Source organism: Aeromonas sp. PS2Canimalfood6 (assembly GCF_048276795.1).
In the GTDB taxonomy this organism is placed as follows: domain Bacteria; phylum Pseudomonadota; class Gammaproteobacteria; order Enterobacterales; family Aeromonadaceae; genus Aeromonas; species Aeromonas caviae.
On the sequence record NZ_JBLUXC010000029.1, the window covers coordinates 1 to 49,143 of the forward strand.

Annotated in this window: 46 protein-coding genes, 5 tRNA genes and 2 pseudogenes; 24 read left to right on the forward strand and 29 right to left on the reverse strand. The window is 61.3% G+C overall.

Going from position 1 to position 49,143, the window contains the following annotated elements; translation table 11 throughout:
- Positions 1-151: 151 nt before the first annotated feature.
- From ACNPAA_RS12740 to ACNPAA_RS12755, 4 genes are all read left to right on the forward strand, one after another.
- A complete protein-coding gene (locus tag ACNPAA_RS12740; RefSeq protein ID WP_223954269.1) occupies positions 152-808 on the forward strand; it encodes a phage baseplate protein in 657 nt (218 codons plus the stop codon).
- A gap of 714 nt (positions 809-1,522) precedes the next feature.
- A complete protein-coding gene (locus ACNPAA_RS12745; protein WP_417891803.1) occupies positions 1,523-1,873 on the forward strand; it encodes a hypothetical protein in 351 nt (116 codons plus the stop codon).
- A 47-nt stretch (positions 1,874-1,920) separates the two neighbouring features.
- Positions 1,921-2,241 (forward strand): hypothetical protein, encoded by a 321-nt coding sequence (locus ACNPAA_RS12750; RefSeq protein ID WP_417891804.1) that lies wholly within the window; start codon positions 1,921-1,923, stop codon positions 2,239-2,241.
- A 67-nt stretch (positions 2,242-2,308) separates the two neighbouring features.
- Complete coding sequence (locus tag ACNPAA_RS12755; RefSeq protein WP_417891805.1) at positions 2,309-3,328, forward strand: major capsid protein; 1,020 nt, start codon at positions 2,309-2,311, stop codon at positions 3,326-3,328.
- Positions 3,329-3,974: 646 nt separating this feature from the next.
- Here ACNPAA_RS12755 and ACNPAA_RS12760 read toward each other — a convergent pair.
- A complete protein-coding gene (locus ACNPAA_RS12760) occupies positions 3,975-4,169 on the reverse strand; it encodes a hypothetical protein (RefSeq protein WP_417891806.1) in 195 nt (64 codons plus the stop codon).
- Positions 4,170-5,654: 1,485 nt separating this feature from the next.
- Between ACNPAA_RS12760 and ACNPAA_RS12765 the strand changes: the two are divergent.
- The 3 genes and pseudogenes from ACNPAA_RS12765 to ACNPAA_RS12775 all read left to right on the forward strand — a co-directional run.
- Positions 5,655-6,131, forward strand: a pseudogene (locus ACNPAA_RS12765) (MBL fold metallo-hydrolase); the annotation flags it as partial.
- 19 nt (positions 6,132-6,150) lie between these two features.
- Positions 6,151-6,264 (forward strand): annotated as a pseudogene (locus ACNPAA_RS12770) (hypothetical protein); the annotation flags it as partial.
- An 81-nt stretch (positions 6,265-6,345) separates the two neighbouring features.
- Complete coding sequence (locus tag ACNPAA_RS12775; protein WP_417891810.1) at positions 6,346-6,483, forward strand: hypothetical protein; 138 nt, start codon at positions 6,346-6,348, stop codon at positions 6,481-6,483.
- A 182-nt stretch (positions 6,484-6,665) separates the two neighbouring features.
- On the opposite strand, the gene yjfF is transcribed toward ACNPAA_RS12775, so the two are convergent.
- The 5 genes from yjfF to ACNPAA_RS12800 form a co-directional block, all read right to left on the reverse strand.
- Complete coding sequence (yjfF, locus tag ACNPAA_RS12780; RefSeq protein ID WP_045524791.1) at positions 6,666-7,673, reverse strand: galactofuranose ABC transporter, permease protein YjfF; 1,008 nt, start codon at positions 7,671-7,673, stop codon at positions 6,666-6,668.
- Positions 7,666-8,685 (reverse strand): galactofuranose ABC transporter, ATP-binding protein YtfT, encoded by a 1,020-nt coding sequence (ytfT, locus tag ACNPAA_RS12785; protein WP_010674605.1) that lies wholly within the window; start codon positions 8,683-8,685, stop codon positions 7,666-7,668. The genes yjfF and ytfT overlap by 8 nt, the downstream gene beginning before the upstream one ends.
- Before the next feature lies 1 nt (position 8,686).
- Positions 8,687-10,195 carry a galactofuranose ABC transporter, ATP-binding protein YtfR gene (ytfR, locus tag ACNPAA_RS12790; protein ID WP_279982989.1) on the reverse strand — a complete coding sequence of 503 codons (1,509 nt, stop codon included), beginning with the start codon at positions 10,193-10,195 and terminating at the stop codon, positions 8,687-8,689.
- Between the two features lie 85 nt (positions 10,196-10,280).
- On the reverse strand, positions 10,281-11,240 hold the full coding sequence (gene ytfQ / locus ACNPAA_RS12795) for a galactofuranose ABC transporter, galactofuranose-binding protein YtfQ (RefSeq protein ID WP_128273170.1): 960 nt from the start codon (positions 11,238-11,240) through the stop codon (positions 10,281-10,283).
- A 283-nt stretch (positions 11,241-11,523) separates the two neighbouring features.
- Complete coding sequence (locus ACNPAA_RS12800; RefSeq protein ID WP_323937401.1) at positions 11,524-12,477, reverse strand: LysR family transcriptional regulator; 954 nt, start codon at positions 12,475-12,477, stop codon at positions 11,524-11,526.
- A gap of 129 nt (positions 12,478-12,606) precedes the next feature.
- Between ACNPAA_RS12800 and ACNPAA_RS12805 the strand changes: the two genes are divergently transcribed.
- Positions 12,607-13,458 carry a type 1 glutamine amidotransferase domain-containing protein gene (locus ACNPAA_RS12805; protein ID WP_270835370.1) on the forward strand — a complete coding sequence of 284 codons (852 nt, stop codon included), beginning with the start codon at positions 12,607-12,609 and terminating at the stop codon, positions 13,456-13,458.
- A gap of 62 nt (positions 13,459-13,520) precedes the next feature.
- Here ACNPAA_RS12805 and ACNPAA_RS12810 read toward each other — a convergent pair whose 3' ends face one another.
- Positions 13,521-14,399: a LysR family transcriptional regulator gene (locus ACNPAA_RS12810; RefSeq protein ID WP_171865766.1), complete on the reverse strand. Its 879-nt coding sequence runs from the start codon at positions 14,397-14,399 to the stop codon at positions 13,521-13,523.
- Between the two features lie 161 nt (positions 14,400-14,560).
- Here ACNPAA_RS12810 and fdhD point away from each other — a divergent pair, with 161 nt between their 5' ends.
- Positions 14,561-15,346 (forward strand): formate dehydrogenase accessory sulfurtransferase FdhD, encoded by a 786-nt coding sequence (fdhD, locus tag ACNPAA_RS12815; protein ID WP_323937399.1) that lies wholly within the window; start codon positions 14,561-14,563, stop codon positions 15,344-15,346.
- Complete coding sequence (locus ACNPAA_RS12820; protein WP_043156120.1) at positions 15,330-17,627, forward strand: FdhF/YdeP family oxidoreductase; 2,298 nt, start codon at positions 15,330-15,332, stop codon at positions 17,625-17,627. The genes fdhD and ACNPAA_RS12820 overlap by 17 nt, the downstream gene beginning before the upstream one ends.
- Before the next feature lie 82 nt (positions 17,628-17,709).
- Here the strand turns inward: ACNPAA_RS12820 and ACNPAA_RS12825 are convergent, their stop codons facing one another.
- A complete protein-coding gene (locus ACNPAA_RS12825) occupies positions 17,710-19,284 on the reverse strand; it encodes a diguanylate cyclase (RefSeq protein ID WP_417891807.1) in 1,575 nt (524 codons plus the stop codon).
- A gap of 101 nt (positions 19,285-19,385) precedes the next feature.
- Entirely contained in the window at positions 19,386-20,303 is a 918-nt protein-coding gene (locus tag ACNPAA_RS12830) for a LysR family transcriptional regulator (protein WP_279473796.1), read from the reverse strand.
- A 163-nt stretch (positions 20,304-20,466) separates the two neighbouring features.
- On the opposite strand from ACNPAA_RS12830, the gene ACNPAA_RS12835 reads away from it, so the two are divergent.
- Positions 20,467-21,900, forward strand: a complete 1,434-nt coding sequence (locus tag ACNPAA_RS12835) for a glycoside hydrolase family 1 protein (RefSeq protein ID WP_151028238.1) — start codon at positions 20,467-20,469, stop codon at positions 21,898-21,900.
- 95 nt (positions 21,901-21,995) lie between these two features.
- Here ACNPAA_RS12835 and ACNPAA_RS12840 read toward each other — a convergent pair whose 3' ends face one another.
- Entirely contained in the window at positions 21,996-22,754 is a 759-nt protein-coding gene (locus tag ACNPAA_RS12840; RefSeq protein WP_039039080.1) for an SDR family NAD(P)-dependent oxidoreductase, read from the reverse strand.
- A gap of 130 nt (positions 22,755-22,884) precedes the next feature.
- Between ACNPAA_RS12840 and ACNPAA_RS12845 the strand changes: the two genes are divergently transcribed.
- A complete protein-coding gene (locus ACNPAA_RS12845) occupies positions 22,885-23,820 on the forward strand; it encodes a LysR family transcriptional regulator (RefSeq protein WP_103243185.1) in 936 nt (311 codons plus the stop codon).
- Here the strand turns inward: ACNPAA_RS12845 and ACNPAA_RS12850 are convergent.
- Positions 23,800-24,810 (reverse strand): helix-turn-helix transcriptional regulator, encoded by a 1,011-nt coding sequence (locus ACNPAA_RS12850; protein ID WP_069785077.1) that lies wholly within the window; start codon positions 24,808-24,810, stop codon positions 23,800-23,802. The genes ACNPAA_RS12845 and ACNPAA_RS12850 overlap by 21 nt on opposite strands.
- A gap of 231 nt (positions 24,811-25,041) precedes the next feature.
- Between ACNPAA_RS12850 and ACNPAA_RS12855 the strand changes: the two genes are divergently transcribed.
- The 3 genes from ACNPAA_RS12855 (at position 25,042) to ACNPAA_RS12865 (ending at position 29,118) form a co-directional block, all read left to right on the forward strand.
- Entirely contained in the window at positions 25,042-27,078 is a 2,037-nt protein-coding gene (locus tag ACNPAA_RS12855) for a glycoside hydrolase family 3 protein (protein ID WP_103243184.1), read from the forward strand.
- 169 nt (positions 27,079-27,247) lie between these two features.
- A complete protein-coding gene (nfo, locus tag ACNPAA_RS12860; RefSeq protein WP_201872783.1) occupies positions 27,248-28,105 on the forward strand; it encodes a deoxyribonuclease IV in 858 nt (285 codons plus the stop codon).
- Between the two features lie 35 nt (positions 28,106-28,140).
- The gene (locus ACNPAA_RS12865; RefSeq protein ID WP_052816399.1) at positions 28,141-29,118 is read left to right on the forward strand and encodes a Gfo/Idh/MocA family protein; all 978 of its coding nucleotides are present in this window, start codon (positions 28,141-28,143) and stop codon (positions 29,116-29,118) included.
- An 85-nt stretch (positions 29,119-29,203) separates the two neighbouring features.
- Here the strand turns inward: ACNPAA_RS12865 and ACNPAA_RS12870 are convergent, their stop codons facing one another.
- Positions 29,204-30,088, reverse strand: coding sequence for a LysR substrate-binding domain-containing protein (locus ACNPAA_RS12870; protein WP_201872781.1), 885 nt, complete (start codon positions 30,086-30,088; stop codon positions 29,204-29,206).
- 103 nt (positions 30,089-30,191) lie between these two features.
- Here ACNPAA_RS12870 and ACNPAA_RS12875 point away from each other — a divergent pair, with 103 nt between their 5' ends.
- From ACNPAA_RS12875 to ACNPAA_RS12890, 4 genes are all read left to right on the forward strand, one after another.
- Entirely contained in the window at positions 30,192-31,172 is a 981-nt protein-coding gene (locus ACNPAA_RS12875) for a TDT family transporter (protein ID WP_049636403.1), read from the forward strand.
- Positions 31,173-31,392: 220 nt separating this feature from the next.
- Positions 31,393-32,382, forward strand: a complete 990-nt coding sequence (locus ACNPAA_RS12880) for a lipid A biosynthesis (KDO)2-(lauroyl)-lipid IVA acyltransferase (RefSeq protein ID WP_045524804.1) — start codon at positions 31,393-31,395, stop codon at positions 32,380-32,382.
- A 154-nt stretch (positions 32,383-32,536) separates the two neighbouring features.
- Entirely contained in the window at positions 32,537-33,532 is a 996-nt protein-coding gene (locus tag ACNPAA_RS12885) for a lipid A biosynthesis acyltransferase (protein WP_049636402.1), read from the forward strand.
- A gap of 96 nt (positions 33,533-33,628) precedes the next feature.
- Positions 33,629-34,489 (forward strand): PA4780 family RIO1-like protein kinase, encoded by an 861-nt coding sequence (locus ACNPAA_RS12890; RefSeq protein WP_029314478.1) that lies wholly within the window; start codon positions 33,629-33,631, stop codon positions 34,487-34,489.
- A 60-nt stretch (positions 34,490-34,549) separates the two neighbouring features.
- Here the strand turns inward: ACNPAA_RS12890 and ACNPAA_RS12895 are convergent, their stop codons facing one another.
- Positions 34,550-35,428, reverse strand: a complete 879-nt coding sequence (locus ACNPAA_RS12895) for a pirin family protein (RefSeq protein WP_417891808.1) — start codon at positions 35,426-35,428, stop codon at positions 34,550-34,552.
- A gap of 243 nt (positions 35,429-35,671) precedes the next feature.
- On the opposite strand from ACNPAA_RS12895, the gene ACNPAA_RS12900 reads away from it, so the two are divergent.
- A complete protein-coding gene (locus ACNPAA_RS12900; protein ID WP_161470732.1) occupies positions 35,672-38,074 on the forward strand; it encodes a DNA polymerase II in 2,403 nt (800 codons plus the stop codon).
- A gap of 140 nt (positions 38,075-38,214) precedes the next feature.
- On the opposite strand, the gene ACNPAA_RS12905 is transcribed toward ACNPAA_RS12900, so the two are convergent.
- The 7 genes from ACNPAA_RS12905 to ACNPAA_RS12935 form a co-directional block, all read right to left on the reverse strand.
- Positions 38,215-38,291 (reverse strand) — tRNA-Val (locus ACNPAA_RS12905).
- Between the two features lie 39 nt (positions 38,292-38,330).
- Positions 38,331-38,407 (reverse strand) — tRNA-Val (locus ACNPAA_RS12910).
- Positions 38,408-38,528: 121 nt separating this feature from the next.
- Positions 38,529-38,605: transfer RNA gene (locus ACNPAA_RS12915), tRNA-Val, on the reverse strand.
- 17 nt (positions 38,606-38,622) lie between these two features.
- A tRNA-Val gene (locus tag ACNPAA_RS12920) sits at positions 38,623-38,699 on the reverse strand.
- A gap of 11 nt (positions 38,700-38,710) precedes the next feature.
- Positions 38,711-38,787: transfer RNA gene (locus tag ACNPAA_RS12925), tRNA-Val, on the reverse strand.
- Between the two features lie 194 nt (positions 38,788-38,981).
- On the reverse strand, positions 38,982-40,361 hold the full coding sequence (locus ACNPAA_RS12930) for an MATE family efflux transporter (protein ID WP_201872777.1): 1,380 nt from the start codon (positions 40,359-40,361) through the stop codon (positions 38,982-38,984).
- Between the two features lie 151 nt (positions 40,362-40,512).
- Positions 40,513-40,719: a YaeP family protein gene (locus ACNPAA_RS12935; protein ID WP_010674629.1), complete on the reverse strand. Its 207-nt coding sequence runs from the start codon at positions 40,717-40,719 to the stop codon at positions 40,513-40,515.
- Positions 40,720-40,852: 133 nt separating this feature from the next.
- On the opposite strand from ACNPAA_RS12935, the gene ACNPAA_RS12940 reads away from it, so the two are divergent.
- Positions 40,853-41,464, forward strand: a complete 612-nt coding sequence (locus tag ACNPAA_RS12940; RefSeq protein WP_039039091.1) for a riboflavin synthase — start codon at positions 40,853-40,855, stop codon at positions 41,462-41,464.
- 102 nt (positions 41,465-41,566) lie between these two features.
- On the forward strand, positions 41,567-41,857 hold the full coding sequence (locus tag ACNPAA_RS12945) for a YciI family protein (protein WP_029314482.1): 291 nt from the start codon (positions 41,567-41,569) through the stop codon (positions 41,855-41,857).
- A gap of 78 nt (positions 41,858-41,935) precedes the next feature.
- Here the strand turns inward: ACNPAA_RS12945 and ACNPAA_RS12950 are convergent, their stop codons facing one another.
- From ACNPAA_RS12950 to ACNPAA_RS12965, 4 genes are all read right to left on the reverse strand, one after another.
- A complete protein-coding gene (locus tag ACNPAA_RS12950; RefSeq protein ID WP_005336871.1) occupies positions 41,936-42,139 on the reverse strand; it encodes a CPXCG motif-containing cysteine-rich protein in 204 nt (67 codons plus the stop codon).
- A gap of 136 nt (positions 42,140-42,275) precedes the next feature.
- On the reverse strand, positions 42,276-42,935 hold the full coding sequence (hxpB, locus tag ACNPAA_RS12955; RefSeq protein ID WP_043155976.1) for a hexitol phosphatase HxpB: 660 nt from the start codon (positions 42,933-42,935) through the stop codon (positions 42,276-42,278).
- A gap of 128 nt (positions 42,936-43,063) precedes the next feature.
- Complete coding sequence (gene purT / locus ACNPAA_RS12960) at positions 43,064-44,242, reverse strand: formate-dependent phosphoribosylglycinamide formyltransferase (protein ID WP_052814503.1); 1,179 nt, start codon at positions 44,240-44,242, stop codon at positions 43,064-43,066.
- Between the two features lie 73 nt (positions 44,243-44,315).
- Complete coding sequence (locus tag ACNPAA_RS12965; RefSeq protein WP_041211382.1) at positions 44,316-45,206, reverse strand: DMT family transporter; 891 nt, start codon at positions 45,204-45,206, stop codon at positions 44,316-44,318.
- A 226-nt stretch (positions 45,207-45,432) separates the two neighbouring features.
- On the opposite strand from ACNPAA_RS12965, the gene ACNPAA_RS12970 reads away from it, so the two are divergent.
- A complete protein-coding gene (locus ACNPAA_RS12970; protein WP_039039094.1) occupies positions 45,433-46,020 on the forward strand; it encodes an FMN-dependent NADH-azoreductase in 588 nt (195 codons plus the stop codon).
- A 95-nt stretch (positions 46,021-46,115) separates the two neighbouring features.
- Here the strand turns inward: ACNPAA_RS12970 and ACNPAA_RS12975 are convergent, their stop codons facing one another.
- The 5 genes from ACNPAA_RS12975 to tnpA form a co-directional block, all read right to left on the reverse strand.
- Positions 46,116-46,295 carry a hypothetical protein gene (locus tag ACNPAA_RS12975; RefSeq protein WP_010674636.1) on the reverse strand — a complete coding sequence of 60 codons (180 nt, stop codon included), beginning with the start codon at positions 46,293-46,295 and terminating at the stop codon, positions 46,116-46,118.
- 161 nt (positions 46,296-46,456) lie between these two features.
- Positions 46,457-46,645: a DUF4250 domain-containing protein gene (locus ACNPAA_RS12980; protein WP_043155974.1), complete on the reverse strand. Its 189-nt coding sequence runs from the start codon at positions 46,643-46,645 to the stop codon at positions 46,457-46,459.
- Positions 46,642-47,112, reverse strand: coding sequence for a MarR family winged helix-turn-helix transcriptional regulator (locus ACNPAA_RS12985; protein ID WP_010674639.1), 471 nt, complete (start codon positions 47,110-47,112; stop codon positions 46,642-46,644). Before ACNPAA_RS12985 ends, ACNPAA_RS12980 begins: the two co-directional genes overlap by 4 nt.
- A 150-nt stretch (positions 47,113-47,262) precedes the next feature.
- Positions 47,263-48,432, reverse strand: coding sequence for a UPF0149 family protein (locus ACNPAA_RS12990; RefSeq protein WP_171865881.1), 1,170 nt, complete (start codon positions 48,430-48,432; stop codon positions 47,263-47,265).
- Between the two features lie 86 nt (positions 48,433-48,518).
- Positions 48,519-48,923, reverse strand: coding sequence for an IS200/IS605 family transposase (gene tnpA / locus ACNPAA_RS12995; RefSeq protein ID WP_103859258.1), 405 nt, complete (start codon positions 48,921-48,923; stop codon positions 48,519-48,521).
- A gap of 57 nt (positions 48,924-48,980) precedes the next feature.
- Here tnpA and ACNPAA_RS13000 point away from each other — a divergent pair.
- Positions 48,981-49,143: helix-turn-helix domain-containing protein (locus ACNPAA_RS13000; RefSeq protein WP_417891809.1), on the forward strand; the 163-nt coding region annotated here is incomplete at its 3' end.

A 49,143-nucleotide genomic window follows, 5' to 3' on the forward strand; every position in this document is an offset into this window, starting at 1 on the left:
GGCAATATCAATATGATGCACGGCGACAGCAGGGTGATGGTGGTGGTGTGTTTGGAGACAGCCAGTTTACCAGCACCCTGTCTGTCAACTTCCACTTCCCCAAGATCCCGCGAAGAACCTTAAATGTAGCCCCTCAATATAGAGGATTGGAATGCCAAATTACACAATGTTCATTAGTGGCAATAAACATAACAAGACACAAAAACCGACAAATTCATCTGATATTGTTATGATTTTTGATAGTGTCCAAAATTATAATATCTTATTACAAAATGAAAAGACACAATATGCTATAGAATCACGTTCAGATATCACAGACCACGTATTTAGCCCTGATGGCACATTTAGATTTAAAGGTGTAATCACAACCGCCCCATATTATGTCAATAAGGATGTAGAATGGGATATAAATACTGATGAAAAATCACCAAAAACTTCAGAACGTATAAATAAAGCTTATGAGGTGTTAAAAACAGCTCGTGACAGTCGTGCTGGGGTCTCTTTAGAGTTTGAAGAAGGCTCAATTAGCAATTACGTTATTACAGATTTAGATATGAGCCGAGAAGGCCCGTTAGACCAAATGGTTTTTAGTGTCACACTAACAGAAATGCGAAAAGTAACTGTAGGTCGCACGGTACTTGCTGTGAATGTTGGTGAGAGTTTAAAAAATTCTGCACAAACAAATAATAACTTGGGCAACAAGAATAATAAAGTAGAGGATTTTCATAAACGTGTAGAAATAACAAAGCCCGCAATTGACCCTAATAGCCCACAATTTAAATTCTTTGAACAAAATGTAAAAAAATAAACCAAATATGGTTGCTAACTATTGAATAATTTGTGTTTTTATGATAACATAGTATTATAAGTTGAATTAAGTAATAGAACTCAAGACGCTATTATCTTCGATTCATTTATAACTTCGATATAATTAATATGGGCTATCCTTCAGCAAGATAGCCATATATTTTTCTTTAAATGTTTTAGTTTTAGAATATTTAAAGAAGAATAAGAGAATTGAGCCTCTTTTGTTCCTCCGTAAAACTAATTACTTTTGTTGTGATTGCGAGTTGCGATTTGAGTTTATTAGTCTCATAAAGCCGAGCTTAAAAACCTCGGCTTTATTAGTATGGATTGTGCAGTAACACAGCCTCATATTTTAATGTCTGAATTATTCTGTTAGATAAACTATTTTGATATCTAACAAAATCATTTAGCTTTACCTCACATTTTTGCTTTAATGGTTTCATTCCTCTCTTGTTATTTCCTTTAGTTTTATTCATTACTCCTCCTCCTTGGTGTATTTAAAAACGGCAGTCTGCAAAGGCTGCTTTTTTTATTGCATAGCTACAACCATACTTGGCTGAAATAATGAATTTAATTGAAAATAAATCAGGAAATTACAAACAAATAAAATTAATATCTGGCTATGCCTTCATTTATAAGGGTTTAGCACACATGTTATTTTGAATAATTAAAACAATTAAAATAATTAAATCAAATCTAAATGTTGGGAGTCAACATGAAACCCGAAGACAAACAAAAGATCAGTAGCTTTTTGTATCCTAACAAAACATCAAAAGATGTTAAGAAGGCAGAAAGCGATTCTAAGACATTTCATCCGCACCTTGCGGTTTGCCATTCAGAAAACCCTCCGGCAAATAACCGCACTCAACCAATTATCTTGAAAACAAAAGACGTCACTAAATCTGTTAGTTATGGTTATACAGATGCAGAAGTAAAAAAGGCGTTTACATCATTCCTTCAAGATTCTGAGATGGTTGATGTTCTTTTTAATCAGTTCGTTTCAGATGCAGAAAGTTACAACGATATCATCACTATTTTAAACAATGGTGGATATTTGAAATCTTGATTGTTTTGAAACTAAATAAAAAATACAAATAATATAAGGAAAATAAAATGCTGAAAGGTATTGAACCACTGAACCGCCGTGACGTACTGGCTTTCTCCCTTGATTCAAATTGGGAAGTTATGACCGTTGAATTTGCCACTGCACCTACTATTGACCTCAAGCCGGGTGCTTGTGTTGATGCAAATGGCGCACTTGTTGTTACTGGCAGCACTGTTTGTTATGTCATTGCAGATGGTTGCGAAGCTGGTAGCAAATATGCTGTTGTTTTCGACCGTCTGTGTGCATTGAAAAAAGAAAGCCTATATGCCACTGATAAAACGAAAGCACTCCAACTGATTAAAGCCGCAGACAAAATCCGTCTAGTTTAATAATAATAATCAATAGTGCCGTAAGGCACCGAGGCTCCCGCCTCAATTAAGAATAGGAAAACACAACATGAATATTTCAGATTATAATTTTGTAGACTTCTCTGATGCTTTCGAGGATAGCGGCATTCGTAAACGCCTCCTAACACAAATGGGGCTGTTTCAACCTTATGGCCATTCCTCTCCTAATTTCTCTTTTGATATTAATCTAGGTAATGACCAAAACAATGCTGATCCTGTTATGCGACATGGTAGCGAATGGGATTACACTGTGCGGTCTCTTGCGAAACTTCAGAATATGGAGCTGCCCCACTGGGCATTCCAAGATGCTGTTCGCCCCGCTATGTGGCAAGGCAAGCGCCGCCCTGGCTCTGCTGAACAAATGACTGCGGAAGACGTGATAGCAGATCTCGGCATGAATCAGCGCCTTAAACAGGGCCGAATTCAAGAGAAGTATTTCGCTGATTGTCTATTCCACAACAACGTCAATGCAAAATATACTCAAGAAGAACAGGTAGATAACCAAGTTATTGTTGGTAAGAATCAACAAACTATGAATATTGACCTTGGTGATGCAACATCTGACCCTGACACATTTGTAATGAAGGTTCAGCGCACAATTAAAAAGGAACTAGGCGACCGTGCAGACTTCCTAACTAAAATTGTTTGCTTTGCGTCTCCTGATTACTTTGATGCTTTCCGCTCCCATCCTAAAGTCCGTGAAGTGATTCTGAATGGCGGTGTTGATGGTGCAGTTGTAGAGCACGTTATGGGGAGCTACGGGGCTGTCCTCGCTGCTTATCAGATGTTTGTTTATGGTGGTGTGCTGTTTATCTGTGACGATTATGCAGATCACGGCATTGTAAACAATACAGCCTATTATGTGCCTGTGCTGGGTGCGCAATCTAAGGTTTATACCAAACACTATGGCCCCGCTGCTCGCCAGTTTGAACTCGCTAATGCAGGCCCACAAGAGGTGTTTAGTTATATTGTCAGGGATAAATATAACATGGTTGATACCTGTACTGAATTCAGTATGTTGCCAATCAACCTAATGCCTAACGCTGTAGTTAAATCAACTAATGCCTAATGAGGCTCCGAAAGGGCCTCAATTAATATAGATAACGGGGGACAATTTGATTTATTTTAGGTTGTCCCTTTCTTTGTTGACTATATTGTTTTGTTGTTGGATATGGTTAGGCATATTCCAATTGTTTGGTTTTGTTTTGCCACCATTTATAATTTATATTATATATGCTTTGTTTGTAAAAGATTAAGGGGATATTATGACAATTAGAGTCACCGTTGAACAACTTACCAGCGAAGGCTGGGCTACTGTTACAAAAACAACCAGACTTTAAGATATTAAACGATTTATCAACCTGTCCAAACTTGCGGACATTATGGGGTTGAGTCGAGGCAAATTTCGATATCGTTATGAAAAAGATTGATAGTGTAAAATTGAAATTTAAATTTAATTCTTAAAAGGCTATCTGTTTATCAGGTGGCCTTTTTCTTTTATGGCACTATTAAAATATATTAAATTCAATTTAAATCAATTAATTCGATTTAATTGTGAAATTTCCAATTGAGTCTATTTGTGTTGATTTAGCACAATACCATATTTACACAATACACCCCAAACCCCGCTGTAACCCTTGATGCACAAGGCTACAACCAAATTTGGTTGTAACAATAAATATCAATCTGATTACAAACCTATCAACACCAATATATTATTTGCTGTTAAATATGCCCTCTGTAAGCCCTGTATATACCGAAAAAAAGATTTTAATTCCGATATTGATTTTATCCACTTGACACCAGCCGCCAGCGCTAACAATTTGCTCTAATAACTTTAAAATATCACAAGCATAATTATTGAATGTATTTAGTCTTTTTAGCTCATATCTAAACTTATCCACAGCCATCAGTGTTATCCACAATCAACAGTAATACAGGGCCTTTGGCCTGTTCTGTCCTGCTTCTGCTCCTGCATGATCCCTCTATCTATCAATGTGTGCCACTAAACATACTGTAAACCATTGTTGTTATTGCTGTTTGTCTGTCTATGTGTGACACAGTGCAATCAAGGTGGCTCAATGAGCCACTACACATCCAGCAATGTCCTTGCTTCTTCCTGTTATCTCTAACAAGTGAGCACATCATAAAGTTGTAGGGTACAACCATATTGTTCATTCAATAACTATTCGGTTTTGTAGCACGTCTGTAGCTCACTTGTGGCACGTCAATTCCCCTGTGAGAGGGTACTTTTGTAACTTGTGAAACCATTAGAGGGTTGAAAAGTTGATATTGTCTAACACCACATAAATTGGCCGAGATCCGCCATTGTTGGCTCAAGCCGTATCACGTAAGGCTTGCAGGGTAGGGGGACTGATTAAGTAAGAGTACGGCGTGATTTTATATTCGCTTTCTGTGTCTTTTTAGTCGCCTGATTAAACGGTGTTTTAGATGGATTATTGGGGTAATTAGCGATATAATTCAGTTCATTACATGTGGTTTAAACCCATGTTGAAGGTGCTGAGTTACGTCTTATAGTGGAATAAATAAGCTGGTAGGGCCACCACCTGTTTCTGCCATTCAACAAGTTACAGCTAATACCCCCTTCAGACCTCTTGGTAATCCACTTCATGTGGATGAATCAGGAGTCTTCAAAGTGCATTTTCAGCTCTCTTCACATGCTATTTGCTCTACCGCAAGGTGAGCCTGTGCCCTATGGGCGTTTATCAGGCTTCAGACCGCGCCTGGCTCAAACTTCCTCTTGATCTTCAGCACTGTCCCCTTGAGATCATGCTTTCCCTCAGTCACCTCCCGTGGCCTCTATGGCCCAGCCATCTTCTGACTTTCAGCACTGCAAGCTCTTGCAGTACGCCATCTGACGCCTCCTTGTTTTGGCGCCGGCAGAGCAGGTGAGGCCATGTGCGTGACGCGACACCATGCCGGGGCCACGCGGCAACGCGACCCCCTCTGGTGGCGGGAGCCCGGGCAGGCTATCTTGCCGTTGCTGAAGACGCCGGGCACCGGTTTCATACCGTGCGACTCTCCCGTTCTGTTTTATGGAAGGTGCGGCCCCGTGCAGGGGTTGCTCCCGACTCACCAGAGACCAGGCTGACAGGCGTGTCAGATTGCAGAACCCGTCAGCCTCTTTTCGCGCCCTTGAGGGGCGTCGTTTTCTGTGGTTGCTCAAAGGAGCCCTGATGATTGGCATGATCGCATCTCTACTCAAACCGGGCCTGCCCGAACACCCGGACTCCTCGCAATATCAGGGGGGCCGGTTCAACAATGCCGTGACACCCCAGGCGCGAAGCCTCTGGGAAGGGGTCAGGCTCTGGTGGGACTTCCTGTTCGCCAAGCCTGAGGGCACGGTGCCGGATCGCGCCATTCCGGTACAGGTCATGACCCGGGAGGGGGTCATCGCGGCGCCGGACAACAGCGTGTGGCGCCTCGGCCACTCCACTCTGCTGCTGAAGTTGCAGGGCACGTTCTGGCTGACGGATCCCGTGTTCAGCGAGCGGGCCTCGCCGGTGCAGTGGTTCGGCCCCAAGCGTTGGCATCAACCGCCCATCACCCTGGAGGCGCTGCCTCCCATCGAGGGGGTGATCCTCTCCCATGATCACTACGACCATCTCGATCACGGGGCCATACTGGCGCTGCAGGAGAAGGTCGGCCACTTCATCACGCCCCTCGGGGTGGGGGCGCGCCTCGTGGCCTGGGGGATTGCGAAGGAGAAGATCCGCGAACTGGACTGGTGGCAGCAGACCCGGGTGAGCGGTGTCACCCTGGTAGCGACCCCGGCCCAGCATTTCTCCGGCCGTGGCCTCGGGGACGGCAACCAGACCCTCTGGGCCTCCTGGGTCATTCGCGGCGAGGGGGTCAACCTCTTCTTCAGCGGTGACAGCGGCTACTTCGACGGTTTCAAGGAGATTGGCAGGCTACGGTCCGTTCGACGTGGCCTTCCTCGAGACCGGGGCCTACGACAAGCGCTGGGAGCTGGTGCACATGCTCCCGGCGCAGACGGCGCAGGCGTTTCACGATCTCGGGGGGAAATGGCTCTATCCGGTGCACAACGGCACCTTCGATCTGGCCATGCACCGCTGGAACGACCCGCTTGAGCAGATTGCCCGACTGGCTGCCGAGCAACAGATCCCCCTGACCACGCCTGTCATGGGAGAGCCTCTGGAGGTGCTGAGCCCCCATGAGGGCAGCCCCTGGTGGCGCGATTGACCTGAGTGCCCTCCAAAGACGGTGTCACCCCTCAAAGGGGCGTGCGGGAGGCTGGGGGCGGGCCCTGTGAGCGCCCCCGCTGCCTCCCCATCCTCTGTGCCGGGCCAGCTATGACCAGGCGGGGAGGGCGCATGGGAGCGCCTTGCCGCGTTATCTTCTGCCACCAGAGTCTTGCTGATACCTCACTCGGGCTGGGCGGCAACCTGGCGCTTGAAAGGACCTGGCTTGTTGGCCTTGCGGTGCTCCGAGACCAGGATCAGCAGGCGCTGCAGGGCGATGAAGCTGAACAGCAGCAGGCCGATGATGATCTTGGTCCACCAGGAGCTGAGGGTGCCGTCGAAGTTGATGTAGGTCTGGATCAACCCCTGGATCAGCACCCCGAACAGGGAGCCGAAGACGGTGCCCACCCCGCCGCTCAGCAGGGTGCCGCCGATCACCACGGCGGCGATGGCATCGAGCTCCACCCCGACGGCGGCGAGCGGATAGCCCGCCGAGGTATAGAGCGCGAACACGATGCCTGCCAGGGTCGCCAGGGTGGTGGAGAGCAGGTAGATGCGAATGGTGGTGTGGCGCACCGAGATCCCCATCAGGGCTGCCGAGGTGGCGTTGCCGCCGATGGCGTAAACGTTGTTGCCAAAGCGGGTGCGGTTGGCGAGCAGGATGCCGAAGACCACCACCGCCAGCATGATGAGGGCCAGCAGGCTCAGGCGACCGCCCCCCGGTATCTTCCACGACAGGCTCGACAGATAGGTGAAGCTGGGGTGATCGATGGGCAGGGACTGCTCGGAGATGAGAAAACTGGCCCCCCGCAGGAAGAACATGCCCGCCAGGGTGATGATGAAGGCGGGGATCTTCAGGGTGTCGATGAGCCAGCCCATGAGGGCGCCAAAGCCTGCTCCGAGCACCAGCACCAGAGGGATGGCCAGCACGGGGCTGACGCCCAGCTTCCCGATGAGGGTTGCCAGCAGCACGCCGGTGAAGGCGATGACGGCCCCCACCGACAGATCGATGCCCCCCGAGAGGATGACGAAGGTCATGCCCACCGCCACTATTCCCAGAAACGCGTTGTCCGTCAGGATGTTGCAGATGATGCGGGTGGACATGAAGGCAGGGAAGGAGGCCAGGCAGAGTAGATAGCCCAGCACGAAGACCATGATGGTCACCATCAGGGGGAGGTTGCGTTTAAACATGGCGAGTCCCTCGCTGGAAGAGGTGGTTGAGGGCCGGTGATTGCATGACCAGCACCGCCAGCACCACCAGGGCCTTGACGATCTGGTTCCACTGGGGCTGGTAGCCGGAGAGCAGGATCCCGGTGTTCACCCCCTGGATGATCAGTATGCCGATCAGGGAGAGGGCGAGGTTGAAGCGCCCCCCCATCAGGGAGGTGCCTCCTATCACCACCGCGAGAATGGCGTCCATCTCGAGCCAGAGCCCGGCGTTGTTGGCATCGGCACCCCGGATGTCGGCGGCGACTATCATGCCAGCGACGGCGGCCATCATGCCGCTCAACAGGTAGGTGGCGATCACCACCATGGGGGTGTTGAGCCCGGCGTTCTTGGCGGCCTTGATGTTGATCCCCACCGCTTCGATGAAGAGGCCGAGGGCGGTGCGTTTGGTCAGCAGCCAGAGCAGCAGCGCCATACCCAGGGTGATGATGACCGGGGTGGGCAGATAGAAGAGGGAGCCGCTGCCGATCCAGGCGAGTGCGTCGTTGTTGAAGGTGATGATCTGCCCCTCGGTGATGAGCTGGGCGATGCCCCGGCCCGCCACCATGAGGATCAGGGTGGCGACGATGGGCTGGATCTTGAACACCGCCACCAGCAGGCCGTTCCACAGGCCGCACAGAAGGCCCACCCCGATGACGGCGGCGAAGATGACCGGCAGGCTGTGACCGCCGGTGGCCAGGCTGGCCATGGTGGCCCCGCTGATGGCCATGACTGCGCCCACCGACAGGTCGATGCCGCCGGTGGCGATCACCAGCGTCATGCCGAGGGAGAGCAGGGCCACCGGGGCACAGCGGTTGAGGATGTCGATGAGGCTGCCAAACAGCCGCCCATCCTGGATGTGGATGGCGAAGAAGTTGTCGGCGACCAGGGCATTGATGAGCAGCACGCACACCAGGGCGGCGCACTGGGCCGAGCCCGTGGGCCACTCCCTGCGGGCGCGCGACCCCTTGGCGAGGGGGAGAATGGATGACGTCATATCAGGCCTCACATGCAATGGCGTTCATGATGGCAGGGACGCTCAGGGCGTCCGTCGCAAGCTCTGCCACCTGTTTTCTGTCACGAAGGACGATCACCCGATCGGCATAGCCCACCAGCTCCTCGAGCTCGGAGGAGATGACCAGCAGGGCCAGCCCGTTGGCGCAGAGGGATTCGATGAGGCGGATGATCTCGGCGTGGGCCCCCACGTCGATGCCCCGGGTAGGCTCGTCCAGGATCAGGAACTGGGGTTTGGTGAGCAGCCAGCGGGCGAGCAGCACCTTTTGCTGGTTGCCCCCGGAGAGAAACTGGATGGGCTGCTCCGGTCCCGGGGTCTTGATGGCCAACTGCTCGATGAGGCGGGCGGTGATCTCGTCCTGCTCCTTGCGAGACAGGGGATGCAACCAGCCCCGCTGGGCTTGCAGGGCCAGCACCATGTTCTCCCGCACCGAGGCCGAGGCGATGATGCCGGCGCTCTTGCGATCCTCCGGGCAGAAACCAAAGCCGTTGGCGGCCGCCTGGCGTGCAGAGCGGATGGTCACCGGCTTGTCCCGCACCCGGCACTCGCCGCTGTCGCTCGGCACTATGCCGAACATCAGCTCGGCGGTCTCGGTACGACCGGACCCGAGCAGGCCGGCGAGGCCCACTATCTCCCCGGGCATGACGTCGAGACTGAAGGGGGCGATGACTCCCCGCTTGCCATAGTCCCTGAACGACACCATGGGCTGGTTGCTGCGCAGTGTCTTGCCCGCCCGCTTGAGGGCATTGTCGTCCAGCTCGCGTCCCAGCATCATCTTGACCAGCTCCAGTTGTGGCAGTGCCTGGGTGTCGCGGGTGCCGACCAGCTCGCCGTTGCGCAGCACTGTGATGCGATCGCTGATGGCGTAGACCTGATCGAGAAAATGGGTGATGAAGATGAGGCTCACCCCCTGATCCCGCAGGCGCGTCATGAGGGAGAAGAGCATCTGGACTTCGCTGGCATCCAGGCTCGCGGTGGGCTCGTCCAGGATCAGGATCCTGGCGGAGAGTGACACCGCCCGGGCGATGGCCACGATCTGCTGCATGGCGACCGAATAGTGGTCGAGGGGCAGGGTGACATCCATCTCGAAGCCGTGGCTGGCCATGATGGCGCTGGCCTGCCGGATCATGGCGCCCCGGTCGATGAAGCCGAAACGGCGGGGCTCATGGCCGATGAAGAGGTTGTCCGCCACCGACATGTTCGGCAGCAGGTTGACCTCCTGATAGACGGTGCCTATCCCCAGACGCTGGGCATGGGCGGTGTCCGTCGGGGAGATGGGGACGCCATCGAGTTCGATACGGCCGGCGTCTCGCTGATAGACACCGGTGAGGGTCTTGATCAACGTGGACTTGCCGGCCCCGTTCTCGCCGAGCAGCGCCATGATCTCTCCGCGGCGCAGGGAGAAGTCCACCTGATGCAGGGCCCGTACTCCGGGAAACGCCTTGCATATTCCGCGGGCATTCAATACGACATCGTGAGTGTTCTCTGACATGAATATTGGCTCTCCGATATAGCGCGCCATACAAGTTCAATCACTTATATGGCGCGCTATGTGACAGTCTGGCAGGGGAGCGGGATTAATAACCCATGTCTTTTTTCAGCTCGAGCTGCGCCTCGGCACTCCCGGGCTCAAACAGTTTGGACTCCGTCTTGATATGTTTGGGGGGCAGGGTGCCATCTTTCTTATAGGCCAGCAGGGCATCGAAGGCCGGTCCCGCCATATTCGGCGTGAGCTCCACCGAGGCATTGGCTTCGCCTGCGATCATCGCCTTGAAAATATCCGGCACGCCATCGATGGAGATGATCTTGATATCCTTGCCCGGTTTCAGCCCGGCCTCTTTAATGGCCTGGATGGCGCCGATGGCCATGTCATCGTTATGGGCGTAGACGGCGCAAATATTCTTGCCGCTATTTTCCGCCTTGATGAAGCTCTCCATCACCTCCTTGCCTTTGCTGCGGGTGAAGTCGCCGGACTGGGTGCGGATGATCTTGATGGTGGGCACGGCCGCGACGGTGTCGAGGAAGCCCTTCTTGCGATCCAGCGCCACGCTGGCACCCACCGTGCCCTGCAATTCCACCACGTTGCACGGTTTGCCATCCTGCTGCTTGATGAGCCACTGGGCCGCCACTTCCCCTTCGTGGACGCTGTCGGCGGCGACCCCGGTCATGAAGAGACCGTCATCTTTTACCGTGATATTGCGATCCAGCAGGAAGACCGGGATCTCGGCCTCTTTCGCCTCCTGCAATACCGGCTCCCAGCCAGTCTGTACCACGGGGGCAATAAAGATGGCATCCACCCCCTGGGCAATAAAGGAGCGAATGGCCTTGATCTGGTTCTCCTGTTTCTGCTGGGCATCGGCAATTTTCAGGATGATGCCGCGTTTTTGGGCCTCGCTCTTGGCGACCGATGTTTCTGCAGCTCGCCACCCGGATTCAGAACCAATTTGAGAAAAGCCCACGGTCATCTCTGCAGAATATGCAGTGGCCGAGAGAATAAGGGTGCTGATAATGCTCGCCAGTTTCACTTTTTTATACATATGACACTCCTTTGTGATGCATGGTGAAATAAACCGGAACACGTCAGGTTTTTATTGTACGGGTCAAGGTTATAGGCTCTTGAATTAAACGGCGGGAGGTGGCTCACAGAAAGTTTTCAGCAGCACGATGCTTCATACAAACAGCAGAAGAGTTCATATATCTAGCCCTGCCAGTATTGATTTTTATGCATATTTATTTAATTAGGCAACCATTGTGTCCAGAGTGCCACCTGCTTTTTGCCCCCGGTATCGGGGGCGCAGGCACGCAGATGAGGGGCCCTCGTCAACGAAGAGGGGGATATTCCCCTGGCACAGGCGACCCCTCTGGGTGCACCGCTGCCAGCAGATAATCCACGAAGGCCCGGACCCGGGCCGAGAGGTGACGGTGCTGTGGATAGAGGGCGTAGAAGGGGCGGGATCGCCCCGCAAAGGGGGTCATCACCTCGATCAGCTTGCCTTGCAACAGCGCCTCGGTCGCCACGAAATGGTAGATCTGGAACAGACCGCCCCCAGCCACCGCCCAGCCCAGGCCCGCCAGCACATCGTCAAGCACCCGCTGTCTGCTCTGAACATGAAGGTCGACAGGGTCCCCCTGCTCGTTCACGAACTGCCAGGGGAAGGGGCGACCCGTGCTCGGGGTGATGAACTGGATCAGCTCGTGTTGCGACAGCATCTCCAGGGAGGTTGGCGCGGGGCGGCGGGCGGCATAATCGGGGGCGCAGAAGACCCCGAGGCTGGCATCCTCCAGCTTGCGGGCGATGATCCGCCCATCGCGCGGCTCTCCCAGCCGGATGGCCAGATCGTAACCATCCTCCACGAAGTCGATGTTCCTGTTGGAGACATTGAGCTCCAGTTCGACCTCGGGATAGGCCGCCATGAAGCCCGGCAGCAGGGGCACCAGACGGTGGTGGGCATAGACGGTGCCCACGCTGATGCGCAGCACTCCTCTGGGGTGGCGCTGGCGACCGGTGATGGCCCGCTCGGCCTCGGCGATCTGCTCGAGCGCTTGCTGGCACTGTTCCCGATAGAGCTCCCCGTCATGGGTGAGGCGCACGCTGCGGGTGGTGCGATGGAAGAGTTTGACGCCGAGCCTGGCCTCGAGACGCTGGATGGAGCGGCTCACTGAGGCGGGCGTTACCCCCAGTACCTGAGCCGTGGCGGTAAAGCTGCCAAGTTCGGCTGCCTTGCAAAAGAGCTCTATGGTGCCGAGCTGGACGGGGTCGAAGGCACGGGACATATGTTCATCCATGTAAATAAACAAGTTCAATGGCGTGAGTTTATTCGCCTGTGGGTAATCAGTAAATTCGTCATCCATCGCGGCACCCTTGCCGCACAAACGATCACTGCCATCAAAAGGAAGATCACGATGAAGAACACCCTCAAGGCCGTGTTGGCCTCACTGCTGCTGGCGACCTCCGCTGCGGCCAGCGCCGCCCCGAAAGGCGAGATCCTGGTGCTGCTCTCGAGCGAGACCGAACTGCCGCTGCAAGGGGGCAAGAGCCTGACCACCGGCTTCTACCAAAATGAACTGGGGGTGCCTGCCGCCGCCCTGCTGGAGGCCGGTTATACCCTGACCCCGGTGACCCCGAGAGGGAACCGGCCCGTTGTCGACAAACACTCCGTCGATCCCCAGTACTTTGGTGGCAACCCGCAGGAGATGGTGCGCATCGGCGCCGTCGTGGAGGGGCTGCTTGGCGCCGGCAAGGTGCTCTCCCTGAGGGAGGTGCTGGCATCCGGTCCCGAGCGCTATGCCGGCCTCTTCATTCCCGGCGGCCACGCGCCCCTCATCGATCTTGCCAAGGATCCCGAGGTGGGGACCCTGCTTCGCCACTTCCATGACAACCACAAACCCACGGCCGCCATCTGCCACGGCCCCATCGCGCTGCTGGCGGCACAGGCGGATCCGGCCGGGTTCGAGCCGTCGGTCATTGCAGGCAAGGCGGACGGCGCCAGAGAGTGGATCTACGACGGTTACAGGATGACCATCTTCTCCGACAAGGAAGAGGCGGTGTTTGAAGGCTCCCTTGGGGGTGACAAGCTGCGCTACTACCCGGCGAAGGCCATGGCCCAGGCCGGTGGCAGCATGCAGTTCGTGGCACCCTGGCAGCCTGGCGTTGTGATCGATCGCGAGCTCATCACAGGCCAGAATCCCTTCTCCGATCACGCCCTGGCGAGCGCCTTCATCGCGGCGCTGGACAAACAGCAAGGGGCAGGCTGACGCCAGGAGAGGCGCAAGTTCCCCCCTTGATCAGTGCAGGCAGCCCCCATGGGCTGCCTTTTTCATGCCCCAGCCTTGGCGAGAAACGCCTTCATGGCGGGGGTGACACTGTGTTTTCGGGTGATGAAGGCGATGGTGCCTGCGCTCGCATCGCTCAAGGGATGGCAGGGCAGTTTGAAGAGCTGCTGGGCGGTGGCGGCGATGCCGGCGCTGACCACGGCGCAGCCGAGGCCGTGGCTCACCCCGTTGACCAGGTGGAACAGGGAGTCGGTCTCCAGCACCACCCGCAGGCTGATCTGCTGGCGGGCGGCGGCCTCGTCCAGGTAGCGGCGAAACTGCATGGTGGTGCTTGGCAGGATCAGGGGGAGATCTTGCAGGTCCGCCAGGGTCAGCGGCCCGGTCGAGGCGCAGTGGGCAGGCAGGGGGCCCAGCAGGGCCATGGGGTTGGGGTGGCGAAGCTGGACGTCGAGGGAGCGGCGCTGATGCTCGGTGAGCAACTCGTCAAAGCCGAGCCCGATGTCGATGCGATGCAGATCCAGCTGCTCCATCAGGGTGGCATGGGTCATCACGCAGAGGTGCAGGCCCACCTTGGGGTAGGCGTCATTGAACCCCTTGAGCAGCGGCATGATGTCGATGCTCGACTGGGGCACGACGCCGATGCGCAGCGCCCCCGACAGCCCGCCCCGAAAGAGGCTGAGCTCCTGGCGCATGGCATCCTGTTCCTGAAGCATCCGCTCGGCGTGGTGCAGCACCACTTCCCCCGCCTGGGTCAGGGCTACGAACTGGCTGTTGCGCACCACCAGTTCGGTGCCAAGTGACTTCTCCAGGGCGGTGATGCTGGCCGACAGGGTCGGCTGGGTGATGAAGCAAGCCTTGGCCGCCTTGGCGAAGTGACGGTGCTGGGCCAGCTCGTAGAAATAGTGCAACTGCTTGATATTCATCGTGGTAATGGCAGCAGGCAAAGGCAATGAGCGACAAATTTAATCAATCGACATCCCGATGGCAATAGAAGTTATCTATTGGTGAATAGATTTGTTTCATTGGTTTTGGCGCGGCGGCTTATCTAAACTTGAGGCCCGAATACAGCTTATAAGCGTCTCGCATGATCCCTTTCAATTCACGGTTGCCCAGTCTGGATGAGCTGGTGGAGGAGGTGGCCGTGTCCGTCAACATCAACGGCATCAACCATGCCGTCATGATGGCCACCCCGGACGATCTCGACGATTTCGCCATCGGTTTTCTGTTTGGCGAGGGGATCATCGGGGGCAACCATGATGTACACGATATCCAGAGCACCCCGTCCGAGCACGGCATCGTGCTCGATGTCACCATCGCCAACCGCTGTCTGGCAATGCTTGGCCAGCGCAAGCGCCGCCTGGCCGGTGCCAGCGGCTGTGGCATCTGCGGCGTGGAGGCCATCGAACATGCGTTGCCCGTGCTCACCCCGCTGACCCCGGGCGCCCCCTTCGACACCGCCTCTTTGCAGGATCTGCGGGAGCGCATCGTCCCCTGGCAGAGCAAGGCCCGCCAGAGCGGCGCCCTTCATGCCGCCCTGGCGCTGGATGATCGCGGCGAGATCCTGGCCTGCCGGGAGGACATAGGGCGGCACAACGCCCTGGACAAGCTCATCGGCATGCAGCTGCGCCAGCCGGTGCAGGCTGCCACCCTGGTCATCACCAGTCGCTGCGGCAGCGAACTCATTCACAAGGCGGTGCAATTTGGCGCCGCTCACCTCATCAGCCTTGCCTCTCCCAGTCAGCTCGCGGTGCGACTGGCCCTGAAGTACAACCTGACCCTGATCCATGTGCCCCGATCCGATGCCCCGGTCTGCTATGCCAGCCCCCGCGCCCTGGATCACGTTGGAGACTCCCATGTCCAGTCATATTGAAAAACCGGCCAAGGCCGGCGGCTTTTCCTCCTTGCAGTCCACCTTCAAGCAGGTGCTGCGCAGCCAGAAGACCCGCCAGAACATCAAGAACCTGCTGCGGGTCAACCAGACCGACGGCTTTGACTGTCCCGGCTGCGCCTGGGGTGACAACAAGCAGGGGGCCTTCCAGTTTTGCGAGAACGGCGCCAAGGCGGTGGCCTGGGAATCCACCGGCAAGACGGTGGGGGCCGATTTCTTCGCCGAGCATTCGGTGCGCCGTCTCGCCACCCAGAGCGACTACTGGCTCGAATACCAGGGGCGACTGACCGAGCCCTTGCGCTACAACCCGGCCACCGATCACTACGAGCCGGTGAGCTGGGATCAGGCGTTTGCCCTCATCGCCGACAAACTCAAGAGTCTGGCCAGCCCCGACGAGGTGGAGTTCTACACCTCGGGACGCGCCAGCAACGAAGCCTCCTACCTCTATCAGCTGTTTGGCCGCCTCTATGGCACCAACAACTTCCCCGACTGCTCCAACATGTGCCACGAGGCGAGCGGGGTGGGGCTTATCCAGTCCGTCGGGGTGGGCAAGGGCACCGTGGTGCTCGATGATTTCGACGCCGCCAAAGCCATCTTCGTCTTTGGCCAGAACCCGGGCACCAACCACCCGCGCATGATGAACGCCCTGCGCAAGGCGGCGCGCCAGGGGTGCCAGATCGTCACCTTCAACAACCTCAAAGAGGTGGCCCTCGAGCGCTTCGCGAGCCCCCAGAGCCCGGCGGAGCTACTGACCCCGGCGGCCACCACCATCAGCCACCAGTACCTCACGCCAAAACTTGGCGGTGACATGGCGGCCATTCGCGGCATGGCGAAATACATTCTGGAAGAGGAGGGGGGGCGCATCGATCTCGCCTTTATCGAGCAGCACACCGCGCACTTTGACGACTACCTGGCCCAGGTGAAGGCCACGGAGTGGACGCAGATCGAGGCGCAATCCGGCCTCGGTCGGGAGGCGATCACACGGGCGGCGCAGATCTTCGCAAGCAGCGAGAGCGTGATCAGCTGCTGGGCCATGGGGATCACCCAGCACAAACATTCGGTCGACACCATTCGCGAAATCGTCAACCTGCACCTGATGTGCGGCCAGATTGGCAAGCCGGGGGCCGGACTCTGTCCGGTGCGCGGTCACAGCAACGTGCAGGGCAACCGCACCATGGGGATCAACGAGAAACCCAATGCCGCCTTCCTCGATCGCCTGGAGCGCTGTTTCCCGGTGGGCTTCAAGCGCACGCCGGGGCACAACGTCTACGAGGCCCTCAAAGCCCTTCATGGCGGCAAGAGCAAGGTGCTGATCTGCCTTGGGGGCAACCTGGCAGCCGCCGCGCCGGATACCGAGTTCACCTATGAAGCGATGCGAAGGAGCGAGCTCAACGTGCAGATCAGCACCAAGCTCAACCGCAGCCACCTCATGGTGTCAAAAGATGCCCTGATCCTGCCCTGCCTGGGCCGTACCGAGCTCGATCAGCAGCGCACCGGGGTGCAGAAGATCACCGTGGAGGACACGTTCAGCATGGTGCACGCCTCCACCGGGATGAACGAGCCGGTCTCGCCGCTCTGTCTCTCCGAGATAGACATCGTGGCCCGCATGGCCGAGGCAACGCTTGGCAGCGATCGGGTGGACTGGCTGGCGCTGCGGGATGACTACGGGCTGCTGAGGGATCTCATCGAGGAGACCATCGCGGGCTTTGGCGACTTCAACCGCCGCATCGAGGAGCCCTGCGGCTTCCATCTGGAGAACAGCGCCGCCCTGCTGCGCTGGAACACCGCGAGCGGGCGCGCCGAATTCAGGGCGAGCCGTTTGCCGGACTCCATCCTGCCCGAGTGCACCAGCCACTCGGAGCAGATGGTGGACCAGCCCGTGCTGCTGCTTCAGAGCCTGCGCTCCCACGATCAGTACAACACCACCATCTATGGCATGGATGACCGCTATCGTGGCATCAAGGGGCGACGCAATGTGGTCTTCATGAACGAGGAGGATGCCAGGAGGCTGGGGCTCGCCGAGGAGCAGCGGGTGGACATGAGTGCGGTGTGCAACGATGGGCGCGAGCGGGTGGTGCGGGGCTTTAGCGTCATCTTCTACGAGATCCCGAAAGGCAACATCGCCGCCTACTACCCGGAGACCAACCCCCTGGTGGCCATCGAGAGCATAGGGGAGGGCTCTTTCACCCCCACCTCCAAATCGGTGCCCGTACTGGTGACCCCGAGCGCCGCCTCGGTCGAGAGCCTGGCTGTCACGCTCTGATCTTCTGACATGGATACCGTCCGACCCCTGCCATGGCAGGGGTTTTTTATGGCCGGGCGGTGCCCGGCAAAGCCTGGGCCGATCAGCCCAGGGCCACCACCACGCAGTTTCGGCCCTGGTTCTTGGCATCATAGAGCGCCTTGTCCGCCTCCTTGAGCACGGCGGCGATGCTGGTGGCATCCGCTCCCCAGTGGGCGACGCCGAGGGAGATGGTGATGTGGCCAGCTACCTCCATGTCGTGGCTCGCCACCCGGGTACGCAGGCGCTCGGCGATCTTCTGCGCCTGTGCAAGGGAGACCCCGGGCAGCAGCAGCAGGAACTCCTCGCCGCCGCTTCGACACAAGGCGGCATCGGAACGCAGATCCTGCTGCATCAGGGTGGCGAGGGAGACGATGACGGCATTCCCCACGTCGTGACCAAAGCGGTCGTTGATGGCCTTGAAGTGATCGATGTCCAGGGCAATCACCGTCAGGGGCTGACGCTCGACCTCGTACTCGTCCAGCATCTGCTGCATGGCTCGGCGGTTGAACAGGCCCGTCATGGGATCGGTGTGGCTGTCGGTGTGCAGTTTGTCGATCTTGGTGTTGAGCAGCCCCAGCCCCTTGAGGATGGCCTGCTTCAACTGGGCTGCTTCGAAATACCAGGCGCGGATCCCCGAGATGCTGGTGGCGGCCCCCTGCTGATCCATGAGTCCGGCCCGGTTGGCCAGTTGCCGCAAGGGTCTGGCGATGATGGTGGCCGAGAGCCAGATGACGAAGAGAATGAAGAGGGTGACCGGGATCATCCCCTTGAGGATCTCCAGCATCTGTTCATCCAGACCGGCCAGGGTGGCGCTGCGGGGGCGCTGGGCCACTATCCCCCAGCCTGCGTCCGCCACCGGTGCAAAGCCTGCCAGCATCTCGCTGCCCCGGGAGTTGAGCACGCTTTGCGCGCCATCCTGCCCCTTGAGTACCGCATCCACCACCCGGTTCTTGCCAATCCTCTGGCCGATGCGCTCCGGGTTCGGGTGGTAGATGAGGGTGCGCTGGCGGTCCACCACATAAAGATAAGAACCATCCTGGTAGTAGTGCTGCCCCAGCAGGCTGGAGAGCACGCTGGCGGACTCCAGATAGATGGTGCCGGCAACATAGCCGAGGTAGCGCTTGTCTGCCGAGAAGATGGGGTGGGAGAGGCTGATGAGGTAGTTGCCAGTGAGGGAGACCAGAGGATCCGCGATGAGGGGCTGCTGGCTTGCCAGGGTCCGGCTCGCATTGGCCGAGGTGAGCTTGACCCCTTTCACATGCAATGCCTCGGGTGAGACGGCGACGATGACGGAGTCGGTGTTCACGATGGCGACCGAGTTGAAGGTGTTGGTCTGCTGGCGCAACTGGCCTGCCACCTCCTCGAGTCCATGGAGGTCGTTGCCCTGCAGCAAGGGGGCGAGCCGGGCCGCGCCATAGGCCAGCTGTCCCTGGGCCGAGCGCAGCATGGTCTCGGTGGAGGCGGCGAGCTTGGTGGCATAGACCCGGTTTGCTTCCAGGGTGCTGTCGATGAGCAGTTGTCTTTGTGCCTGATAGATGGCGTAAAAGCTGTTGCCAAAGGTAGCCAGCACGCCGATGACGGCCAGCGCAAGGATGAGGCGATGCAGATCAAACCTCAGCAGCCAGTGAGAGTGCATGAACGAAACGGATCCTTGTCGTGGCGTCGGGGCAGTGCGGCAATTTTAAGGGGGGTGACCGCCCAATGCCATCGTTAATGTGATTCTCGAATGGTTCCCTTTCATGGCGTGTCCTGGGCGGCAGCCCCGTCCCCTGTCGTCATGAGGCCGGTGAGGGCGGGATCCGCCAGCTCTGCCACCGTCTGCCAAAAGGGGGCGACGAGGGGATTGTCGTTGCCCGGCGGGCGAATGAGCCCGATGATCCAGCTTGCGTCGGCCTCCCCGAGGGGCAGGGTCAGCACATCGGGATGCTCAATGGTGGTGGAGGAGGGGACCAGGGTCCAGGCGATGCCGGCCGCCGCGGTGGCGATGCCGGCGGCGAAGTCGTTGACGTACTGGATGTCCTGGAAGCGCAGCCCGCTCTGGGCCAGATAGTGCACGAACTGATCGTGAAACGAGGGGGCCTTGTCCCGGCGCAGGATGGCGAGCGGCTTCTCCTGCAGATCGGCGAGCCCTGCCACCCCCTGATAGCCTGCGGGCAGCACGGCGACGAAATGGGCGCGCACCACGGGCAGCACCGGCCAGCCCTTGGGGGCGGGCAGGCGGCAGAAGCCGAGATCCAGGCGGCCCTCCGCCAGCGCCAGCAACTGGTGATGGGTGGAGAGATCGTTGAGCTCGATGGCGACCCCGGGGCGGCCGGCCCGAAAGCGGGCGATGGCGGCGGGCACCAGCAGCTTGGTGGCGACCCCGAAGCCGATGCGCAGGGTACCCGCGTGGCCCGCCAGCACGTCGCGGGCGCTGCGGGCGAGCTGCTCGCTCTGGGCCACCAGGGTGCAGGCGTCGGCGTAGAGGGCGCGCCCGAGCACCGTCAGCCGGGTGCTGCCGGCGTTGCGCTCGAACAGCTCGCCGCCAAGGTCCGCCTCCAGCCGGCGGATCTGCTTGCTCAGGGCCGACTGGGTGACGTGCTGGCGCGCCGCCGCCTGACCAAAGTGCAATACCTCCCCCAGGGTGACGAAGGCTTTCAGATCTCTCAACTCCATGGTGCCTCGCTTGATTCCAGGTAGGAATGATAGGTGGCCATATTTGTCATTGGACGGAATTCTAGAAGTGTTGGATGCTGGTGCCAACTCATTTCGGACCCCTGTACGGGGTCGACGTATCACGGGATGGCCCCCGCCATCCGCGTAGAAGGAGCAACACCAGATGCATCATCACAAGTTCAACGACTTCCCGAACGGTTTCCTCTGGGGCGCCGCCTCCGCCGCCTATCAGGTGGAAGGGGCCTGGAACGAGGAGGGAAAGGGCCCCTCGGTATGGGACAGCTTCACCAAGCTGCCGGGCAAGACCTTTGACGGGAGCAACGGAGACGTGGCGGTGGATCACTACCACAGGGTGGAAGAGGACGTGGCGCTGATGGCCGAGATGGGGCTCAAGGCCTATCGCTTCTCGGTGAGCTGGCCGCGCATCTACCCGACGGGGCGTGGCGAGGTGAACGAGGCGGGGCTCGCCTTCTACGACAGGCTCATCGACGCCCTGCTGGCCCACGGCATCGAGCCGGTGCTGACCCTCTATCACTGGGATCTCCCCCAGGCCCTGCAGGATGAGTACGGCGGCTGGGAAGACAGGCGCATCATCGACGACTTCGAGCGCTATTGCGTGACCCTCTATCAGCGCTTCGCCGGCAAGGTGAAGTACTGGGTGTCGCTCAACGAGCAGAACTACAACCTGACCAACGCCTACCAGCTGGGCACCCATCCTCCCGCCGTGCAGGACAGGAAGCGTTTCTTCGCCGCCAACCACATCGCGTTTCTCGCCAATGCCCGGGTCATCAAGGCGTTTCGCCAGCACGTGCCAAACGGCCTGATCGGACCGAGCTTTGCGTACTCCCCCGCCTATCCGGCCTCCTGCGCCCCGAGCGACATGCTGGCGTTCGAGAATGCCGAGGAGTTCACCAACCTCTGGTGGCTGGATGCCTACTGCTTCGGCCGTTACCCCCAGGCGGCGCTCGCCTATCTGCGGGAGACCGGCGAGGCGCCGGAGATCCTGCCGGGCGATCTCGAGCTCTTGCGCGAAGGCACCCCCGACTACATCGGGGTCAACTACTACTACACCCTGACCTTCACCGACAACCCCCTCGGCGGCCAGACGATGCAGCGCATCAACACCACGGGCAAGAAGGGCACTACGCCCTCCAGCGGCATTCCCGGCCTCTACAAGACGGCCCCCAATCCGCACCTTGAGACCAGCAACTGGGACTGGGCCATCGATCCCACCGGGATGCGCATCGCCCTGCGCCGGCTCTCCTCCCGCTACGCCCTGCCGCTGATGATCACCGAGAACGGCCTGGGGGAGTTCGACAAGCTGGAAGCCGGGGACAAGGTGAACGACGACTACCGTATCGCCTATCTGCACAGCCACCTCAAGGCGTGCCAGGAGGCGATGCAGGACGGGGTCGAGCTGATTGGATATTGCGCCTGGTCCTTCACCGACATCCTGAGCTGGCTCAACGGCTACCAGAAGCGCTACGGCTTTGTCTACGTGGACAGGGACGAGCAGGGAGGGTCTCTTCGTCGCATCAAGAAAGAGAGCTTCCACTGGTACAGCCAGGTCATTGCAAGCGGTGGCAAGACCCTGTAACGGGCCCGGTGTGCCGCCCCTCGTCTGCCCAATGCCGGAAGGCCCCCTCATCGGAGGGGGCCTTCCTTGTTTGTGCAGCAGGCAACCATGACCGCCTAGATAAACATGCCGCCCGAGGCTTCGATGCGCTGGGCGGTGATCCAGCGGCAGTCATCGGAGAGCAGGGCGGCGATGGCGCCACCGATGTCGTCGGGCTGACCCACCCGGCCAAGGGCGGTCTGGCTCGCGAGAAAGTCGTTGACCCCCTTGTTGTCGCGCACCACGCCGCCGCCAAAATCGGTCTCGATGGCGCCGGGGGCCAGCACGTTGACCGCGATGCCCCTGGGGCCCAGCTCCTTGGCCAGATACTGGGTGAGCACCTCGACGCCCCCCTTCATGGCGGCGTAGGCGGCATAACCCGGCATGGCGAAGCGGGTGAGGCCGGTGGAGAGGTTGAGGATGCGACCGCCATCTGCCAGGAGGGGCAGGAGCGCCTGGGTCAGGAAGAAGGTTCCCTTGAGGTGGATGTTGAGCAGGGTGTCGAACTGCTGCTCCGTGGTCTGCTCGAAGCTGGCATGAATGCCGATCCCGGCGTTGTTGACCAGGAAGTTGAAATGGGTGCGCTGCCACTCCCGGGCGAGCAGTTGCGTCACCTCCTCTGCAAAGGCCGCGAAGGTGGCGCTCTCGCCCACGTCCAGTGCCAGGGCATGGGCCTGAACGCCGAGGGCGCGGGCCTGGGTCACCACCGCCTCCGCCTCTGCGGCCTGGCTGCGATAGGTGATGATGAGGTCGACGCCTTTGGCGGCGAGGGCCAGGGCCCCGTGCTTGCCAAGGCCGCGGCTGGCCCCGGTGATGAGGGCGATGGGTCTGGTCATGGTATGACTCCTGTCAGGGTGGCGGACACAGGCTCGATACGAGCCGACCGGATCACTGTATTGTTCCTTTTAAACTGGATAAATAGCGTGATAATAGAATCACTGTTCCGTTTATCGAGACAATCAGACCATGGATCAACTGGATGCGATGAGAGCCTTCGTGCGGGTTGCCGAGCTGGAGAGTTTTACCCGCTGCGCCGAGCAGACGGGCATCCCCAAGGCGACCCTCTCTGCCGCCATCCGCCGGCTGGAGGAGCGCATGGGGACCCGGCTCCTGCTGCGTACCACGCGGCGGGTGCAGCTCACCACGGACGGCCAGCTCTGCTATGCCAGATGCCGGGAGCTTTTGGCGGACATGGAGGAGTTTGACGGCCTGTTTCGCCAGGGGGGGCAGATCTCGGGACAACTGCGGGTCGACATGCCAAGCCGGATGGCCCGCCACCTGGTGATCCCGGCCCTGCCGGACTTTCTGGCGCAGCATCCCGCCCTGCAACTGATGCTGAGCAGCACGGACAGGCGGGTGGATCTGGTGCGCGAGGGGTTTGACTGCGTGGTGCGGGTCGGGGGGCTTGAGCCCTCCAGCCTGGTGGCCAGGCCCCTTGGTCACTATCGCCAGATCAACTGTGCCAGCGCAGGCTACCTGGCTCGCCACGGGGTGCCCCGCACCCTTGGGGATCTGGCGGGCCACCGGCTGGTGCACTATGGTCCCGGGTTTGGTGCCGGGCAGGGACGCAGCGAACCCGGCTTTGAATACCTGGCGGAAGATGGCTGCCGCGCCCTGCTGCCCATGGCGGGGGCCCTCATGGTCAATGACAGCGAGACCTACCTGGCGGCGGCGCTGGCGGGGCTTGGCATCATCCAGATGCCGCGGGTGGGGGTCGAATCCCTGCTCGCGGGGGGCGAGCTGGTGAGCATCCTGCCCCAGTGGCAGCCGCCGCCGCTCCCCATCCACGCCCTCTATGCCCATCGCCGCCAACTGGCCCCCAGGGTCCAGCTCTTCATCCACTGGCTGGCGGGGTTGCTCGCCGCCCATCTCGGGGGCGCCTCAGAGGCGGCTGCGCCTTGAGCGAAACTCCCTCGGCGAGAGGGCAAACGCCTCGCGAAAGAAGCGGGTAAAGCTGCTCTGGCGGGCAAAACCCAGGCGCTCCCCCACTGTCTGCAGGGGGAGGGCGGGATCCTGCAACAGGCGGCAGGCCTCCTCCCGGCGCACCCGCTCCAGCAGGCCCGAGAAGTGGCACCCTTCCTCCCGCAGATGGCGGTTGAGGGTCCAGCGGGTCAGTTTGAGGTGCTCGCACACCCCATCGAGCAGAGAGGAGGCCTCGGCGCTCTCTTGCCACAGCTGTTGGCGGATGAGTGCCATCACCCTGTCCCGGTAGCGGCTGCTTGGGCGAAGCTGGGCCATCTGCCGGTCGAGCTCCCCGAGCAGCAGGGGTTGCAGGGGCAGGTTGCACTGCCCGTGGGCGAGATCGAGCAAGGCGGCGGGAAAGTGCAGCTCGAAGGCCGCCCCCTGTTGCAACCGCCCTTCCAGCCAGCCTGCCAGCTCACGCCACAGCCTGGGGCGTACCGGGGTGGGCAGCACCAGCAGCCCCTGGCCCGGGTGGTAGAACTGGAGCAGGGCATAGAGGTGGCAGAGGTTGGCCAGGCTGCTCAGGGCGATGACGTCCGGGTGATCGGACTCCGAGTGGTAGCTGATCCTGGCCTGCCCCTCTTCTTCTTGCAGGCGGATCTCGTCGCTCTCGCCGATAAGGGGGCGGTAGGCGAGGAAGAAGTGCAGGGCCTGGCGAAGGGTGGCGGCGTTGCAGCACAGGCTCGCCAGCGACATGAAGTCGGCAAAGAGGCCGGGGAGGGCGGGGGGCGTCCAGTCGAGGGCCAGATCCACGTGGGGGGCTGCCCCGGCCAGCAGCCGGAAGTGGCGCCCGGTGTCGAGCCGCCCCTGGGGGATCAGCAGCTCTTCGTGGGCGATGCCGCAGGGGTGCAGGAGGGCAGCAGGATCCCGCCCGCGGGCCTGCCAGTGGTTGAGGCAGTGCAGGGCAATCCGGTTGGAGACGGTCTTCACGGCAAAAATCCTTGTCAGCGGTGGCCCACCATCATCGACCAACGGCGGCGGATTGCCGTGAGCCAGCGCCGCTTTCATGTTTCAGATTTGTAACCAAGGGTAACCCTGCAACCCTTTTCACACTTTTCAATCCTGCTCCCAACCGGCAACTTCCTGCACCCGACGGGCAAGTGAGAGGGGCCGCTTTTGCATAGAGTGGCGACTCCTACACACACAAGGAAGATAACAACAATGAAACACCACTCGCTCTCCCGAACCCGTGTCGCCCTCGCCATCGGGGCCCTGCTGCTGGCAGGGTGCAACGACAACGACTCCACCCCCAAGCCCGAGCAGCCCGTTCTGGGCCACCGCACCGTCACCCTCATCGAGCAGGACGGCCTGCAATTCAAGGATCTCGATGGCAGCGGCACCCTGACCCCCTACGAGGACTGGCGCCTCGGCGCCGCCGAGCGGGCCCGGGATCTGGTGGGCAGGCTCACCCTGGCCCAGAAGGCAGGGCTGATGATGCACGGCACCCTGGTGCTGGACGGGGCGGGGCGGGTGAACCTCGCGGCCATGGACAAGATGCTGCGCGAGGACGGGGTCAACACCTTCATCACCCGCATGGCCGGTGATCCGGCGGCCATCGCCGCGGACAACAACACCCTGCAGGCCCTGCTGGAAGGGGTGGGATTCGGCATCCCCATGACGGTGAGCACGGATCCCCGCAACCACTTCACCCATGATCCCAACGCCACCAGTATCGGTGCCGGGGCCTTCTCCCAGTGGCCCGAGACCCTGGGGCTGGCCGCCATCGGTGATGCCGCCCTGGTGCAGCGCTTTGGCGACATCGCCCGTCAGGAGTACCGGGCCGTCGGCATCCACGAGGCCCTCTCGCCCCAGGCGGATCTCGCGACCGAGCCGCGCTGGGGCCGCATCAACGGTACCTTCGGGGAAGACAACCTGCTCGCCAAGTCCCTGGTCAAAGCCTACATCGAGGGCTTCCAGCAGGGGAGCGAGGGGATAGGCAAGGAGAGCGTGGTCACCGTGGTCAAGCACTTCGCCGGGGCCGGTCCCCAGAAGGACGGGCTGGATGCCCACAACCCCTGGGGCAAGGAGCAGGTCTACCCCGGCGGTCAGTTTGCCTACCACCTGGTGCCCTTCGAGGGCGCCTTCGAGGCCAGGGTGGCCGCCGTGATGCCCTATTACGCCATGCCCCTGGGCCTGACCCAGGATGGGCAGCCCGTCGAGGAGGTGGGGTTTGGCTTCAACCGCCAGATCATCACGGATCTGTTGCGGGGCCACTTCAAGTTTGACGGCGTGGTGCTGAGCGACTGGGGCATCGTCAATGACTGTGACAGCCGCTGCGAGCAGGGGTTGACCCAGGATGAGGTCAATGCCGGGGTGAGCCCCTGGACCGTGCCCTTTGGCATGTCCTGGGGCGTGGAGAAGCTCACCAAGGCCGAGCGTTATGCCAAGGCCATAGACGCCGGGGTGGATCAGTTCGGTGGCGTGGAAGATCCGGCTCCCCTGCTGGCGGCGGTGCAGAGCGGTCTGGTGACCGAGGCGGCCATCACCACCTCGGCCGAGCGGATCCTGGCCCAGAAGTTTGCCCTCGGGCTCTTCGAGAATCCCTATGTGGATGCCGAGGCCGCGGTGGCCCTGGTGGGCAAGGCCGAGTTCCAGCAGGAGGCCCAGGCCGCCCAGGCGGCGTCTCACGTGCTGCTGAAGAACGAGGGGGCCCTGCTGCCGCTGAAGGCGGACGGCAAGCGGGTCTATCTGCACAATGTCAACGCCGAGGTGGCCAGGGCCAACGGCTATACGGTGGTGACGAACCTGGCCGATGCGGAGCTTGCCATCGTGCGGGTCAACGCCCCGGGCGAGCAGGATCCCCGCTTCCCGTTTGGCAGCATCCACTTCGGCCAGCTCGGCTTTGCCAGCAATGATCAGGTGGTGCAGGAGACGGCCCACGAAGGGGTCTACCGCGGCGCGGATGACTATGCCGCCATCCAGGCCATCGAGCAGGCCGGGGTGCCCCTGGTGCTCTCCGTCTATCTGGACAGGCCCGCCATCCTGACCGAGGTGGCCCCGGCGGCCCGGGTGCTGCTGGCCAACTTCGGCGCCCTGGATCAGGCCCTGTTCGATGTCATGAGCGGGACCCAGAAGGCACGCGGCAAGCTCCCCTTCGAGCTGCCCTCGAGCTGGCAGGCGGTGCTGGCCCAGTCCCCGGACGTGGCCAAGGACTCACAAAGCCCGCTCTATCCCTACGGGGCCGGTCTGGCCTATTGACGGACAGGGATGTTCTGTCTCTCATCAAGGCGCCTTCGGGCGCCTTTTCCATTGCCCCCATCGACAATCCCGGTTTGGCGCAAGGGGTTGGCTTGGGCATAATGGCGCCCCGGCAACGGGTGCGGTGGCCAGTGTGGCGGGCACCCGGTCACAGTGCACAGGAGATGAGATGAAATTTATCGGAGCCCACGTCAGTGCGGCGGGCGGGGTGGAAAACACCATCGCCCGGGCCAAAGCCATCGGGGCCAATGCCTTCGCCCTGTTTACCAAGAACCAGCGCCAGTGGCAGGCGGCGCCCCTCTCCGAGGCCAGCATTCGCGCCTTCAAGGCCGCCTGCGAGAAGGAGGGCTTTCGTCCCGAGCAGATCCTGCCCCACGACAGCTACCTCATCAACCTGGGTCATCCCGACCCCGACGCCCTCGCCAAGTCCCGGGATGCGTTTCTGGACGAGATGAAGCGCTGCGAGCAACTGGGGCTGTGCTACCTGAACTTCCACCCGGGCAGCCATCTCAAGCAGATCCCCGAGGCGGTGAGCCTCAAGCTCGTGAGCGAGTCCATCAACTGGGCGCTGGAGCGCAGCGAAGGGGTGACGGCGGTGATCGAGAATACCGCAGGCCAGGGCACCAACCTCGGCTGGTCGTTCGAGCATCTGGCCACCCTCATCGACGGAGTAGAGGACAAGAGTCGGGTCGGCGTCTGCTTTGACACCTGCCACGCCTTCGCCGCCGGTTACGATCTGCGTACCCCCGAGGGGTGCGAGGCGGTGTTTGCCGACTTCGACCGCATCGTGGGGTTCCAGTACCTCAAGGGGATGCATATCAACGGCGCCAAGTGTACCTTCGGTAGTCGGGTCGACCGTCACCACAGCCTGCGGGAGGGCAACCTCGGCGAGGCGGTGTTCCACCACATCATGAACGACGACCGTTTCGACGGCATCCCGCTTATCCTCGAGACCATCGACGAGTCCATCTGGGGCGAGGAGATATGCTGGCTGCGCAGCCTGGCCGGGAGCCCGCGCCCGGCGTGATGCCGGGGTCCACCATTGGGTAGCAAGGAGAGACGATGCACGACGAGACAAGGGCACCCCTGCGCTTTGGCATTGCCGGGGCGGGGGCCATCGCCCGGCGTTTTTGCCGCGATGTGAACGGGCACGCCAGGGGAGCCGAGGTGGTGGCCATCGCAGCTCGGGACCAGGGACGGGCGGACGAGTTCGCCCGGGATCTGGGGCTGCCCCACGCCTATGGCAGCTATGAGGCCCTGGCCGCCAGCCCCGAGGTGGAGGCCGTCTATGTGGCGGTCATCCACCCGGAGCACGCGGGCCTGGTGAGGCAGATGCTGCTGGCGGGCAAGCACGTACTGGTGGAAAAACCGGCGGTGACCCGGGTGGCGGATTGGGACGCACTGGTGGCGCTCGCCCACGCACGCGGCCTGCTGCTGCTCGAGGCCATGAAGGTGATGTGCTTTCCCGCCATGCGCGCCCTGTTGCAGCGCCTGCCCCTGCTGCCGCCGCCGCGCGAGCTGCGGGCGGCGTTCGGTTCGACCCAGCCCAGGGTGGGCAAGCTGTTCGATCCGGCGCTGGATGGCGGCGCTGCCTGGGACGTGGGGGTCTATCCCCTCTGGCTCCATGCCGCCCTCTGCCATCGGCTGGGGCTGGGCTGCCCCGCCCCCGAGGTGACGCTGACGCGGGCTCCGGGGGAGGTGGATCTCGCCGCCAGCTTCACGTTCGATGAGCCGTTTCGGGCCGAACTCGGGGCCTCCATCATCGAGGATCTCGAGCGGGAAGCGTCCTTGTCCGGGGAGGGGTGGCGCCTGGTCATCGAGGGCAAGTGGTGGAATCCCCAGCACATTCGCTGGCAAGGGGGGCCTGCTCCCGTCATCTGGCCGGCGGACATCTATCTGCCGGTGGAGGGGGGCGGCATGCAGCACGAGGCGGATCACTTCGCCGATTGCCTGCGCCACCGGCTGCTGGACTCCCCCTGGGTGCCCCAGGCCGTGACCCGGCAGGTGCTCGGCTGGATTGAAGGGGGACTCGCCGGCTGAGGCCGGGGAAGGGCTGAGGGCCGAGGGGAGCATCGGCTGAACGACAAGGGCGCCAATGGCGCCCTTGTCGTATCCGAAGGGCTTCTCACGCCAGGGTCTGGGCGCGGCAGAAGGCCAGGAAGCGGCGCAGGGCGGCGGAGTGGAACTTCTGCTTGTGCCAGACGAGGGAGAGCTGGCGGGGGAAGCGGCGACTCGGGGTGAGGGCAACCAGGCGCCCCTGTGCCAGCCGATCCGCCACCGCGAGGCGGGAGATGAAGGAGATGCCGAGCCCCTTCTCCACCGCCAGCATCACCGCCTCCAGGGTATTGAGCTCTATCCCCGCCTGCCAGCGGGGCAGGTGGGGCTGGAGCTGCTGCTCGAACTGCTCGCGGCTGCCGGATTGCGCCTCGCGCAGCACCCAGGTTTCCCCGGCAAGCCGGCGCAGGGGCAGCTCGAGCTGATCCGCCAGGGGGTGACCGGGGGCGGCGATGATGAGCATCTCGTCCTCCAGCCAGGGTTCGCTCACCAGGTCCGGGTGGTGGTTCTCCCCCTCGATGAGGGCGAGATCCAGTTCGAAGTGGGCGAGGGCATGGCACAGGAGGTGGGTGTTGGCGATGGTGACCCTGGGGGCGACCCCCAGCTCCTGGGCCCCCTCCGCCAGCAGGGCGGGCAGCAGGTAGTTGCCGATGGTCTGGCTGGCCCCGAGGTGCAGCTGGCCGCTCGGCTCGGCATCGGGGCTGAAGAGCTGCTCTATCTCCTGCATCCGGGTCAGCAGCTCCTCGGCGGCCGGTTGCAGCAGGCGCCCCTCGCTGTTGAGCTGAAGCCTCGGGTGCACCCGATCGAACAGGGGCGTGGCGAGCTGGCGCTCCAGCTCCTGCAGCGACTGGGAGACGGCCCCCTTGCTCAGGCAGAGTTCATTGGCGGCGCCCCCCAGGTTGCCGTGGCGGGCGATGGTGGCAAACACCTTGAGTTGTTGCAGGGTGAGCTTCATATCGTTTGATTTTCCTAAACGCTAAGTTCAATTCATTTAGATATCGTAAACGATAGACCCCCTTTATCCTATGCCCATCGTCATCATCAAGAGGGTATCCGCCATGATCGCAAGAACCCGCCGCTCCCTGGCCGCCGCCCCGACCCCCATGGCCGGTCTGGCTCTGGGGATCGCCAGCCTCGGCTGGTGCTGGGAAAATGCCGGTCAGTTCGATGGCCGTCTGCAACTGCTGGGGGCCGCCATCGCCGCCGTGCTGCTCCTCGTCCTGACCTTCAAGTTCCTGATCCACCCGCGCCTGCTGTGGCAGGATCTCGCCCATCCCGTGGTGGGCAGCGTGGTGCCCACCTACGCCATGGGGACCATGGTGGTCTCCAAGGCGGTCGGCCTGCTCGCCCCGACCCTGGGGCAGGGGCTCTGGCTGTTTGCGGTCATCATCCACCTCGTCTTCCTCACCACCTTCGTCTGGCACAGGGCCAGAGCGTTTGAAATCCATCACATGGTGCCGAGCTGGTTCGTGCCGCCGGTGGGGATCATCGTGGCTGACGTGGCCTACCCGGGCGGTCCCTTCGCATCCCTGGCCACCGGCCTGCTCTGGTTCGGCATGGCCTGTTACGGCCTGATGCTGCCGCTGATGCTCTATCGCCTCATCTTCAGCCACGAGGTGCCGGATGCCGCCAAGCCAACCATCGCCATCCTGGCCGCCCCGGCGAGCCTGTCGCTGGCCGGCTACCTCACCGTGAGCCAGGACCCCTCCCTGCTGCTGGTGGCGGTGCTGCTCGGGATCGCCGTGCTGATGACCGGCATCATCTACCTGGCCTTCATCAAGCTGCTGCGCCTGCCGTTCTCGCCGGGTTACGCCGCTTTCACCTTCCCCCTGGTGATCGGGGCCACCGCCCTGTTCAAGGTGAGTCACCTGCTGTCGCAGTGGCCACAGGCGGCCCGTTATGCCGAGCAGCTCCATCAGCTGGCCTATCTGGAGCTGGGGGTGGCCACCCTGGTGGTGGGTTACGTGGCCCTGCGTTACCTGATGTTCTTCCTGCCGGTCGTGCAGGATGACCTGCCGGGGCAGCCTGCACGCCGCTAGGCACAAGGTTTTCATCCCCCCTCGTCATCGACCCCGCCCGTGCGGGGTCTGCCGTTCGTGATGCAGTGACGCAGAGGGGAATCAAATGAAGCAGATTAATTTTGTCAATCCGTGAAGTGGCTTAAATAGTTGCCCATACAGGCGACATTCAGTTGGCGTTAACTGGTAATACCTGTCACGATACGCGCCACTTTATCTTCCCATTGTTTTGTCGTGCCCCATGTCCTCATCTGATCCCGTGTTTGACGCCCGATTCCAGCCTCGTCTGCTGCACCCCCGTTACTGGTTGAGCTGGCTCGCCCTCGGCGCCATCGGTGTGCTCGCCTTCGTGCCCCCGCGCTGGCGGGATCGCCTGGCCGATGCTCTGACGCCCCTGGTATGCGCCATCTCGAAGAAGCAGATCTACATCGCCAGGACCAACCTCGCCATCTGCTTCAAGGAGAAGAGCGAGGCCGAGCGGGAGGCCATCCTGATGACCTCCATCCGGGTCGGCCTCAAGAGCCTGCTGGGCTTTGGCGAGTTCACCTGGCGCAGCCCCGCCCACGTGATGGGGCGGATCCAGGTCAGCGGCTGGGAACATATCGAGGCGGAGCAGGCCGCTGGCCGACCGGTGATCCTGGTGGTGCCCCACAGCTGGCCCATCGATGCGGCGGGCTACTACTTCGCCCAGCGGGGCCTGCCCATGTGCACCATGATGAAGAGCGCCCGCAACCCGGTGTTCGACTGGCACATCAACGGCGCGCGGGCCCGGCACGGCTGCCGCGTCTATGAGCGCAGCGCCGGCATCAAGCCGGTGATCAAGGCGGTGAAATCCGGTCTGAGCTTCTTCTATCTGCCGGATCAGGATCACGGCCGGGAGGCGAGCCTGTTTGCCCCCTTCTTCAACCACCCCAAGGCGACGTTGCCGGCCCTGCCACGGCTGGTGAAGCTGACCGGTGCCCGGGCCCTGCCGGTGCTGGCCTGCTATGACGAGCAGGCGCACGGCTACCGGCTGGAGGTCGAGGCTCCCTACGCCGACTACCCGAGCGCGGATCTGATGGCGGATACCTGCCGCATGAACGACAGCGTGGAGCGCCAGCTCTGCCGCCACCCGGGCCAGTACATGTGGTTCCTCAAGATCTTCGACACCCGTGAGGATCAGGTGGGGCCGGATGGCCTCTACGAAGAGGGGATCCGGCGCATCCGCCGGGGCCTTGCTCCTCATCCCTGAGCCTTGCGCTCACCCGGTGCAAAAATGTGGCCCCAAGCGGGCCACTTTTTATTTCTAACTTGTCTGATCAGTGACTTGGCGCGGTGGCGCTGTGCAGGGCAGGGTAGAAAAAGTTGTCAGGATCACTAAAATGACGGTCTGTTTTGATGATTCGATGGCGACCATGTCCGCACAAGATCCGGTGTTTGATACCTCTTTTCATCCGCGCCTGCTGCACCCCCGTCTATGGGGCAGCTGGCTGGCCGTCGCCCTGCTCTCCCTGCTGGCCTGGGTGCCGGCAAGGGCACGGGACAAGCTGGCCGACTACCTGGCCCCCCTGCTGCTGCGCGTCTCCACGAAGCAGGCCTACATCGCCGACACCAACCTCAAGATCTGCTTCCCCCATCTCGACGAGGCGGGCCGTCAGGCCCTGCTGCTGAAATCCATCCGGGTGGGGCTCAAGACCTTCCTGGGCTTTGGCGAGCTGACCTGGCGCAGCCCCGACTTCCTCAAGGGGCGCGTCAAGGTGAGCGGCTGGGAGCATGTGGAAGCGGAGCGGGCAGCCGGTCGCCCCATGATCTTCGTGGTGCCCCACACCTGGGCGGTGGACATGATTGGCCGCTACTTCCCCCTCCAGGGGATCAAGATGTGCACCATGATGAAAAGCCCCAAGGATGCGGTGTTCGACTGGTATATCAACCGCGAGCGCAGCAAGGGCGGGCGTATCTACGAGCGCAGCGTCGGCATCAAGCCCGCCATCAAGGCCCTGCGCAGCGGCGACAGCTTCTTCTATCTGCCGGATCAGGATCACGGCCGGGAGGCGAGCCTCTTCGTGCCCTTCTTCAACCACCCCAAGGCGACCCTGCCGGCCCTGCCCAAGCTGGTGAAGCTGACCGGTGCCCGCGCCGTGCCCATTCTGGCCTGCTACGACGAGGATCAGGGGGGCTACCGGCTGGAGATCGAGGCGCCGTTCGACCCTTATCCCACCGCGGATCTGGTGGCGGACGTCAACCAGATGAACCGCATGGTGGAGCAGCAGCTTGGCCGCTTCCCCGAGCAGTACATGTGGTTTCTCAAGATCTTCGAAACCCAGGAGCACGATCAGGGCGAGGACGGTCTCTACGAGGCGGGGATCCGCCGCATCCGCCAGGGGCTGCCACCGGAACCTTGATCGACACGGCCCCCTTGCGGGCCGTTTCTGACAGGGGTGGCAGGCCACCAGCAAACAGGTGCAAACAAGGTGCAAAAATAGGGTAAAAGGGCGGTCATGAAAATTCCAAATCGAATCCAACCTCTGGTTGATGACGGCCTGGTGGACGATGTCATCAGCCGGCTGATGAGCGGCAAAGAGGCCGACGTCTATGTGGTGCGCTGCGGCGACGAGATCCGCTGCGCCAAGGTCTACAAAGAGGCGTCAAAGCGCAGCTTCAAGCAGGCCGTGGTCTATCAGGAAGGGCGGCGGGTACGCAGCAGCCGCGATGCCCGCGCCATGGAGAAGGGCTCCAAGTACGGTCGCAAGCAGCACGAAGAGGTGTGGCAGAACACCGAGGTGGATGCCCTGTTCAAGCTGGCGGCGGCCGGGGTGCGGGTGCCCAGGCCCTATGTCTGCCTCGATGGCGTGCTGCTGATGGAGCTCATCACCGACGCCGACGGCAACGTCGCTCCCCGTCTCAACGACGTGGCCCTGACCCGTGAGCAGGCTCTGGTGGATCATGGCAAGGTGATCCGCTACGTGGTGCGCATGCTCTGCGCCGGGCTCATTCACGGGGATCTCTCGGAGTTCAACGTGCTGGTGGACGAAGAGGGGCCCGTCATCATCGACCTGCCCCAGGTGGTGGATGCCGCCGCCAACAACCAGGCCAGGGCCATGCTGGAGCGGGATGTCGACAACATGCGCAACTACTACGGCATGTATGCCCCCGAGCTGCTCAAGACCCGGTATGCCCGGGAGATGTGGTCCTTGTTCGAGGATGGCAAGCTGGGCCCCGAGACCGAGCTCACCGGCCTGTTCGAAGAGAGCCGGGAGGCCATCGATCTGGATGGCGTGCTGCACGAGATAGAGAGTGCCCAGGAGGAGGCCATGGCCCGCCGGGCCAGGTTGCAGGCGGAGCAGGAAGAGGAGTCCTGACGGGCCTTCATTCCAATCAACAAGAGCGCCATGGGCGCTCTTTTGTTTTGGAACTCTGGCTCAGATCCCGGTCAGGGGCGGTGCCTTGAGACGGGGCCCCTGGTAACCCGTCACCTCGCCAAAGCGCGGATGACCGCTCTCCCAGTCGGCGGCGGCGGTGCGAATGGCCTCCTTGTCGACGCTCACGAAGTTCCACCAGATCTGCAGCGGTCTGGGCAGGGGCTCGCCGCCGATGAGCAGCAGCCGGGCGCCCGGGCGCAGGGTCAGCACCACCTCCCGGTTGCCGGGGGGCAGGTAGAGGAGCTGCTCCGGGGCCAGGACCTCCCCTGCGACGATGGTCTCCCCCGCAAGGGGAAAGAGGCCGTGCTCGAAGGCGGGATCCAGGGGGAGGGTGATCTCGCCTCCCTCGGGGGCGTGCAGATCCAGCCCCAGAATGGGGGAGAAGTGCAGGGTGGGGGCGCGCTGGCTGCCGTGCTCGCCGATGAGCAGGGTGAGGGTGATCTCCCCTTGCTGCCAGCGGGGGAGCGTCGGGTAGTGATCGAAGCGGGGCGGGGTATGCTGATCCGCCTCGGGCAGGGCTATCCAGAGCTGGGCGGCGTGCAGATCGGGCTGGTTCGGGACCGACTCCTCCGTGTGGGCGATGCCCCGTCCTGCGGTCATCAGGTTCACCTGGCCTGGACGGATCACCTGCTTGCTGCCCAGGCTGTCCCGGTGGAGGATCTCCCCCTCCAGCATCCAGGTGAAGGTCTGCAGGGCGATGTGGGGGTGGGGCCCCACATCCATGCCGGGTGCGCCGGGGGCAAAGCGGGTCGGGCCGATATGATCGAGAAAACACCAGGGCCCGATGGTGCGCCGCTCCTTGACCGGGATGGCGCGAGCCACCGGGATGCCGCCCACATCGGTGAGGCGGGAGGCAATGCGTTGCCACTGTTGTGTCATGGGGTGCTCCTTGTCGAGGAAAAGGTTGGCGCACGCGCGCGCAGGTTGCAGCGTCTGCAGGGGGAAGAACATGCCGTCTCGCCCGGTGCCGGTGAGTGATGCCGAGGTTACTATGCCCCAATCCGGCGCCGGATGGCAAAGACGGGGCACAGCGCCTGCCCTGAAGGCCCAGCCCGGCAATTGCAGCCGGGTACTGTATGAACGTACAATAGTCCCATCCCACTCTTGAGCCCGACCACCTGCATGACCGACATCCAGCCCCTCCCTCCCGTGACCCCGCCGCTCGACGGCTTCATCCTGACCCGCCATGGTCGGGATGTGCAGGGGCGTACCGAGATCGTGATGTGGCTCTGGAGCGCACAGGGACCGGTACGGGTGGTGGTGCCGGGGCAGGAGCCGGTCTTCTTCCTGCCGGAACGCCACCTGGAGGAGGCGGCAGAGCTTTTCAAGGGGGCCGGGGTGAGGGGGCGTTTTCGCCGCCTCCCCATGCACACCTTCGAGGGGAGCCGGGTGGTGGGCTGCTACTTTGCCACCCTGAGCGCCTTCCACCGCGCCATCGAGCTGCTGCTCATCCGCGGATTGGAGCACTTCGAGGCGGATATCCGCCTGCCCGAGCGCTTTCTCATGGAGCGCTTCATCACCGCCGGGATGCGCTTTGACGGCAAGGCGAGGCGAAAGGGGGGCAGGCAGGGTTACTGGGAGGTAAACGAGGCGCGCTGTGCGCCGCAGGCGGTGACGCCGACCCTCTCCTGGGTCTCCCTGGACGTGGAGTGCGCCATGGATGGCACTCTCTTCTCGGTGGGGCTTCATAGCGAAGAGGACGCGCGGGTCATCATGATTGGTGCCCCGGAGCCGGACTCGCAGGACTGGGAGACCCCCGTCGAGTGGGTGGCGGACGAGCCAGCCCTGCTCGGTGCCCTGGAGGGCTGGTTCAGCCTGTACGATCCCGATCTCGTCATCGGCTGGAACGTGGTGAATTTCGACTTTCGCCTGCTGCTGCGCCGCGCCGAACTCCACAAGCGGCGGCTGCGGCTCGGGCGCGGGCGGGAGCTCTGCTTCTGGCGCTCGTCCCGAAACGACCCCCAGAGCGGCAACGTCATCATCCCGGGGCGCATGGTGCTGGACGGCATCGATACCCTCAAGAGCGCCACCTGGCAGTTCCCGAGCTACAGCCTGGATGCGGTGGCGAGCGAGCTGCTCGGGCGGGGCAAGGACATCGAGGACGTGGCCAACCGGGGGGAGAAGATCACCGAGCTGTTCCACTCCGACAAGGAGGCGCTGGCCCGCTACAACCTGGAAGATTGCAGGCTGGTGTGGGAGATCTTCGATTTCTGCCACCTCATCCCCTTCGCCATCGAGCGCGCCTCCCTCACCGGTCTTGAGCTCGACCGGGTGGGCGGGTCGGTGGCGGCGTTCACCAACCTCTATCTGCCACGGCTGCACCGCGGTGGCTATGTGGCGCCCAACCTGCCGGCAGACGGCGGGCTCGCAAGCCCCGGCGGCTATGTGATGGACTCCAAGCCGGGGCTCTATCGCCACGTGCTGGTGCTCGACTTCAAGAGCCTCTATCCCAGCATCATCCGCACCTTCTGCATCGACCCCATGGGGCTGGTGGAGGGGCTCAAACACCCGGATAACGCCATTCCAGGCTTTCGCGGCGCCCTGTTCTCCCGAACCCGCCACTTCCTGCCGGATCTCATCGCCACCCTCTGGGCGGCGCGGGATCGGGCCAAGGCCGCCAGTAACAAGGCCCTCTCCCAGGCCATCAAGATCATCATGAACTCCTTCTACGGGGTGCTGGGGTCGGGGGGCTGCCGCTTCTATGACCCGAGGCTCGCCTCCTCCATCACCTTGCGGGGCCACGGCATCATGCAGCAGACCCGGGAGTGGATAGAGGCAGAAGGGTTCGAGGTGATCTATGGGGATACCGATTCCACCTTCGTGCACCTGGGGAGCGATATCCGTCTCGAACAGGCGGACGAGATTGGCCAGCGACTGGCGAAGATGATCAACGACAACTGGGCCGCGCTGATCAGGCGGGAGTTCGACCTGCCGAGCCATCTGGAGATCCAGTACGAGACCCACTACCGCCGTTTCCTGATGCCCACCATTCGCGGGCTGGAAAAGGGGAGCAAGAAACGCTATGCGGGACTGGTGGGCGAAGGGGAAGGGGAGCACCTGGTGTTCAAGGGGCTGGAGACGGTGCGCACCGACTGGACACCCCTTGCCAAGGCATTCCAGACCCGGCTCTACGAAATGGTGTTCCACGACCAGGATCCCAGCAGTTATGTGCGCACCATGGTGGACGAGACCCGGGCCGGCCGTCACGACGATCTGCTCATCTACCGCAAGCGGCTGCGCCAGAAACTCGAGGAGTATCAGAAGAACGTGCCGCCCCATGTGCGGGCGGCGCGCCTGGCGGATGAGGAGAATCTGCGCCGCGGCCTGCCCCAGCGTTATCAGCACAGGGGCACCATCGCCTACCTGATGACCCTGAACGGCCCCGAGCCTTTGGAGTACCGGCGCAGCGCCGTCGACTACGAGCACTACATCGACAAGCAGCTCAGGCCCATCGCCGACGCCATCCTTCCCTTTGTGGGGGAGTCGTTCGAGCGGATCTGCGGCCAGCAGCTCGATCTCTTCTGACGAAGCGAGGTAAACGCGGCGGCCATGGCACGACAATGGCTGCCAGTGGGCCAGAGGGGACAGGAGGCAGATGACGGGGGAGAGCGGATGTCAGAGCCGACCAATGCAAAAAGCCCGCTATCAAGCGGGCTTTTCAAATCTGGTGCGTCCTAGTGGATTCGAACCACCGACCCCCACCATGTCAAGGTGATGCTCTAACCAGCTGAGCTAAGGACGCAGGGTGCGCAAGGCGACTTTGTGTGTCATTGCAGGGGAGTGGTGGGTTTAATTGGATTCGAACCAACGACCCCTACCATGTCAAGGTAGTGCTCTAACCAACTGAGCTATAAACCCACATCTGTGTTCAACCGAATTCGAACCAACGACATTGCCTACGCCATGTCAAAGTACTGTTCTAACCGACTGAGCTATAAACCCACATCAAATTCATATCTGCAATTTATTCAAACCGTTATGGTGCGTCCTAGTGGATTCGAACCACCGACCCCCACCATGTCAAGGTGATGCTCTAACCAGCTGAGCTAAGGACGCATAACAGGGTTTCGTGATGGTGCGTCCTAGTGGATTCGAACCACCGACCCCCACCATGTCAAGGTGGTGCTCTAACCAGCTGAGCTAAGGACGCATCACGAAAAGTGGTGGGTTTAATTGGATTCGAACCAACGACCCCTACCATGTCAAGGTAGTGCTCTAACCAACTGAGCTATAAACCCACTTCATAAACCGGGTTGAAAACCCGTTTTATCCCGCCAGCACTGCTGGCGTGGTCGGCATACTACCCATGGCCCCCAAGGCTGTCAACAAGGGACATGCACAAAGGAGACTGTTTGCCCAGTTCTTGTGCAGCCTGTTGATTTTACAGGCGAGCCGTCCCAAAAGTGCGGCTCCCCGTGCCCCTGGCCGCGCCCTATTGCGCCCGAGAGAGGGCGGTGCAGGCTGCGGGGCTGGCGAAGCGGCCGTAGATGACGCGCAGCCGAGCCCCCAGCATCAGGGCGGCGGAGGTGAGACCGACGATGAAGCCTATCCAGAAGCCCTGCGGGCCCATGCGCGGTACCACCCAGTCGGTCAGCCCCAGGATCATGCCGGTGGGCAGACCCAGCCCCCAATAGGCGACGAGGGTGACGTAGAAGATGGCCTGGGTGTCCTTGTAACCGCGCAGAGCCGCCGCGGCCACCACCTGCACCGAGTCGGAGATCTGGTAGATGGCGGCGAAGAAGAGCAGGGTGGCGGCGAGGCCGATCACCTGCAGGTCGTCGGTGTAGATCCCCGCGATGGGGTCGCGCAGCAGCACGGTGAGGGCGGCGGTCGCGGCGGCGACGCCCATGCCCAGCATCAGGCCGGTGCGGGCGGCGACCCTGGCCTGATCCGGTTGACCTTCCCCTATGTTGTGACCGACCCGGATGGTCACGCCGACACCGATGGAGAGGGGCAGCATGAAGACCAGGCTGGAGAAGTTGAGCGCAATCTGGTGACTCGCCACCGTCTCCGCGCCGAAGGGGGCCAGCATCAGGGCCACCACGGTAAACAGGGTCACCTCGCAGAAGATGGCCATGGCGATGGGAAACCCCAAGCGGAACAGGCGCCAGATCCGGCTGCCGTTGGGGCGTGCCAGCTGGGCGAACAGGTTGATGCGCTTGAAGTGGGCAGAGCACTTCACATAGACGATCATCGCCAGCAGCATGGCCCAGAGCACGATGGCAGTGGCCACGCCGCAGCCGACGCCGCCGAGTTTCGGCATACCGAAGTGGCCGTGAATGAAGATGTAGTTGGCGGGGATGTTGACCGCGAGTCCCACGAAACCGATCACCATGGTCGGCATGGTGTGGGAGAGCCCCTCACTGAAGTTGCGCAGCACCTGGAACATCACGAAGGCGGGCAGGCCCCACAGGATGGCGTGCAGGTAGCCGGCAGTCTTGGCCGCCATGACGGGATCCACGTCCATGAATTGCAGTGCCAGGGGGCTGAAATAGAGTGCCACCATGGCGATGGGCGTGACGATGAGGGCGAGCCAGAAGCCCTGGTGCACGGCGGGGCGCACCTCGTCCTGCTTGCGAGCGCCGTTGAGCTGGGAAACGATGGGGGTGAGGGCCATGATGATGCCCTGCACCAGCAAGATGATCGGCAACCAGAAGCTGGACGCCACCGACACGGCGGCAAGATCCACGGCGCTCACCTGTCCCGCCATCACGGTATCGACGAAGTTCATGGCGATCTGGGCCACCTGGGCGACCAGAATGGGGCTGGCTAGACGAACGAGCTGCTTCGCCTCGGACCAATAACGTTGCACTGACACCTCCGAGTGGATCAGATAAAAGAGAAAGAGCGGGCAAGAGAGATGGGCTTTTGCCTCCTCGTCCTGAGGAGACAAGATGCGGGGGTGTCATTCTAGCTTGAAAAACCGCCAACGGGGAAGGTCGGCGGCAGATTTGTAGCCGGGATCAGGCGTCTTCGTGATCGCTGATCAGCAGGTTGGCCGCGGCATAGGCCGCCTGCTCGCGCAGATCCGCCGGTACCCGCTCGTCGGAGGCCACGGCGTTGAGCGCCCGTATGCTGGCGGCAATGGCCTGGGGCACATAACCCTGCTCACCGGAGCCAATCTGGTTGTAGGCGATGCGAATGGCTTCACAGCATTGATATACCTGCATTTTTGTTTCCTCGTTCAGTCTGGATTGATTGGGGTCACTATAGCGATCGCGCTTCTCCTTGTCAGCCGGCACCCTTGTCTTGCAAGGTGGCCGGGGGTAACCTGCCGACAATTTTCACAGCCTGGAGAGACTCATGTTCACCGGCATCGTACAAGGGACCGCCGAACTGGTGGCCATCGATTCACTGCCCAATTTTCGCACCCACGTGATCCGCATGCCGAGCCCGGCCTGGGGCGAGGGGCTGGCCCTGGGGGCCTCGGTGGCCCACAACGGCTGCTGCCTGACCGTCACCCGGGTGGAGGGGGATCTGGTCAGCTTCGATCTGATGCAGGAGACTCTGCGCCTCACCAACCTTGGGCAACTGGTGGTGGGTGACAAGGTCAACGTGGAGCGGGCCGCCCGCTTTGGGGACGAGATTGGCGGCCATGCCATGTCCGGCCATATCATGGGGACGGCCGAGGTGACCTCGGTCATCGACACCCCCAACAACCGCCAGGTGTGGTATCGCCTCGATCCTGCGCTTATGAAGTACGTGCTGACCAAGGGCTACATCGGCATCGACGGCATCAGCCTCACCGTGGGCGAGGTGCGCGCCAGCGAGTTCTGCGTCAACCTGATCCCCGAGACCCTGGCCCGGACCAACCTGGGCTGGGTCAAGGCCGGCTGGCGGACCAACATCGAGATAGACCCCCAGACCCAGGCCATCGTCGACACGGTGGAGCGGGTGCTGGCGGCGCGCCAGTAACCACCTGAGCGCTGCCCCCAGGGTTCGAAGAGGAGGGCGGCATCACGGGAAAGGCGCCCTCTTGTGGAAGAGGCGCCGCCCCAGAGCCTTGGAGACTTCTCTATGTTTGTCGTGACATTGACCTATGTGAAACCGCTGGCGGAGATCGATGCCCTGATCCCGGCCCACATTGCGTGGCTGGAGCGGCAATATGCCGCAGGCCATTTTCTGGCGTCCGGGCGTCGGGTACCCCGAGTCGGGGGCGTCATACTGGCGCAGGGCGTGAGCCGAGACGCCTTGGAGGCGATGCTGGCAGAGGATCCCTTCAAGCAGGCAGAGGCGGCCGATTATCAGGTGGTGGAGTTTGTTCCGACCATGACGTCGGCGAAGGCGGCGTGCTTGAGGGAGGCGTGATCCAGCCTGACGATGGCACCAGAACAAACGGGACCCACAGGGTCCCGTTTGTTTTTATCTGTGTCTGGACAAGGGAATTCAGAACAGCTGCTCGTCGTCGGCATCCACGAAGAGTTGCAGGCAGTCGCGGGCTTCATCCCGGTGCAGCCGCAGGTGGATGGGGTTGCAGCAGGCCATGCAATCTTCGTAGAACTCCTGATCCCCCTGGCTGGCATCCAGCTCGACCCGGGTGTGGTGGCCGCAGTGGGGGCAGACGATACGCTTGCTGGTGTACTCGATCATGGTGACCTCCTCGGGCCCGTGGGCCGTCTCTGTGCTCCTGCTGATTCTAGTCGCCACAAGGCGGCGCAACCGCGAGCAAGCGCACGTTTATGAGCGGGCTCAAGCGAGGCAGGAGGTCAGTCCGCCAGGGTGTTGCCTACTTGACCCAGCCGGCCAGCATCTCTGTGTTCAGCTCGGCAAGAGAGCGCAACTCGTGGTTGGCGATGGCCAGACGGGGATCGCCGACCAGCGCCGGGTCCGGCACGATCAGCGCCGTCATGGAGGCTGCCTTGGCCGCCAGCAGGCCGGTGAAGCTGTCCTCAATGGCGAGACAGTGCACAGGCTCGACGCCGAGCTTCTCGGCGGCGTGGATATAGACATCCGGGTGGGGTTTGCCAAAGCGCTCCACCTCGGCGGAGTGGACCGCCATGAAACGGTCCTGGATGCCGAGTTTGCCGAGCACCGCCTCGACCATGGCAAACGGTGAGGAGGTGGCGAGCCCGATCTTGAGCCCTTGGGCCTCGATGAGGTCGAGGGCTTCCAGCACCCCGGCCTTGGGCTGTCCCTCTTGCAGGATGAGCGCGATCACCTGATCCAGGATGCGCTGTACTACCTCTTCCTGGCTGGGGCTGCTCCAGGGGCGGATCCGGTACCAGTGGGCCACCAGCTGATCGATGCGCACCCCTATGGTGGAGTTGCAGTCCTCCTCGGTGTGGAAGTGGCCCAGTTCGGCGAAGACGGCCATCTGTGCCCGTTGCCAGAAGGGTTCCGAGTCGATCAGAACACCATCCATATCGAAGATCACGGCAGTTAACATCTTGTACTCCTGACATAGGTGAAGGGGGGATTATAAGCCTGGTGCTTCAATGGGAAAGGGGCAGTCACCTGCCCCTTGCGCCGGATCACGCAGATAAACGTTTGTTTTTGCGTGGTAAAGCGGATTGCCTAGAACAGTACTTCTACCCGGGCTGCCACCGTCTTGGCCTGCTCCACGGCTTCCTGGCAATCCTGTCCACGGGCGAGCGCCACCCCGAGGCGACGACGACCGGCGATCTCCGGCTTGCCAAAGAGACGCAACTGGGCACCGGGCACCAGGGCCAGTGCCTCGCCAATCCCCTGATAGCGGATATCCTGGCTGTGGCCTTCCCGCAGCACCACGGCAGAGGCGCTCGGACCGTACTGGGTGATGGTGCCGACGGGCAGCCCCAGGATGGCGCGCACGTGCAGGGCGAACTCGGAGAGATCCTGGGAGATCAGGGTCACCATGCCGGTGTCGTGGGGGCGGGGGGAGACTTCGCTGAACCACACCTCGTCACCCCTGATGAAGAGCTCGACCCCGAACAGACCGTAGCCGCCAAGGGCTTCGACCACCTTGGCCGCCACCTCCTTGGAGCGGGCCAGGGCCAGCTCGCTCATGGCCTGGGGCTGCCAGGATTCGCGGTAGTCGCCATCCTCCTGACGATGGCCGATAGGCTCGCAGAAGTGGATGCCATCGACGGCGCGCACCGTGAGCAGGGTGATCTCGTACTCGAAAGGAACGAAGCCTTCGACAATCACCTTGCCACGACCGGCACGGCCCCCCTCCTGGGCATAGGTCCAGCTTTCATCCAGCCTGGCGAGGTCGCGCAGCAGGCTCTGCCCCTTGCCGGAGGAGCTCATCACCGGTTTTACCACGCAGGGCAAGCCGATGGCCTCGACGGAGGCCACAAACTCCTCCTTGCTCTGGGCAAAGCGGTAGGCAGAGGTGGGCAGTCCCAGGGTTTCGGCGGCGAGGCGACGGATCCCCTCCCGGTTCATGGTGAGCTGGGTGGCGCGGGCATTGGGCACCACCTTGACCCCTTCCTGCTCGAGGGCGGCCAGGGTGTCGGTGGCGATGGCTTCAATCTCGGGGATGATGAGGTCGGGCTTGACCTCGGCCACCAGGGCGCGCAGGGCGGCACCATCCAGCATGTCCAGCACGCGGGCCTGGTGGGCCACCTGCATGGCGGGGGCGTTGGCATAGCGGTCGGCGGCGATCACCTCGATACCGAGCCGCTGCAGCTCGATGGCGACCTCCTTGCCGAGTTCGCCTGATCCCAGCAGCAGGGCGCGGGTCGCAGTGGGGCGGGTGGCGGTTCCAAACATCTGATCTCTCCTGAGGTCGGTGGTCAGCAGGGCTGATCCGGGTGAGCAAAAAAAGAGGTACGCATGGCGTACCTCAGGAAGTGGGTGGGTGGGCGCGCTGCTCCAGATGGGTGAGCAGGGTGATGGCGCCGATGATGATGGCCGCCCCCAGCCACAAGCGACCGGGGGGCGCCCAGCCAAATACCAGCCAGCCGGCCAGCACGTTCATGGGCAGCTTGGCAAAATCAAAAGGTTGCACGAAGGAGGCCTCCGCCACGCTGTAGGCGCGGGCGATGGACATCTGGGCCAGTGCCGACAGTACGCCAGAGGCGGCCACCAGCAGCCACTGGGTTTCGCTTGGCCACTGCCATTCAGGGATTGCCAGCATGGCGTTGAACGGGGTGCTGAAGACGAGCAGGTAGACGACGATGGTGTGGGACGACTCGCTGGCCGCCTGATAGCGCACCAGCAAGGAGTAGCCTGCCCAGAAGAGGGCGGCCGCCACCGGCAGCAGGGAGGCCAGGGTGAAGTCGTCGGTCCAGGGTGCCAGGATCAGCATGGCGCCCACAAACCCCGCCAGGGTCGCGAGAATGCGGGCCCGGCTCACTTGCTCTTTGAGAAAGAGGGCTGATCCCAGGGTGGCAAACAGGGGGGAGGTCATCAAGAGCGCGATCCCCTGCCAGATGGGGACGGGGACCGCCAGGGCCCAGAGCCAGAACTGGATGCCGGTCACCGCAAGGGCGACCCGCAGCAGGTGCAGGCGCAGCTGGTTCGTCATCAGGGACTGGCGCAGACCGTGGCGCACCAGCCAGGGCAGCAGGCAGACCAGGGCGATCAGATATTGGTGAAAGGCGACCTGGGTCGAGGGGAGGCCGAGCGTGAAGCTGACATACTGGCTCAGGCTGTTGACGGCGGCGAAGCAGAGGCCTGCCACCATCATCCAGACGGCGCCGGCAAAGGGGGAGTGCCTGCGGGAGGAGGTCATGAGATCCGGATCACGTACAAAAAGTGCGGCGGATCATAACGGCAATCGTTTGTCATGCCAAGGGTGCGGAGTTTGATGAGCCCCTCTCTGCCGAGGAAATGCACAGACATCAAATTTTTTGAATGACTTGAGCATCTATTTTCGCTATCAGGCTTTAATGCCAGTCTTTATAGTGACCTCCATCGACAGCCTGGCTGTTCAATTGACAATCAAATGGAGTTTCACCATGGCCAATATCCTCGTTCTGAAGTCCAGCATCCTGGGCCAGTATTCCCAATCCAACGCCCTGATCGACGGCTACCTGGCCGAGCGCCAGGGTGACACCATCCAGGTACGCGATCTGGCGACCCTGAACCTGCCGGTGCTGGACGGCGAGCTGGCCATGGGCCTGCGTGGTGGCGAGAACCTGAACGAGCGTCAGCAAGCGGTGCTGGCCCAGTCCGACGAGCTGGTCGCCGAGCTCAAGGCGAGCGATCTGGTGATCATCGCGGCCCCCATGTACAACTTCAACATCCCGACCCAGCTGAAGAACTGGATCGATCTGGTGGCCCGTGCCGGCGTGACCTTCCGTTACACCGAGACCGGTCCGGTCGGCCTGGTGGAGAACACCCGCGCCCTGGTGGTCAGCCCCCGTGGCGGCATGCACGTGGGCAATGCCACCGACCTGGTGACCCCCTACATGCGTACCGTGCTGGGCTTCATCGGCATCAACGAAGTGGACTTCATCTATGCCGAAGGCATGGGCATGGGGCCGGAGGCGCAAGCCAAGGGGATCGAGCAGGCCAAGGAGCAGCTGGAAACCCTGGCTTACTGATGCGACTCGGGGCCTTGGCCCCCAGTATCCTGAAACAACAACGCAGCCCTCGGGCTGCGTTGTTGTTTTTGCGCAGGCATCACGCTCTGGCGTCGTTATTCGCGCAGGAAGTGGCGGCAGCCGCTGCCGACCATCAGAAAGACCGCCACCAGGGAGGCCAGCAGCAGGGTGGTGAGCCACTGCTCGGCGCTGTTGGGGACCTGGGGGAGGAAGAGGCTGATCACCAGCAATGTGCAGAGGGTGATCAGGCTGGTTGGTCGAATGAGGCGCATCATGGGTCATCCTTGGCTGCGGGTGGTGAACGAGAGGCTAACCGCGGTCTGTGACAACAAGATGTATCCATACCTCTTGCGAACATCAACGGACCGGGTAGCCACCACCTTAGCAGCTTTTGCCGACGGAGCCAGCGGCATGGGTCGGGTTGTGATCCGGATCCCTATCTGAACTGCTTCTGATCTTCCTGATAGTGGAAATCGCCGCTGGCCAGCCTGGCGACCAGGGCCTCCTTGTCGAGATCCTGCGCCCGGCAAAGATCATCGAGATCCTCGTAGTGATCACGCAACTGCATGTTGACCAGGCTCAGCAGCATGTTGACATCCATGGTGGCAAAGTTGTTCAGCTTCATGAGGGTTGCTCGTTGTCCAGCAGGTGAAGTTGTTCGATGGCATCGCTGACGCTCTGCAGGTGCAGGCGAATGCTCTGGCGCGCCTCGGCCGGCAGATAGTCGGTGAGAGTGTGCTGCCAGCTTCCCGCCTCCGTCTTGAGCTGCTGGAACAAGGTGAGCCCCGCCGGGGTGAAGGAGACCAGGCTGATGCGCTTGTCCTGCACGCTGTTCTCGGTGAACAGGATGCCTTTCTCCACCAGACGATGGATCTCGCGGGAGATCCGTACCTTGTCCATGCCGCTCGCCTCCACCAGCTCCTTCTGGCTGATGGGGTAGTGGGGGCCGAGCACCATCATCAGGCGCCACTGGGGCACGGTGAGTTGGTACCGCTGCTGATAAAACTGTTCAAAGGTATCGCGCACCATCTCAGCGGCGTGAACCAGCTGATAAGGAGGGTAGTGCGCGAGCAGCTCAATGATCTTCGACATATGACATCCTGCTGTGGCGGCTGCATCGGGTGCAGTTTCTCTTGATACTTTGGCCTTGATGATACGTAACACAGGGGCATTTGTCTGACCAGTCACCAGAAAAATGTGCGTTTGCGCACGTGTTCTGTCATCGAATCGGCAATTGGGGTCTCAACTGGCCTGCTTGCCCGCACTCTTTCGCAGCCATATCAAGGCGTTGTGGGTCAGCCAGGCCTCGCGACTCTGCAAGGCGTAGAGCGCCGCCTCGTCACGGCTGCCGCCCTGCCAGCGGCGAGGCTCCTGCTTGGGCAAGCGGCGCTGGCCCAGCAAAGTGGCGGGCACATGGGGATTGACCTCCATTGCCGCCGCCAGATGAGGGCGCGCCGCCGCTTCCCCTTCGCAGACAAAGCTCATCAAGGCCTTGTTGTAGAGCAGCCAGCAGGAGGCTTCATCAAAGCGCACCAGCAGTTGTTGCAGGGCATCCCATTCCCCTTGCCAGGCATAGAGGGTGGAGAGGGGGTGGCGGCAAGCGGGCTCGTCGGCGCGGCAGAGGGCGAGCAGGGCCAGGTACTCATCCCGTGCCTGCCCAAGCTGCCCAAGTCGCAGCAGGCAATCGGCTCGACCGGCCCTGGCCGCGATCAGAGGGCGTGCCTCGGGGACCTGCCAGCCATGGCCCGCGTGGGCTTGCCAGAATGCCTCATCGAACAGGAGGTTGGCATCGGCAATGATGCGCTCGAACCAGCCAAGGCGAGGGAGGGGATTGCGGCTCTCTGCCGCCAGCTCGAACCACTGCTGCCACTGGCGAGTCTGCTCGTTGTCCAGGGACGGGCTCTCTTCAGGCTCGGCCTCGTAGTGATCCTGGCCGAGCAGGAGGTTGAGGGCCGTCTTCATCTGCTGGCGTTGACGTTTGCAAAAATCGAGGAAGGGGAGCTCGCTGGCCGCAGCCTGGTGCAGCATCATGGCCATGGGCTTGTCGCGAAACAGGCAGAGCTCGGCCACCAGGCTGAAGCGATGGCGGGTCGCCGGATCGTTCAGGTCGGTCGGCGCCGGCCAGCAGGCCACCCCCTGACTGAAGCCATAGCTCCATTGGCCCAGAGGATGGCGCTTGTCAAACACCTGCTCCGGGTTGTCGGTAGAGAGGCGACACTGGCTCGGCAGGGCCAGCTGCGCGTCGTCGGCCTGGGCTTCCAGCTCGGCGATCAGGTGATGCAGCGCCTCGGCACTCTTCTCGTCCAGCGCTGCATCATGAGGCAGCAGGCCGGCCAGCGGATCTTGCCAGTCGGGGGCTACGGGCCCCGCCAGACGGGCGCACAGGAAGCCGTGCAGGGCGGGGTAACTCATCTCCTGCTGGCTGTGGGTCTGGATCCATCTTAAATGCGAAAGGGGACTCCCTCCGACGTAGGTGGGAGGGGAATTTCGCCGGGGCGTCAGCCCCGCTGGTTTTGAATGTATTGCTTGATCACCTCTAACGGCGCACCGCCGCAAGAGCCCACAAAGTAAGAGCGTGACCAGAGTACGGGTTTGCTGTAAGCACCCCTCAAGTCCAGAAATTCATTACGCAGTCGCCTTGATGTGACCGCCTTTAACGAGTTCACCAGCACCGATAGCTGCACTGTTGGGCCGTACTCTATCAGCATGTGAACATGATCAGCCTCTCCGTCACACTCTTTCAGTTCCGCACCAAAATCTCTGCAAATCTCTACCGCACACTGACCGAATGAAGCGTGATGCAGCTCCCCCAATGTCGGCTTTCGATACTTGGTGATAAACACCAAATGTACGTGCAAAATGTAGGCTGCATGGCGTGATTTATTAATTTTAGTGAATTGCATTCTTTCACTCAATCGGGCACCATAGATATGGTGATAATGCTACACACTGAGCGCTAAATGCAAATTCTGAAAGCCTACAAGTTCCGACTCGAACCGACCGCCCAACAAGCGCAACGCCTGCGCCAGTTGGGCGGTTGTGCTCGTTATGTCTGGAATCACGGGCTGGCAGAAACCAAACGCATTCTGGATGCTGGCGAAAAACTGCCTTCTGCCTTTGAGC

Bases quoted from the DNA above. Each gene is read 5' to 3' on its own strand.
- ACNPAA_RS12740 (WP_223954269.1), top strand. From the start codon at position 152: ATGCCAAATTACACAATGTTCATTAGTGGCAATAAACATAACAAGACA.
- ACNPAA_RS12745 (WP_417891803.1), top strand. From the start codon at position 1,523: ATGAAACCCGAAGACAAACAAAAGATCAGTAGCTTTTTGTATCCTAAC.
- ACNPAA_RS12750 (WP_417891804.1), top strand. From the start codon at position 1,921: ATGCTGAAAGGTATTGAACCACTGAACCGCCGTGACGTACTGGCTTTC.
- ACNPAA_RS12755 (WP_417891805.1), top strand. From the start codon at position 2,309: ATGAATATTTCAGATTATAATTTTGTAGACTTCTCTGATGCTTTCGAG.
- ACNPAA_RS12760 (WP_417891806.1), bottom strand. From the start codon at position 4,169: ATGGCTGTGGATAAGTTTAGATATGAGCTAAAAAGACTAAATACATTC.
- ACNPAA_RS12775 (WP_417891810.1), top strand. From the start codon at position 6,346: ATGCACCGCTGGAACGACCCGCTTGAGCAGATTGCCCGACTGGCTGCC.
- yjfF (WP_045524791.1), bottom strand. From the start codon at position 7,673: ATGTTTAAACGCAACCTCCCCCTGATGGTGACCATCATGGTCTTCGTG.
- ytfT (WP_010674605.1), bottom strand. From the start codon at position 8,685: ATGACGTCATCCATTCTCCCCCTCGCCAAGGGGTCGCGCGCCCGCAGG.
- ytfR (WP_279982989.1), bottom strand. From the start codon at position 10,195: ATGTCAGAGAACACTCACGATGTCGTATTGAATGCCCGCGGAATATGC.
- ytfQ (WP_128273170.1), bottom strand. From the start codon at position 11,240: ATGTATAAAAAAGTGAAACTGGCGAGCATTATCAGCACCCTTATTCTC.
- ACNPAA_RS12800 (WP_323937401.1), bottom strand. From the start codon at position 12,477: ATGTCCCGTGCCTTCGACCCCGTCCAGCTCGGCACCATAGAGCTCTTT.
- ACNPAA_RS12805 (WP_270835370.1), top strand. From the start codon at position 12,607: ATGAAGAACACCCTCAAGGCCGTGTTGGCCTCACTGCTGCTGGCGACC.
- ACNPAA_RS12810 (WP_171865766.1), bottom strand. From the start codon at position 14,399: ATGAATATCAAGCAGTTGCACTATTTCTACGAGCTGGCCCAGCACCGT.
- fdhD (WP_323937399.1), top strand. From the start codon at position 14,561: ATGATCCCTTTCAATTCACGGTTGCCCAGTCTGGATGAGCTGGTGGAG.
- ACNPAA_RS12820 (WP_043156120.1), top strand. From the start codon at position 15,330: ATGTCCAGTCATATTGAAAAACCGGCCAAGGCCGGCGGCTTTTCCTCC.
- ACNPAA_RS12825 (WP_417891807.1), bottom strand. From the start codon at position 19,284: ATGCACTCTCACTGGCTGCTGAGGTTTGATCTGCATCGCCTCATCCTT.
- ACNPAA_RS12830 (WP_279473796.1), bottom strand. From the start codon at position 20,303: ATGGAGTTGAGAGATCTGAAAGCCTTCGTCACCCTGGGGGAGGTATTG.
- ACNPAA_RS12835 (WP_151028238.1), top strand. From the start codon at position 20,467: ATGCATCATCACAAGTTCAACGACTTCCCGAACGGTTTCCTCTGGGGC.
- ACNPAA_RS12840 (WP_039039080.1), bottom strand. From the start codon at position 22,754: ATGACCAGACCCATCGCCCTCATCACCGGGGCCAGCCGCGGCCTTGGC.
- ACNPAA_RS12845 (WP_103243185.1), top strand. From the start codon at position 22,885: ATGGATCAACTGGATGCGATGAGAGCCTTCGTGCGGGTTGCCGAGCTG.
- ACNPAA_RS12855 (WP_103243184.1), top strand. From the start codon at position 25,042: ATGAAACACCACTCGCTCTCCCGAACCCGTGTCGCCCTCGCCATCGGG.
- nfo (WP_201872783.1), top strand. From the start codon at position 27,248: ATGAAATTTATCGGAGCCCACGTCAGTGCGGCGGGCGGGGTGGAAAAC.
- ACNPAA_RS12865 (WP_052816399.1), top strand. From the start codon at position 28,141: ATGCACGACGAGACAAGGGCACCCCTGCGCTTTGGCATTGCCGGGGCG.
- ACNPAA_RS12870 (WP_201872781.1), bottom strand. From the start codon at position 30,088: ATGAAGCTCACCCTGCAACAACTCAAGGTGTTTGCCACCATCGCCCGC.
- ACNPAA_RS12875 (WP_049636403.1), top strand. From the start codon at position 30,192: ATGATCGCAAGAACCCGCCGCTCCCTGGCCGCCGCCCCGACCCCCATG.
- ACNPAA_RS12880 (WP_045524804.1), top strand. From the start codon at position 31,393: ATGTCCTCATCTGATCCCGTGTTTGACGCCCGATTCCAGCCTCGTCTG.
- ACNPAA_RS12885 (WP_049636402.1), top strand. From the start codon at position 32,537: ATGGCGACCATGTCCGCACAAGATCCGGTGTTTGATACCTCTTTTCAT.
- ACNPAA_RS12890 (WP_029314478.1), top strand. From the start codon at position 33,629: ATGAAAATTCCAAATCGAATCCAACCTCTGGTTGATGACGGCCTGGTG.
- ACNPAA_RS12895 (WP_417891808.1), bottom strand. From the start codon at position 35,428: ATGACACAACAGTGGCAACGCATTGCCTCCCGCCTCACCGATGTGGGC.
- ACNPAA_RS12900 (WP_161470732.1), top strand. From the start codon at position 35,672: ATGACCGACATCCAGCCCCTCCCTCCCGTGACCCCGCCGCTCGACGGC.
- ACNPAA_RS12935 (WP_010674629.1), bottom strand. From the start codon at position 40,719: ATGCAGGTATATCAATGCTGTGAAGCCATTCGCATCGCCTACAACCAG.
- ACNPAA_RS12940 (WP_039039091.1), top strand. From the start codon at position 40,853: ATGTTCACCGGCATCGTACAAGGGACCGCCGAACTGGTGGCCATCGAT.
- ACNPAA_RS12945 (WP_029314482.1), top strand. From the start codon at position 41,567: ATGTTTGTCGTGACATTGACCTATGTGAAACCGCTGGCGGAGATCGAT.
- ACNPAA_RS12950 (WP_005336871.1), bottom strand. From the start codon at position 42,139: ATGATCGAGTACACCAGCAAGCGTATCGTCTGCCCCCACTGCGGCCAC.
- hxpB (WP_043155976.1), bottom strand. From the start codon at position 42,935: ATGTTAACTGCCGTGATCTTCGATATGGATGGTGTTCTGATCGACTCG.
- purT (WP_052814503.1), bottom strand. From the start codon at position 44,242: ATGTTTGGAACCGCCACCCGCCCCACTGCGACCCGCGCCCTGCTGCTG.
- ACNPAA_RS12965 (WP_041211382.1), bottom strand. From the start codon at position 45,206: ATGACCTCCTCCCGCAGGCACTCCCCCTTTGCCGGCGCCGTCTGGATG.
- ACNPAA_RS12970 (WP_039039094.1), top strand. From the start codon at position 45,433: ATGGCCAATATCCTCGTTCTGAAGTCCAGCATCCTGGGCCAGTATTCC.
- ACNPAA_RS12975 (WP_010674636.1), bottom strand. From the start codon at position 46,295: ATGATGCGCCTCATTCGACCAACCAGCCTGATCACCCTCTGCACATTG.
- ACNPAA_RS12980 (WP_043155974.1), bottom strand. From the start codon at position 46,645: ATGAAGCTGAACAACTTTGCCACCATGGATGTCAACATGCTGCTGAGC.
- ACNPAA_RS12985 (WP_010674639.1), bottom strand. From the start codon at position 47,112: ATGTCGAAGATCATTGAGCTGCTCGCGCACTACCCTCCTTATCAGCTG.
- ACNPAA_RS12990 (WP_171865881.1), bottom strand. From the start codon at position 48,432: ATGAGTTACCCCGCCCTGCACGGCTTCCTGTGCGCCCGTCTGGCGGGG.
- tnpA (WP_103859258.1), bottom strand. From the start codon at position 48,923: ATGCAATTCACTAAAATTAATAAATCACGCCATGCAGCCTACATTTTG.